Annotated in this window: 41 protein-coding genes and 3 tRNA genes; 17 read left to right on the plus strand and 27 right to left on the minus strand. The window is 38.8% G+C overall.

The window, feature by feature from the left end; translation table 11 throughout:
- Window positions 1-84: 84 nt before the first annotated feature.
- Entirely contained in the window at window positions 85-717 is a 633-nt protein-coding gene (locus AAEY68_RS16325) for a M48 family metallopeptidase (RefSeq protein WP_232783805.1), read from the minus strand.
- A 344-nt stretch (window positions 718-1,061) separates the two neighbouring features.
- On the opposite strand from AAEY68_RS16325, the gene AAEY68_RS16330 reads away from it, so the two are divergent.
- Window positions 1,062-4,394, plus strand: a complete 3,333-nt coding sequence (locus AAEY68_RS16330; protein ID WP_350586434.1) for an MHYT domain-containing protein — start codon at window positions 1,062-1,064, stop codon at window positions 4,392-4,394.
- A gap of 3 nt (window positions 4,395-4,397) precedes the next feature.
- The gene (locus tag AAEY68_RS16335; protein WP_007581075.1) at window positions 4,398-5,390 is read left to right on the plus strand and encodes a response regulator; all 993 of its coding nucleotides are present in this window, start codon (window positions 4,398-4,400) and stop codon (window positions 5,388-5,390) included.
- On the opposite strand, the gene AAEY68_RS16340 is transcribed toward AAEY68_RS16335, so the two are convergent.
- Both AAEY68_RS16340 and AAEY68_RS16345 read right to left on the minus strand, forming a co-directional pair.
- Entirely contained in the window at window positions 5,387-5,827 is a 441-nt protein-coding gene (locus AAEY68_RS16340; RefSeq protein ID WP_024590998.1) for a VOC family protein, read from the minus strand. The genes AAEY68_RS16335 and AAEY68_RS16340 overlap by 4 nt on opposite strands.
- Window position 5,828: 1 nt before the next feature.
- Window positions 5,829-6,560, minus strand: coding sequence for an HD domain-containing protein (locus AAEY68_RS16345; protein ID WP_502935711.1), 732 nt, complete (start codon window positions 6,558-6,560; stop codon window positions 5,829-5,831).
- 64 nt (window positions 6,561-6,624) lie between these two features.
- On the opposite strand from AAEY68_RS16345, the gene AAEY68_RS16350 reads away from it, so the two are divergent.
- Window positions 6,625-7,815, plus strand: coding sequence for a class I SAM-dependent methyltransferase (locus tag AAEY68_RS16350; RefSeq protein WP_007581068.1), 1,191 nt, complete (start codon window positions 6,625-6,627; stop codon window positions 7,813-7,815).
- Window positions 7,816-7,845: 30 nt separating this feature from the next.
- On the opposite strand, the gene AAEY68_RS16355 is transcribed toward AAEY68_RS16350, so the two are convergent.
- From AAEY68_RS16355 to AAEY68_RS16405, 11 genes are all read right to left on the minus strand, one after another.
- Window positions 7,846-8,142: a PilZ domain-containing protein gene (locus AAEY68_RS16355; RefSeq protein ID WP_007581065.1), complete on the minus strand. Its 297-nt coding sequence runs from the start codon at window positions 8,140-8,142 to the stop codon at window positions 7,846-7,848.
- A 9-nt stretch (window positions 8,143-8,151) separates the two neighbouring features.
- Window positions 8,152-8,532 (minus strand): response regulator, encoded by a 381-nt coding sequence (locus tag AAEY68_RS16360; protein WP_007581064.1) that lies wholly within the window; start codon window positions 8,530-8,532, stop codon window positions 8,152-8,154.
- A gap of 75 nt (window positions 8,533-8,607) precedes the next feature.
- Complete coding sequence (hrpA, locus tag AAEY68_RS16365) at window positions 8,608-12,495, minus strand: ATP-dependent RNA helicase HrpA (RefSeq protein ID WP_350586438.1); 3,888 nt, start codon at window positions 12,493-12,495, stop codon at window positions 8,608-8,610.
- Window positions 12,496-12,767: 272 nt separating this feature from the next.
- A complete protein-coding gene (locus AAEY68_RS16370) occupies window positions 12,768-13,799 on the minus strand; it encodes an isoaspartyl peptidase/L-asparaginase family protein (RefSeq protein WP_350586439.1) in 1,032 nt (343 codons plus the stop codon).
- A 127-nt stretch (window positions 13,800-13,926) separates the two neighbouring features.
- Entirely contained in the window at window positions 13,927-14,631 is a 705-nt protein-coding gene (locus AAEY68_RS16375) for a SapC family protein (protein ID WP_002961447.1), read from the minus strand.
- 336 nt (window positions 14,632-14,967) lie between these two features.
- The gene (gene pgl, locus AAEY68_RS16380) at window positions 14,968-15,678 is read right to left on the minus strand and encodes a 6-phosphogluconolactonase (protein ID WP_024592369.1); all 711 of its coding nucleotides are present in this window, start codon (window positions 15,676-15,678) and stop codon (window positions 14,968-14,970) included.
- Between the two features lie 2 nt (window positions 15,679-15,680).
- Window positions 15,681-17,153, minus strand: coding sequence for a glucose-6-phosphate dehydrogenase (gene zwf / locus AAEY68_RS16385; RefSeq protein WP_024592368.1), 1,473 nt, complete (start codon window positions 17,151-17,153; stop codon window positions 15,681-15,683).
- A gap of 268 nt (window positions 17,154-17,421) precedes the next feature.
- Complete coding sequence (gene pgi, locus AAEY68_RS16390) at window positions 17,422-19,068, minus strand: glucose-6-phosphate isomerase (RefSeq protein WP_350586440.1); 1,647 nt, start codon at window positions 19,066-19,068, stop codon at window positions 17,422-17,424.
- Window positions 19,069-19,469: 401 nt separating this feature from the next.
- Window positions 19,470-21,725 (minus strand): aminotransferase class V-fold PLP-dependent enzyme, encoded by a 2,256-nt coding sequence (locus tag AAEY68_RS16395; protein WP_350586442.1) that lies wholly within the window; start codon window positions 21,723-21,725, stop codon window positions 19,470-19,472.
- 135 nt (window positions 21,726-21,860) lie between these two features.
- On the minus strand, window positions 21,861-22,937 hold the full coding sequence (locus AAEY68_RS16400; RefSeq protein WP_007581049.1) for an AI-2E family transporter: 1,077 nt from the start codon (window positions 22,935-22,937) through the stop codon (window positions 21,861-21,863).
- Entirely contained in the window at window positions 22,930-23,148 is a 219-nt protein-coding gene (locus AAEY68_RS16405; protein ID WP_024591004.1) for a hypothetical protein, read from the minus strand. Before AAEY68_RS16405 ends, AAEY68_RS16400 begins: the two co-directional genes overlap by 8 nt.
- A 145-nt stretch (window positions 23,149-23,293) precedes the next feature.
- Between AAEY68_RS16405 and AAEY68_RS16410 the strand changes: the two genes are divergently transcribed.
- Genes AAEY68_RS16410 through AAEY68_RS16430 form a run of 5 tightly spaced genes read left to right on the plus strand, consistent with a single transcriptional unit; the run spans window position 23,294 to window position 26,813 of the window.
- Complete coding sequence (locus AAEY68_RS16410; protein ID WP_007581045.1) at window positions 23,294-23,959, plus strand: hypothetical protein; 666 nt, start codon at window positions 23,294-23,296, stop codon at window positions 23,957-23,959.
- Window position 23,960: 1 nt separating this feature from the next.
- Window positions 23,961-25,418: a beta-barrel assembly-enhancing protease gene (gene bepA, locus AAEY68_RS16415; protein WP_007581042.1), complete on the plus strand. Its 1,458-nt coding sequence runs from the start codon at window positions 23,961-23,963 to the stop codon at window positions 25,416-25,418.
- 53 nt (window positions 25,419-25,471) lie between these two features.
- The gene (gene arsC, locus AAEY68_RS16420; RefSeq protein ID WP_007581040.1) at window positions 25,472-25,819 is read left to right on the plus strand and encodes an arsenate reductase (glutaredoxin); all 348 of its coding nucleotides are present in this window, start codon (window positions 25,472-25,474) and stop codon (window positions 25,817-25,819) included.
- On the plus strand, window positions 25,819-26,373 hold the full coding sequence (gene wrbA, locus AAEY68_RS16425) for an NAD(P)H:quinone oxidoreductase (protein WP_007581039.1): 555 nt from the start codon (window positions 25,819-25,821) through the stop codon (window positions 26,371-26,373). The genes arsC and wrbA overlap by 1 nt, the downstream gene beginning before the upstream one ends.
- Entirely contained in the window at window positions 26,370-26,813 is a 444-nt protein-coding gene (locus tag AAEY68_RS16430; RefSeq protein WP_007581036.1) for a DUF2069 domain-containing protein, read from the plus strand. The genes wrbA and AAEY68_RS16430 overlap by 4 nt, the downstream gene beginning before the upstream one ends.
- Window positions 26,814-26,895: 82 nt before the next feature.
- Here AAEY68_RS16430 and AAEY68_RS16435 read toward each other — a convergent pair whose 3' ends face one another.
- Window positions 26,896-28,233 (minus strand): ankyrin repeat domain-containing protein, encoded by a 1,338-nt coding sequence (locus tag AAEY68_RS16435; protein WP_010555074.1) that lies wholly within the window; start codon window positions 28,231-28,233, stop codon window positions 26,896-26,898.
- Between the two features lie 230 nt (window positions 28,234-28,463).
- Window positions 28,464-29,057, minus strand: a complete 594-nt coding sequence (locus AAEY68_RS16440; RefSeq protein ID WP_007583914.1) for an MlaC/ttg2D family ABC transporter substrate-binding protein — start codon at window positions 29,055-29,057, stop codon at window positions 28,464-28,466.
- A gap of 244 nt (window positions 29,058-29,301) precedes the next feature.
- On the opposite strand from AAEY68_RS16440, the gene AAEY68_RS16445 reads away from it, so the two are divergent.
- Together AAEY68_RS16445 and AAEY68_RS16450 are read left to right on the plus strand one after the other, a co-directional pair.
- Entirely contained in the window at window positions 29,302-29,838 is a 537-nt protein-coding gene (locus AAEY68_RS16445; RefSeq protein WP_024592364.1) for an acyloxyacyl hydrolase, read from the plus strand.
- 107 nt (window positions 29,839-29,945) lie between these two features.
- Window positions 29,946-30,092: a DUF2897 family protein gene (locus tag AAEY68_RS16450; RefSeq protein ID WP_007583912.1), complete on the plus strand. Its 147-nt coding sequence runs from the start codon at window positions 29,946-29,948 to the stop codon at window positions 30,090-30,092.
- A gap of 53 nt (window positions 30,093-30,145) precedes the next feature.
- On the opposite strand, the gene AAEY68_RS16455 is transcribed toward AAEY68_RS16450, so the two are convergent.
- Window positions 30,146-31,513: a YjiH family protein gene (locus AAEY68_RS16455; protein WP_350586445.1), complete on the minus strand. Its 1,368-nt coding sequence runs from the start codon at window positions 31,511-31,513 to the stop codon at window positions 30,146-30,148.
- A gap of 66 nt (window positions 31,514-31,579) precedes the next feature.
- Window positions 31,580-32,641, minus strand: coding sequence for an NlpB/DapX family lipoprotein (bamC, locus tag AAEY68_RS16460; protein ID WP_024591010.1), 1,062 nt, complete (start codon window positions 32,639-32,641; stop codon window positions 31,580-31,582).
- Between the two features lie 359 nt (window positions 32,642-33,000).
- Here bamC and AAEY68_RS16465 point away from each other — a divergent pair, with 359 nt between their 5' ends.
- Together AAEY68_RS16465 and bcp are read left to right on the plus strand one after the other, a co-directional pair.
- The gene (locus tag AAEY68_RS16465; protein WP_007583906.1) at window positions 33,001-33,534 is read left to right on the plus strand and encodes a glycine cleavage system transcriptional repressor; all 534 of its coding nucleotides are present in this window, start codon (window positions 33,001-33,003) and stop codon (window positions 33,532-33,534) included.
- Between the two features lie 11 nt (window positions 33,535-33,545).
- The gene (gene bcp, locus AAEY68_RS16470; protein ID WP_002963124.1) at window positions 33,546-34,025 is read left to right on the plus strand and encodes a thioredoxin-dependent thiol peroxidase; all 480 of its coding nucleotides are present in this window, start codon (window positions 33,546-33,548) and stop codon (window positions 34,023-34,025) included.
- A gap of 577 nt (window positions 34,026-34,602) precedes the next feature.
- Here the strand turns inward: bcp and AAEY68_RS16475 are convergent.
- The 3 genes from AAEY68_RS16475 to queE all read right to left on the minus strand — a co-directional run bounded on the left by AAEY68_RS16475 (window position 34,603) and on the right by queE (window position 38,842).
- A complete protein-coding gene (locus AAEY68_RS16475; protein WP_024592362.1) occupies window positions 34,603-36,792 on the minus strand; it encodes an AAA family ATPase in 2,190 nt (729 codons plus the stop codon).
- Window positions 36,793-37,147: 355 nt separating this feature from the next.
- Window positions 37,148-37,891 carry a class I SAM-dependent DNA methyltransferase gene (locus AAEY68_RS16480; RefSeq protein ID WP_024592361.1) on the minus strand — a complete coding sequence of 248 codons (744 nt, stop codon included), beginning with the start codon at window positions 37,889-37,891 and terminating at the stop codon, window positions 37,148-37,150.
- Between the two features lie 285 nt (window positions 37,892-38,176).
- Complete coding sequence (gene queE, locus AAEY68_RS16485) at window positions 38,177-38,842, minus strand: 7-carboxy-7-deazaguanine synthase QueE (protein ID WP_350586449.1); 666 nt, start codon at window positions 38,840-38,842, stop codon at window positions 38,177-38,179.
- A gap of 145 nt (window positions 38,843-38,987) precedes the next feature.
- Here queE and queC point away from each other — a divergent pair, with 145 nt between their 5' ends.
- Window positions 38,988-39,644 carry a 7-cyano-7-deazaguanine synthase QueC gene (gene queC / locus AAEY68_RS16490; protein WP_007583902.1) on the plus strand — a complete coding sequence of 219 codons (657 nt, stop codon included), beginning with the start codon at window positions 38,988-38,990 and terminating at the stop codon, window positions 39,642-39,644.
- Between the two features lie 88 nt (window positions 39,645-39,732).
- Here the strand turns inward: queC and AAEY68_RS16495 are convergent, their stop codons facing one another.
- The gene (locus AAEY68_RS16495; protein WP_024592359.1) at window positions 39,733-40,182 is read right to left on the minus strand and encodes a methyltransferase family protein; all 450 of its coding nucleotides are present in this window, start codon (window positions 40,180-40,182) and stop codon (window positions 39,733-39,735) included.
- Between the two features lie 208 nt (window positions 40,183-40,390).
- Between AAEY68_RS16495 and AAEY68_RS16500 the strand changes: the two genes are divergently transcribed.
- A complete protein-coding gene (locus AAEY68_RS16500) occupies window positions 40,391-40,633 on the plus strand; it encodes a hypothetical protein (RefSeq protein WP_010553668.1) in 243 nt (80 codons plus the stop codon).
- Between the two features lie 4 nt (window positions 40,634-40,637).
- Here the strand turns inward: AAEY68_RS16500 and AAEY68_RS16505 are convergent, their stop codons facing one another.
- The 5 genes from AAEY68_RS16505 to AAEY68_RS16525 form a co-directional block, all read right to left on the minus strand.
- A complete protein-coding gene (locus tag AAEY68_RS16505; RefSeq protein WP_024592358.1) occupies window positions 40,638-41,660 on the minus strand; it encodes a hypothetical protein in 1,023 nt (340 codons plus the stop codon).
- 101 nt (window positions 41,661-41,761) lie between these two features.
- Window positions 41,762-42,442 (minus strand): tRNA (adenine(22)-N(1))-methyltransferase TrmK, encoded by a 681-nt coding sequence (locus AAEY68_RS16510; RefSeq protein ID WP_024592357.1) that lies wholly within the window; start codon window positions 42,440-42,442, stop codon window positions 41,762-41,764.
- Window positions 42,443-43,381: a class I SAM-dependent methyltransferase gene (locus AAEY68_RS16515; RefSeq protein WP_024592356.1), complete on the minus strand. Its 939-nt coding sequence runs from the start codon at window positions 43,379-43,381 to the stop codon at window positions 42,443-42,445. It lies immediately after the preceding gene.
- 2 nt (window positions 43,382-43,383) lie between these two features.
- A complete protein-coding gene (uvrB, locus tag AAEY68_RS16520) occupies window positions 43,384-45,378 on the minus strand; it encodes an excinuclease ABC subunit UvrB (RefSeq protein WP_007583893.1) in 1,995 nt (664 codons plus the stop codon).
- Window positions 45,375-46,754, minus strand: a complete 1,380-nt coding sequence (locus tag AAEY68_RS16525; RefSeq protein WP_165740053.1) for an MATE family efflux transporter — start codon at window positions 46,752-46,754, stop codon at window positions 45,375-45,377. Before AAEY68_RS16525 ends, uvrB begins: the two co-directional genes overlap by 4 nt.
- Before the next feature lie 1,052 nt (window positions 46,755-47,806).
- Between AAEY68_RS16525 and AAEY68_RS16530 the strand changes: the two genes are divergently transcribed.
- The 3 genes from AAEY68_RS16530 to AAEY68_RS16540 all read left to right on the plus strand — a co-directional run bounded on the left by AAEY68_RS16530 (window position 47,807) and on the right by AAEY68_RS16540 (window position 48,072).
- Window positions 47,807-47,883, plus strand: a tRNA-Asn gene (locus tag AAEY68_RS16530).
- A gap of 21 nt (window positions 47,884-47,904) precedes the next feature.
- A tRNA-Asn gene (locus tag AAEY68_RS16535) sits at window positions 47,905-47,981 on the plus strand.
- Between the two features lie 17 nt (window positions 47,982-47,998).
- Window positions 47,999-48,072: transfer RNA gene (locus AAEY68_RS16540), tRNA-Asn, on the plus strand.
- Window positions 48,073-48,074 lie beyond the last annotated feature (2 nt).

A 48,074-nucleotide genomic window follows, 5' to 3' on the forward strand; every position in this document is an offset into this window, starting at 1 on the left:
TATTCCTATATTCCTATATTCCTATATTCCTATATTCCTATATTCCTATATTCCTATATTCCTATATTCCTATATTCAGTAACATCAAAACACCCACTGTAAACTCATACCATTTTGTTTTAACCAATTAGATGATGTTTTGTAATCGGGGAAAAACGCCTCTACTCGCTGCCAAAAAGCTTTGCTATGATTTAAATACTTTAAATGGGCAAGCTCATGAACAATCACATAATCTATAGCGTGGTAAGGAGCACCTATAAGATGTAAATTAAAAGTGAGTTCTCGCTTGCTATTACAACTCCCCCACTTTCGTTTATAAACACCTATTTTTAAATCATTTGGCAACTCTTCACCCATTTGAGTACAGAAATACGCTAAACGCATTTCTATGTAAGCAATAAGCTGCTCTTTTAAATAAGTCTCTAATAGCTGTCGATACTTTTGATTAGTGTTTTTAACTCGAGGAGATATTGTAATAAGTAAGTGGTCATCATACGGGGTTACTTTGGAATCTTGGCCTGAGTCCAATTTCAAATAAATAGTTTCTGAAAAAACACTTATTTTTTTAGATTCAAAAGGGTACTGCTTAGTGTCATCAATTGACGATTGTTTTTTTAATTGTTCTGCAACCCACTCTTGTTTGTCAAATAACCAAGTATCAATGTGTTTTTTTGCGACAAAATGTGGCGCATACACAGTTACCTTTTGACTATGCACTTTTATTGCGACTGTTTTGCGTCTAGCACTCTTTTTTAGTTGATATTCAAACACGACTTAAACTCTAAATATTGCATCCGTTTATATAATCCATATTACCATCAATTTTAAACTCTTAAGCATAAAGTCGCACTTAACTCCTAATCCGCTTTATTATAATAAGCTATAGATTGAGCCGTCTGTTTTATTTGAATTGAAAGTTAAATCACTTTATTTACTTCAATAACAAAACAATAAATAAACTTGCTTAAAATTCGTCACTTTATAGCGCGATTAGAAATAACGGTTCATTTATTAGTGAATTAGATTAAACTTGTAAAATAAAGATTATATTTCGAGCCGTTATGCTATCAGCTTTCTTCATTACAGACCAAGATCCAAGCCTAATACTTAATGGGGTTTACGACCCTCTTCTAGTCTCAATGTCTGTATTAATAGCCATTTTTGCTGCTTTTTTTACTACTAAGCTCATTGATTTAGCAAAAGAGACTAAATTCCCTCGTTATCAACGTTTAGCAAATATAACCGCAGCAACTGTATTTTCTTCTGGTATTTGGAGTATGCACTTTATAGGTATGTTAGCTTTTTCGCTATGTACTAATATAAGCTACGATCCAACAATCACACTACTCTCTTTTCTTCCTGCTTTATTAGCATGTCAGTATGCGGTATCAATACTTGTAAATAGTGATGGAAACTTTAGAGTGCTCAGCATTTGCTCCATCTTACTAGGGGCTGGTATTGGTACAATGCATTACAGCGGAATGGCTGCAATGGAGCTTTCCCCAATGTTGCGCTATGACCCACTGACCTTTGGCCTTTCAATTTTAGTTGCCGTCGCTCTTTCGTTTATAGCGTTATATAGCCGCTTTAATCTTGAAAAATTTTTTCCAAAACTATCATACCTACAAAATAGAGCCATCAGCGCTATAATATTAGGCTTTGCTGTTGCTGCTATGCATTATATGGGCATGGCATCTACACGCTTTGTTGCAACATCTCCTCTTTTATATGACGACGCAAATGCTTCTGCTGGGCTCACTTTTGTAGCCATCGCGGTTGCAACTGCAACGATTGCCATTACAAGCGTAGTAGCGGTACTTAATGGCATGGTCAGATATAAAATGTTACTTGAAGAAAAGTCAGCCGATGAGTCTCGCTTAAACGCAATTTTAGGCACAGCCATTGATGGAATCGTGACGATTGATCACACCGGCATTATTTTGAGCTTTAACGAATCAGCCAGTAAAATTTTTGGCTGGCACGAAAATGAAGTACAAAATCATAATATTAAAATGCTAATGGATGATGCTATCGCGATGCATCACGATAGCTACCTTTCTAAAGCTAAAAATATTGATTTAGGTAAAGTAATCGGTGTTAACCGTGAAATTTTTGCAAAGCATAAAAATGGCCACTTATTCCCGATTCGTTTGGGGATTGGAGAAGTTAATCAGCCAGGGCAAAATCCTCTATACGTAGGCTTCATAACCGACTTATCAGAGCAACGAGCTTTACAAAAAAGCCTTGAAGAAAAAGAGCAAAAATACCGCTCTTTAATGGATAACATGCCAGGTGTGGCTTTTAGGTGTAAATTTGATGATAACTGGACCATGCTTTTTATCAGCCCGAGCATCAACGAGTTAACGGGTTATAACCCTAATGAATTTACTGAACATTGCATTGAATTTAACGATCTAGTTTTAAAATCAGACCAGCAACCTATTGTAGATGCCGTCACAAAAGCCGTAGAAGAGAAACGTCAGTATTCAATCGAATACAGAATTCGCCACAGAAGCGGTAAAATCTTATGGCTTTTAGATAAAGGCAGCATCGACTTTGATACCCAAGGCCAAGCAAAGTGGATTGATGGTGTTTTAGTTGATATTACAGAACGCAAAGAATATGAAGAAAAACTAGAGCAAGCTAAATTTAAAGCTGAAGAAGCTGCTTATGCAAAGCAATCTTTTATGGCTAATATGAGCCATGAAATACGCACCCCAATGAATTCTATAATAGGTTTTAGCGATCTATTAATGGACACTCCACTTGATCAAGAACAACAAAAACATTTAGTGACCGTAAATAATGCAGCGCGTTCATTACTTAGATTATTAAATGAAATTCTCGATTCCGCAAAACTAGAGCGCGGTAAGCTCACTATTGAGCCAATACACTTTAGTTTAAAGCCAGTAATAGACAGTATTATTTCTACTTTTTGGCTAGAAGCTAAAAAGAAAGATTTAGAACTTAAACTTCATATTAAAGAATCGGTAAGTGCTACTTATTACGGTGACCCAGATCGACTCAGGCAAGTACTTACTAATTTAATTGGTAATGCTATTAAGTTTACCGAAAAAGGCTCTGTTACCGTAACTGTTGCTATAACACAAAATCAGCATCTGTTTTTTGAAGTGCAAGATACCGGTATTGGTATTGCAAAAGATCGTATTCAAGCAGTGTTTCAACCTTTCGAACAAGCCGATGGTACTACTACTCGCCGTTTTGGTGGTACAGGTCTTGGTACTACCATAAGCAAACAACTTGTAGAGCTTATGGGCGGAACAATAAACTTAGTAAGTGAACTAGGTAAAGGCACCTGCTTTTACTTTTCATTGCCGCTTACTTTAGGTGACGAAACTAAAATAGATCATTTTGATGGTCTACACACACAACTGCCTGCACTTAGGGTGTTAGTGGTTGACGATATCGAGCAAAATACAGAACTACTTTCTTTACTCCTGTCACGCGATCAACATGCAGTTACCAAGGCATCTAACGGACTTGAAGCGATTAAAGTATTTGAAGAACAAGACTTTGATGTCATTTTAATGGATATACATATGCCATTGTGTGATGGCATAGAGGCAACACAAAAAATAAGAGCAATAGAAAATCAAAGACAAATTAAATACACGCCAATTATCGCGCTCACAGCCAGTGTATTACAACAAGATAAGCTTACGGCTAAAAAAGCAGGCATGAATGGCTTTGCAAATAAACCCGTCGATATAAATCAGCTAAACCAAGAAATAGCACAAGTGCTTGGTCTTGGTATTGCAAAAGAAATGGTTATATCGCAAAGCGATCCTAAAGCGCAGCATATAGATTTTGAAAAAGGGTTAGCCCTTTGGGGTTCTAAGTGTAAACAACTTACAGAGATTACTAAATTTATTAGTGACAGTAATAAACGGTTCGAAACATTATTCAGTGATAAATTATCAAATATAAAAGGTGTCGATAGCACCATTCACACACTTAAAGGTGTTGCTGGTAACTTAGGCCTAATAACATTAATGAAGTTATTAACCGATTTAGAGCAAAAACAAAGTGACGCTAAAGTTATTAGTACTTTAGACGATATAAAAAACGAGCTACTTGTCATCTCACAATTGCTATCATCTAATACTTGCGATAAGCCAAGTAGTAAGCCTGAAGATAATAGTTCTGACACGCTATCAATTGATGAAATTAAGTCACTGTGTAAGACGCTTTATCAAGATGCACAAAACGCAGAGCTAAATGATGAGCTATTAGCAAAGCTGCAACGCGGCGCACCTGCTAACTGTCAAGATGATGTTGATGCTATAGCCGAGGCCTTTGATGAATTTGATTTTGATAAAGCACACGTAATACTAGAAACCTTACTTGAAAAACCAACAAACAATGAGTATTAATTAATGGATTTTACAACAGATAGGCCACGAGTATTAATTGTTGACGATGAGCCTGCAAATCTAAAAGTAATGCGCGAAGTGTTAGGTAATCAATATCGTATGTCGTTTGCTAAATCGGGTGATGCCGCATTGGCACTACTTGAAAAAGAACTACCAAAGCTAATCTTGCTCGACATAATGATGCCAGATATGAATGGGTTTGAAGTCTGCCAGCGGGTAAAAAACAATCCTAAAACGTCTCATATCCCCATTATTTTTGTGACAGCTTTGGGGGACGAAAATGATGAATTTAAAGGTTTTGAACTTGGTGCCGTAGATTATATTACCAAGCCAATAAGCCCTGCTATTGTAAGAGCTAGAGTCAAAACTCACTTGTCGCTAGTGCAAGCTGAGCAATTAAAACAAGCACATGTAGATTTAGTACAACGTCTAGGCCGTGCTGCTGAATATAAAGATACTGACACTGGCGAACATATAGTGCGTATGAGCCAATACAGCAAAGTATTAGCATTAGCGCTAGGTATGGATGAGCAAAGTGCAGAGCTTTTACGCCAAGCCGCCCCAATGCACGATGTTGGGAAAATAGGTATCCCTGATGCTATCTTACTCAAGCCAGGAAAGTTAACTTCTGAAGAGTTTGAACATATGAAGAAACACGCCATAATTGGTGCACAAATATTAGCAAATTCTTCATCGCCATTATTACAACTCGCTCATAAACTTGCTATTGAACACCACGAAAAATGGGATGGTTCAGGCTATCCTAACGGGATCAAAGGCGAAGAAATATCAATTGAAGGTAGAATTGTTGCCGTTGCTGACGTTTTTGATGCTCTGACTTCAAAACGCCCTTATAAAGAGGCATGGAGTGTAGAGAAAACAGTTTTGCATATGCAAGAGCAAGCAGGAGCTCATTTTGATCCCGCTCTAATCGAACTATTTGTGAAAAAATTAGACGATATTCTTGCTATAAAAAATTCAAATCAAGAAAGCTAATTCTTTTTAGCGCTGTGAGAGCCAAGCTCAACATTTGGGTAGTAAGACTTTATATAACGATAGTCATGTGAGGTAATTTCATGGCTATTACCGCTTTCATCTTTAAAGTACATAGAAAACGTTACACCATGATCTGCTAGCACTGCTTTTATGTTTAAACCCTCAAGATGATTACGCCATTGAATAAATTGATCCCCTGAGGCCAAAAATGCAATCCCTTTACTACGCCCCTCACCTTCAAAAAGTGCTAAACGAGTTGTTGAACTAGTATCTTCAAGTGTTAAAGGGCCGCGTCCGTCCTCATCCCAAAAGGCAAGCTCGGGTACTACACTAAAACCTAAAACACGCTCATACCACTTAACGGCATCAACCAAGTTATCAACATTTAAATGGCAATGATCAATCCCAGATAATTTAGGTATGCTTGTATTATTCACGTTACTCACCTATTTCTGACTTTAATTGCTCTAAAAATTCATGCATGTACATTGTACGCCTATTCGCTTCTGCTTTAGCAGATGGCGTATTCATGCTATCGGCAATATGTAATAACTTTATGAAGAAGTGATCAAGCGTGTATGTTTTATCATCAGCCTCGCGTTCAACACAAAAAGGGTCTTCTGGGTTATACAATAGCCGAGAAATTGATCCGCCTACTTTCATACAGCGACTCACCCCAATAGCGCCCAATGCATCCATTCTGTCAGCATCTTGTACTATTTGCGCCTCAACTGTTTTAATTTTTATATTTGCGCTGAAGCTATGCGCCGCAATAGCATGATGAATCTCATCAAAAAGTGACTCGTCATAATTAATAGATTTTAAAAATTCCAATGCCTTATCGGCTGCCATAGTAGAGGCTTTTGCACGATCAGGATGATTTTTAGCCACCGCCACACAGTCATGCATCCACGCTGCAGGGAGTACTACTGACATGTTTGCCTGCTCCGCATTACATAACTGTATTGCAACGCGCACCACTCGCTCTATATGAGTAATATCGTGAGCTACATCGGCATGCACTAAAGAGGTTATAAATTCTCTACATTGTGAATTAAGTATTTTTAAATCGGGGCTTAAAACGGCGTCAGGCACTATTAGGTTCCAAAAGCTAATGAATCGATAAATTATCCGTACTTTACCGTGCTTTATGCCCACCTTGCAAAACATTCATTGTATGTTGCTCCTTGCTTGACTAAAATACAGCGCTTATTTATTACTACTGAGAAGCCTTATGTCATCTGCCGTTTACCTACAAGCTGGTCGCGATAAATCATTAAAAAGAAAACACCCTTGGTTATTTTCAAAAGCCATCAAAAAAATTAAAGGTAAACCTGGATTAGGCGACACAGTAACGATTCACGATAGCGAAGGTAAGTTTTTAGCAACTGCTGCTTACAGCCCTCACTCACAAATTCGCGCACGTGTTTGGAGCTTTGACGAAAAAGAAGTAATCGATCAAAACTTTTTTGAACGCCGTTTACGCCGCTCATTAGAAGCACGTAGCCAAGTAATTGAAGAAGGCGGGCTCACAGGCTTTAGATTATGTGCTGCGGAGTCTGATTACTTACCAGGCGTTACAATCGATAAGTTTGATAACGTGTTAGTGTGTCAGCTACTAAGTGCGGGTGCCGAGCGTCATAAAGGCGAGATTGTTGGCGCGTTGATGTCTATTTTCCCAGGCTCTAGCATATACGAGCGCTCAGACGTAGAAGTACGCACTAAAGAAGGCTTAGAGCCAATAAAAGGCGCTCTTTGGGGTAATGAACCAACACAGCCGGTACTTATTGAGGAAAACGGTTTTAAAATTGAAGTCGATATAATTGATGGACATAAAACGGGCTTTTATTTAGACCAACGCGATAGCCGCGCCGCACTTGAGCGCTTCTCAAAGGGTAAAACGGTACTTAACTGTTTTAGTTATACAGGTACATTTTCGTTGTACGCCCTGCGTGGTGGATGTGAGCATGTAACTAACGTAGACGTATCTCAACCCGCTTTAGATACAGCAAAACGTAATGTTGAACATAATAACTTAGATTTAAATAAAGTAAGTTTTGTTAAGCAGGACGTATTTAAGTTACTACGCCAATACCGCGACGAAGGTAGACAGTTTGATACCATCGTAATGGACCCACCAAAGTTTGCTGATAATAAAGCGCAGCTAACCGGTGCGTGTCGTGGTTACAAAGATATCAACATGATTGCCATGCAAATACTAAAACCAGGTGGAACATTACTAACATTCTCATGCTCTGGTTTAATGGAGCAAAACTTATTTCAAAAAGTAGTAGCCGATGCAGCACTTGATGCAGGTAAAGACCTACTTATAATGGAGCGATTAAACCAGGCAGCTGATCACCCAATTGCTGGCAGCTACCCTGAAGGCTTTTATTTAAAAGGCTTAATCTGTAAGGTTTTTTAATATCTACTATTGAGTTTAACTGGATTCAAGTTAGTTAAACTGAATGATTTCAAGACCTGCTGTTACCGTGCCATCATCTTCTTTGCTGGCACGTATTACTTTTGCTGTTGCATTTAAAGGCGCAATACTTGGGTGAGTCGAATCAATGTTCACCGTCAGTAATGTATTAGGTTCAAGTAATTCATCTAAATGAATTGATAAACCTGTTGCACTTAAATCCACGCACTCTGCGGCAAAACTTAAACCCGCTATTGGTTCTATCGTTGTTAAATTTGCAGGTGTATTGATCTGCATGCGTCTAAAATTTCGCTTATCATCAGTAAACATACGTTACCTCTAAAAAACCGTGTTAATTTCTTCCAACAAAGCACCCACTGAAAATGGCTTTACAACATATGCGTTACAACCAGCGTCAAACCCTGCTTGTTTTTCAGATGGAGACTCTAGGCCCGATACCATAACAACAGGAATATTTTTTGTTTCAGGTGTGTGTTTTAGCATTCGGCATGTATCATAACCATCAAGACCAGGCATACAAACATCAAGCAAAATTATATCTGGCGGACTCGCAATTGCCGATGCAAGACAGCTTTGCCCTGAATCTGCATAACTAACATCAAATTTCGACGCGAGTGCTGCTTTGAGCATTTCAAAATTAAAATACTCGTCGTCTACCACTAAAAGTCGCTTTGTTTTATGTTCAATCGATGAGGACATAACTATGTCACTTCCTTTTCAAAACAAAAATAAATCCTCCTATTAAGGTACTAAGCTTAATAGAAAATGCAAGTTTTATTCTATCTCTTTTATCGCATTAAGTACTCGCTTAGCCGAAATTGGGTAAGGAGTTCCAAGCGTTTGAGCAAATAGCGACACTCTAAGCTCTTGTTGCATCCAAAAAATAGCGGTTACTTCTTGTGGAATAGGCAACCCTTTAGGCGTTTTATTAACTACTTTTTTGTACTCTTGAGCAACTTTATCCAGCTCTAGTACGCATAACCTATCACGATTTGGATCCACAGGCAGCTTCTCTAAACGTTTTTGAATCGCTTTTAAATAACGAATTAAATCCGTTATTTTATCTGCGCCATGCGCGCTCACAAAACCTTTAAATATAAGTGACTCAAGCTGTGATTTTATATCGCCATGCGCGGTTATCATGGTTAAATCAACGCGCCCTTTCATTTTTTTATGCAGTGCGTGCGCAATACTTAATACTTGCTCAACTTGCGTTGCAATCGATACAACGGCATCACCGAGCTCACCTCGTATTTGCTCTTTTACTGTTTCAAATGCTTTTTCATCGCGTATATCGCCGTGTTTCACTAATAAGCTATCAACACCTGCGGCGATACAGTCATCAATTAAATCAGCTATTTTACCAAATGGGTTAAAGTACAAACCCAGCTTTGCCTTATTCGGTAAGTTTTGTTGTAAGTACTTAATTGGCGACGGCACATTTAACAATACTAAACGGCGCAAACCTTGTTGATGCGCTTGCTGCGCTTTTGCTTCACTATCAAAAAGCTCCACTGCAGCGGCTGATTTTTTATCCACCAGCGCAGGGTATGCTTTTATTTCGTATTGACCTTGTTTTTTAACATATGACGCTGGCAGCTCACCAAAATCCCATTGTGTTAGGTCTGATTTTTCAATGCCTTTATCGGCTACTTTAGACAGTGTTTCGGTTACTTCACCTTGCAGCTCTGCTTTAAGTTTGGCTAAATCAAGTCCACGAGCAAGTAACTTATCGTGTTCATCACGTACTTCAAACTGTAATCGTAAATGCGGTGCAAGCGCGGTTAAATCCCACGCCTCCATATCAACTCTCACACCTGTCATTCTTAATAAGCGCGTAGCTAAAGCATCAATTAAGCTACCTTGCATTGGCTCAATAGCTGCAAGTACTGCATCTGCATAATTTGGTGCTGGCACAAAATTACGGCGAAGCGATTTAGGTAATGACTTTATAAGCCCACTTATTAGCTCATGTCTAAATGCAGGTATATGCCAGTCAAAACCACTCTCTTGTACTTGATTCAACAGCGCTACCGGTATTTGTACCGCAACGCCATCAACTGCTTGGCCTGGGTCAAAATGATAAGCAAGCGGCAGTATAATATTGTCTTGCTGCCATGTGTCAGGGTAGTCAAACTCAGTGATATTACTTGCACCATGCTGCATTAGCTCTTCACGAGTCATGTGTAAGTAATGCTTATTTTGTTGTTTTTGTGTTTTATACCATTTTAAAAATGCAGCGCGGTTATTAATTTCTTTGGGTATTTTTTTATCGTAAAACTCAAATAACGTTTGCTCATCAACTAAAATATCACGACGACGCGACTTATTTTCCAGTACTTGAATATCTTCTATTAGCTCACGGTTAAACGCTAAAAAGCTCTCATTTAAGCCCAGCTCTTGCTCAACTAATGCGGTGCGTACAAAAAGCTCTCGACTCACTTTAGGGTCAATATTGCTATAAACACAGCGGCGTTTATTTACAACAAGTAGGCCGTACAAAGTTTGCTGCTCAAACGCGATTACCGCACCTGGCTTTTTCTCCCAATGTGGCTCTGTATAGCTACGTTTTACTAAATGCTGCGCTAATGGTTCTACCCAGTTAATGTCTATTTTTGCATTTGTGCGGGCATATAATTTACTGGTTTCTACCAGCTCCGCTGACATGATCCATTTAGGACTCTTTTTAAATAAACCTGAACCCGGAAAAATATGAAACTGACTATTACGTGCACCTTTGTATATTTGCTTCTCATCTTTAAAGCCAATATGGCTCAGCATTCCGCTTAGTAGCGCTTTATGAACAAGTTCGCCATCAGCCGCTTGGCTGGTTGCTTTCATACCCATTTCGTTACACACAGTACTTATTTGATAAACAATATCTTGCCACTCACGCAGACGCATATAGGCTAGGAAATCTTTTTGACACAGCTTTCTAAACTGGCCGTTAGTCAGATCGCTTTGCTGCTCTTCTAAGTAATTCCATAAGTTCAAAAAAGCGATAAAGTCTGAATCTGGGTCGTCAAAGCGACCGTGTTTTTCATTGGCTGCAGCACGTTTTTCTTGCGGGCGTTCGCGTGGATCTTGAATCGACAGCGCCGCCACAATAACAATCACTTCACGCAATGCGCCAAGTTTGTGAGCTGTGAGCACCATTTTAGCTAAACGAGGGTCTACCGGTAATCGGCTGAGTTCTCTACCTGAAGCGGTTAAACTCGTTTTACTATCACGTTTGTCTGGTTTTACTGCTTGTAGTTCTTCTAATAACGACAAACCATCACTTATATTACGGCTATCTGGTGCTTGCACAAACGGAAATTGCGCCATATCACCAAGCCCGAGTGCCAACATTTGCAAAATAACTGAGGCAAGATTAGTACGCAGTATTTCAGGGTCGGTAAACTCTGGGCGCGATAAAAAATCATCCTCAGAGTACAAGCGTATACAAATACCCGCTTCAACACGTCCACAACGACCCATACGCTGATTAGCACTTGCTTGCGATATAGGTTCTATTGGCAGGCGCTGAACTTTTGTACGATAACTGTAGCGGCTTATACGCGCAGTACCTGGATCTATGACATAACGAATACCCGGCACAGTTAGTGACGTTTCGGCTACGTTGGTCGATAAAATAATATGACGACGAGAATGTGGCGCAAATATACGGTTTTGCTCTGCGTTAGATAAGCGCGAGTAAAGTGGCAATACATCTGTGTGTTTTAAATTACGCTTGCTAAGTGCATCAGCGGTATCGCGTATTTCACGCTCACCGTTTAAAAATATCAGTATGTCACCAGGACCTTCCGCGCACAGTTCGTCAACAGCATCAAAAATACCTTGTAGCTGATCGCCCTCGGCTTCCATATCTTCTTTATTAATATCGGCCGTTGGGTTGTAACGCACATCAACAGGGAAAGTACGACCCGATACTTCTATAATGGGCGCATCATCAAAATGCTTTGAAAAGCGCTCAGGATCGATGGTTGCAGACGTAATTATTATTTTTAAATCGGGACGTTTTGGAAGTAGGTTTTTTAAGTAACCTAAAATAAAGTCGATGTTTAAACTACGCTCGTGCGCTTCATCTATAATTATGGTGTCGTATTGGTTTAAAAAACGGTCTTGCTGAATTTCTGCCAGTAAAATACCGTCAGTCATTAGTTTAACGTATGTATTATTAGAAACCTGATCGCTAAAACGAATTTTAAAACCGACTTGCTGACCAAGTTCGCACTTCATTTCTTCAGCAATACGGTTAGCCACCGTTCGCGCTGCTAATCGGCGTGGTTGAGTATGGCCTATTAAGCCATCAACACCACGACCAAGCTCTAAACACATTTTAGGTATTTGAGTTGTTTTACCTGAGCCCGTCTCACCGGCAATAATTACCACTTGGTTATTTGCAATGGCGTCTTTAATTGTTTCCTTTTTTTGACTTACTGGCAATTGCTCAGGGTAAGTCACTTTAGGAAGGCCCGCTAAGCGTTTATCACGTAATTCTTGGCTACGGGTTATATCAGCCGCTATTTTTTCAAGCGCGTTGGCATGCTTGTTTTCATCTGTTATTTTTTTTACGCCATGTAAGCGTTTTTTGAAAATGAATTGATCTTTTTTCAAGCACGTTTTTAGCTCGCCAAACAACTGACCTAGGTTTACCACCCGCATACCTTACAAAATTAGTTAAAGAGCCATAATTGTATCAAATTAAACGGCCGGGGTTAATCCTACAAAATGCATAACACGGGGTTGTTTGTTATATAAACGCTGCGATTCACCCAAACTGCGAATAATAAATCTATCTCAAGCGGTTATTTTCAGCGCTAACTGCGCTGAAAATAACTGGCTAGCAAAAAATGAATTTAAATATCATTGTGGTTCAATAAGTTAGTAAATCTCTTAACCAGAGTTGAGGTTAATTAAATTACTTTGGCTTATTCGTCGTTAAAAATGCCCACGTAGGTCGCTTGCGTATTCGATTTACTTGCCCGATACATGCCAGAGGTATTAAACGGCAAGCTAATATTCCCCTTAGTATCAATAATAATAACGCCGCCAGTGCCGCCAATTGGCTTAAGCACACCGTTTATAACTTCATCTCCAGCTTCAGCTATGGTTTTACCTTGATACTTAACACGCGCACATATATCGCTCGCTACGTTATAGCGAATAAAATATTCACCGTGCCCTGTTGCCGATACTGCGCACGATTCGTTTTCAGCAAATGTCCCAGCACCAATTACCGGCGCGTCACCTACACGGCCATAACGTTTTGCCGTCATACCTCCTGTGGATGTACCTGCCGCTAAATTACCGTTTTTATCAAGCGCCACTGCGCCAACCGTGCCCATTTTGTAAGAGTTAGGCAATGCTTTGTGCGCAGCTTGGTACTTTTTACTGGTTGCTTTGGCTTTATCTAATTTTTGTTTTGCTTTTAAAAGCGCTTTGTAACGAGGCTCGGTATCAAATAAGTTATTTTCGACAAGTTCAACACCTTGCTCTTTAGCAAACTCCTCAGCGCCTTGCCCACTAAGCATTACGTGTACAGAGTTATCCATGACCAAACGCGCTAATTTAATCGGGCTCTCAATATGCTTTACACCCGCAACTGCGCCTGCTTCACGGTTTCGACCATCCATTATGGATGCATCAAGCTCATGCCCGCCATCGTAAGTGTATACCGCTCCACGCCCTGCATTAAAATAAGGCGATTGCTCTAATACTGTAATTGCCGCAGTTACCGCATCTAAACTTTCACCGCCTTGGTGCAATACTTTATAACCTGTCTCTACGGCCTCTGTTAATTTAGCGCGGTACAGCTTTTCTTGAGCGGGTGTAAATCGTGCTTTTTCTATTGTCCCTGCCCCACCATGAATCGCAATGGCAAAAGGAGTCTCTGCAGCGAATACGCTATTACTTAAAGCAAAAAGGCTGCTCGCAAAAATTGCTAATAAGGGTGTTTTCATAATGAGTTCTTTTATGGGAAAGTTATAAACTAATGTGAATGGTTGCGGGCTTAATTTCAACTAAAGTGAGTTTAATGGCATAAAAAAAGCGCCTTAAGGCGCTTTTTAAAATTTTACGTGTTTGTAATTAAGCTTGTTTAGCTTTTAAACGCGCTAAACGTGCTACTTGATGAGTAGACGTTAAGAAAGAATAAATTGGTGCTAAGTAACCACGTTTACGAAGCTCTAAGAAATCAGCATCGCTTAACTCGTTTAGCTTTTTCTCATCGATAAGGTAAATACCGTTGATGTCTTTTTTCTCGCCTTTAATGTCTACTGTTAGCGTTTGCGCAATTAGTAGCTCTTTATCAGCAAGGAATTTAGTGAACGCTTCAGTTACTTGAGAAAACTCAATGAAAGATACAAGCGCTTCTTTACGACGTTTTAGGTAATCTGTTTCTTCGCCGTTTTCAAATAATGCATTACCTTCGTCTTCACCAACAAGCGCACTTGCTTCGTCAATTACGATACCGTATTGATCTTGATCTGGGTGTTTAACTAAGCCCAGTGGGTAACGAGTAGATGCCATAGGTGCAAATGCTGCAGTCCATTTACCATCTTCTACAAAAAGGTTTTCGCCTGGCTCTAAGCCAAACATAGCAACAGCTTGAAAAGTGCCGCTTTCGTTGTTTTTAACGAATGACATTGGAAACTCGTTTGCTACGCGTGCAAACTCATGTGCAACTACTGGCACTAAATGTTGAGTTTTCATGAATTCTACATTGATGCCGTTTTGAATTTTAGTGTTGGCATGTTTTTCGTTGTGTAAAGGCTGTACTTGTTGCTCCGCCATTTTACTGCTCCGTTTATTTTAATTTATATGTTTCATTGTTAATACCTTTAGGCTAATGCTTTTGAGCTAAAAAAGGAAGGGAAACTTTTATGACAACGACCATGAAAAAATAAAATTTAACTAAATCTGAACGTTGCTAAAAAACATACAGCTCAAACTCATAATTTTTGTTCAAAAACAACACACTTCGTGGTTGATTTTAATACAAACCAAAGTTATTCATTAACATTGGTTAACAGTTCAGGACTGTTTTTTTGCAGTGTTTAGGCTTAAATTTGAGCAAATAAAAAAGGCCGCTTATATAAGCGGCCTTTAAAAGTTAAATTAGCACCTAAATTAAGGCGCCCAATATACTTCAATATTTATACTTGGGTGATTAAGCACAGCGCGAAGTGGCATGTCATTAACATCGCCGCCCGCTTTTGCTTGCTTATAAACAGCGAGTTTTTCTTCACCGCTAATTAAAAGCTTAACTACTTTAGATTGCGCAATGGCATTTAACGTAAGTGTCATGCGCTCAGTAATACTACCCGTCACATCACTTTGTATCGCATTAATTGCACATACTGTTTGCTCAGTTGTTAAACCGTGCTCTAAACCTTCTGCATTTGGGAATAACGACGCTGTATGACCATCTGGGCCCATGCCTAGAATAGTTACATCGTATGGCGCTTTTAAAGCACTGTAAGCGGCTTCACACACTTCACTGCCTTGCTGCGCGGTTGGAGCATCGTTTTTCATGGTTATAAAGTTTGCAGCACTGCCAAAATTTTGTAATAACGTGCTTTTAATAAATGCTTCGTTACTTTTTTCATGGCTTGGGTCTACCCAGCGTTCATCAACCATAGCAACATCAACATGTTGCCAATCTAAATCAAGCGTTGATAAATGCTTATAAGCTGGCGCAGGAGACGAGCCACCCGACACCATTAATACAGCACGGCCATCGTTTTTAATACCATCACGTAGTGATTGCTCAAGCGTTGCAGAAAGCTCAGCTGTTAACGCGTCTTTATCGTCAAAAAATTTTTCAACTAGTGTTGCCATGCTTATACCTTATCGCCTGTGTTAAACCACACGTGGCTTTTTTCTGCCAATAGTTCATCAGCATCCTCAGGACCCCAGCTACCAGCACGGTAAAGCGCAGGCTTGCCTTTGTCTTGCCAACGGTCAATGATTGGATCAATCCATTTCCACGCTTGACGAACTTCATCACGGTGAATAAATAATGATGGGTTATTTGCAGCGGCATCAAGCATTAAACGCTTGTACGCATCTGAGTGAAAACCATTGCTGTAAGCTTGTGAAAGCTCAATATTCATTGTTACTGGTTCAAGTTGCATTTGAAGGTTATCAAGACGCTTAGACATAAGCGTTAGTTGAATCGTTTCCTCTGGCTGCAAACGAATAACAAGACGATTTGGCTCGATATTACCCACGTTATCTTCGTAGATATTGTGAGATACTTTTTTGTATTCAACCACAATTTCTGCACAGCGCTTAGCCATACGTTTACCCGTACGAAGGTAAAATGGAACACCCGCCCAGCGCCAGTTATCAATATGCGCGCGAATAGCTACAAACGTTTCTGTTTTACTAGAACCTTCATTTAGCTCTTCTAAGTAACCCGGTACAATTTTACCGTTTAAGTCACCTGGTACGTATTGACCACGAACAATATTTTCATCAACATCACCACCTACTAGTGGGCGAAGTGCTTCTAATACTTTTAATTTTTCGTTACGAATACTGTTAGCGTTAAGCTTATTAGGCGACTCCATTGCAACTAAACAAAGCAGTTGTAATAAATGGTTTTGAACCATGTCACGAAGTGCACCGGCTTTATCGTAAAAACCAGCACGGCTTTCAAGGCCAACAGTTTCTGATAAGCTAATTTGGATGTTATCAATAGATTTAGCATCCCACATATTTTCAAACAATGAGTTTGAAAAACGTAGCGCCATTAAGTTTTGTACTGTTTCTTTACCTAAGTAATGGTCAATACGGAAAATTTGCTCTTCATTAAAAAATTCCGCAATTTTTCCATTAATTGCTTCAGCAGAATCACCGCAATAACCAATAGGCTTTTCAACAACAACGCGTGATGTAGGTGTAATTAAACCTTTAGTCGATAATATTTCACAACATGTGCCGTAAACAGCAGGCGGAAGCGATAAATAAAACACACGAGACTTAGTGCTTTCGTGCTCATCTAAAATGCCTTTTAGTACATCCCAGTTGTCATCTGCTTCTGTAACATTACTTACCACTGGCACTAAAAAAGTAGAAAACGCTTTCCAATCTTTAGCGTTAAACTCACCTTTGCTTAAAAATTCTTGTAATGCTTTATGCGCTGTTTCTACGTATTCAGCACGTTTCGATTCTTCGCGCACTGTTGGTAGGATACGTGAGCCTTCAGGTAAGTTACCTTCTTGATATGCTCTGTACATTGCAGGTAGCAATTTGCGTAACGCAAGATCACCACCGCCCCCAAAAATTATAATATCAAAAGGATTAAGCATAGTTACTCTCTACGTTGTGATACCCAGTACATTTTATAAATGTGCGGGTATGCCTATTTATTGCTAGATTAGATGGCTTTTATAGCTGTATTTAAATAAAAGCCTGCTGAATTGTTCTGTATCGATGATTTATTATTATTTTTATCATTGCGCTTATTAAATGAGCCTTAGGGGCCCTGTATCTCCTCTCACAAAAATACAGACCCTAAGCACTCCAGCGCTACCCGTTCAAAGGTACTCGGTTTACTTACTTGCGTAAGCGAATTTTTTACTGCGTACGGTTTTGTTTGTAGTACGCCATTAAGCCGTTTGTAGAACTATCATGAGCATGTTTAACGCTTTCATCAGTGAGTTCACTCTCAATTTTAGATGCTAAACCTTTACCCAGTTCTACACCCCATTGGTCAAACGAACATATTTCTAAAATAATGCCTTGGCAAAATATCTTATGCTCATACAGTGCAATTAAACGGCCCACTGTTTTAGCATCTACTGTATCTAATAGCATAGACGTTGTAGGACGATTGCCTTGATGAATTTTATGATTTAATAACTCATCAATCTCTGCTTGCGATTTACCCTTAGCGGTTAAATCAGCAGTAACTTGCGCTGCATCTACACCACTCATCATCGCTTCTGTTTGTGCAAAGAAGTTTGATAATAAAATATCGTGATGCTTATCAACATTCACTTGTGGTTTAACTGATGCAATAAAATCTGCAGGTACAATTACATTACCTTGGTGTAAACACTGATAAAATGCGTGCTGACCATTAATACCCGTCATGCCCCAAATAATTGGAACTGTAGTATAAGGTACCGTTTCGCCTGCAAAGTTAACGTGTTTACCGTTACTTTCCATTTCGCCTTGCTGTAAATACGCAGGCAACATATGCAGTGCTTGGTCGTACGGTAATATAGCTTGCGCTGTATAACCTAAAAAGCTCGTATTCCATACACTAAGCAATGCCATAATTAATGGTATATTTTGCTCAAACGGCGCAGATTTAAAGTGCTCGTCTATTTCAAACGCACCTTCTAAAATTGCTTCAAAGGCGTCGTAGCCTAAATATAAAGCAATTGGTAAGCCTATCGCACTCCAAAGTGAAAAGCGACCACCAACCCAATCCCACATAGTGAATACGTTTTCGTCGCTGATACCAAAGGCTGCCGTTTTTTCTAAATTTGTACTTACTGCAACAAAATGCTTTGCAATTGTACTTTCATCTTTTGTTGTTTGTAAAAACCAGTCAACCGCCGTTTTTGCGTTTGTCATAGTTTCTGACGTAGTAAATGTTTTTGACGAAATAACAAATAATGTTGTTTCAGGGTCAATGGCTTTTAATATAGACGAAATTTGTACACCGTCAGCATTAGATACGTAATGAACATTTAACGTATCATCAGCAAGTGCTTTTAATGCCTCGGTTGCCATTTGTGGGCCAAGGTTAGAACCACCTACGCCAATACTTACCACATCTTTTACCACTTTACCGGTATAGCCTAACCATTTACCGCTACGAACTTTTTCTACAAACACTTTAATTTTAGCTAATTCGTTGTCTACGGCTTGTGTTACGTTTTCGCCATCCACTATTAATGGAGTGTGAGCACGATTACGAAGTGCCGTATGTAGTACTGAGCGATCCTCGGTGATATTTATTTTTTCACCGCTAAACATTTTATCGCGCCACGATGCAATATCGCATTCTTTAGCAAGCGACATTAAGTTAGCAAAAACATCGTTATCAATAAGTTGCTTAGAATAGTCGAATAATACGCCAGGTACTTGAGTCGAAAACTGAGAAAAGCGCGTGTCATCTTGTGCAAATAACGTTTTCAGATGTGTTTGTTTCATCTTAGCTGCACTTTGTTCTAGTGCTTGCCAACTTGCTAGTTGCGTTCGGTTAGACATGGAAATATCCTCTAGTTTTTTCAATCAATTGATTTAAAAATGTTTTTTATAAAAGCAAAACTCTTAACACTGTTTATTTACACTAAAATAAAGCGCCGATAGTATAACTAAAAATGCAAAAAAAGTGCTGTTTTTATAATTTTAGATGCCGATGATAACGCAATTTTTAGCTTTTGACACCGGTATCATAAAAATTTTATAAATTAATTTACCCGCAATTTTAAAGGCAACGGGATAGCTTAATCAATCAAAATGAAATATTAATGAATTTTTATCAGCACAATAATTACTTTTTATAGTTATTCACTAATTACTAGGGCTTGTTTACCTTGCGAGCAAATAAACCTTAAAAACAAAAAAATCGGCCCTAAAGCCGATTTTGTATAAATTACAATCTTTGTTTAATTACTAAGCGCTAACCCGCCACTTAGGTTATAAACCGTTTTGTATCCTAGTTGCATTAAATTAGTTGCAGCAATTTTTGAGCGGTTACCACTACGGCATAATAAAATGTACTTGTTATTTTTGTTTAATTGCCCTTCAAATACCGCATTTGCCATTCTGCTAAGTGGTATATTTAATGTTTTTTCATCTAGCGTATTAAATAACTGAGCAACATTATTTGCTCCATGCTCATACGGCTCCCGAGTATCTATTAAATATGTATCGCTGGTGTTTAACATTACTTTAGCGTCATCAAAATTTAATTGCTGTGTATCAACCTCAGGTAACGCATTTACATAACCACACAATTGCGTGTTATCTACTTGTTTTGAAGCGTCGTACTGCTGTTTTTGTATTGCAAATTCATCAGCTGAAATACTGCCGCTCACTAACGCATCAAGTAATGGTGTTTGGTTTTGCTGTACAGCCCAGTTCATGGCAAAACATTGTTGGTAATCGTGCCCTGAGCAAATAATGCTGGTGCTATTAAGTTGCTCGCTCATTGCTAAAATAGAGCGTGCCATTGCTTTTGCATCCCCACCTATAAGCGATGTATTGCCAAGCCCTGCAGGCAGTATTAAATCACCACAAAAACAGTAACGCGTTTCGCCATTACTGTTTTTTAATAAATAACTTACACTGTCTTTGCTGTGCCCAGGTGTAACTACTTTTTCAAGTACGTCGTTTGCCAAGTTAATACTTGCTGTATTTAGCGGCCAACCTAGCGAATCAACCTCACCTTTTACAACTCTTGAGTCAAGAACGCTGGTTAGTAAATTAGTCGCTGACTCTCGCTCTTGATGCAGATGAGTATTAAGCACCGCCGATATAGTTAAGTTTTGTGTATTAGCTATTTTTTCAAAGCGCGGAATAAGCTCAATAATAGGATCAATAATTACAGCGTGTTTATCATCGCTTACATAAAGCCAACTACATGCACCTTGGTGCCTAAATTGAGTAAGGCCCAGTGCGCATACTTCTTGTTGTGGTGTGGTGCTGTCAGATACGATTAAACAGTTTGCCTGTAGTATTGCTTTGAGAGCGCGAATACGCACACAAGCATCATCAATATCATGTTGTGTTGCAGCAGGTCCAAACGACAGTCTAATCGCGTTTTCGCTTTGCCACTTACTTGCACCCATTGCATCTAAAACAAAACTTGTTGATGCGCCTGTACTACAAGCCGAACCACCACTTACGCGAATGCCCGCAGCGTCAAATAAATCAATCACTTCTTTGCTAGTTAAATCGTTAACAGCAAAGTTAAGTGTGGTAGGCACGCTATAAGCAAAATCATGATTGAATGTAATATCGCCAAAGGTGTCTTTTATCGCGCTTTGTAACTGGCTTCGATAAGAGTTAAGTACGCTAACAGACTTAAACGTGTTGTCTGATTTATCAAGCAACATACTAAATAGCTTATTTAACCCTGCAATACCGGGTAGATTTTCGGTGCCTGAGCGCATTCCACTTTCTTGACCGCCACCCGCTATAAAAGGTGTGTACGCACTGCCACTACGAATATATAAAAAACCAATACCTTTCGGTGCATAAAGCTTATGCCCCGAAAAAGGTGCGTAGTCTATTGTTGTATCACTCAGCGCGAGCGCTTGTTTACCGAGCGCCTGCACGCAATCCACCATCCACGATACATTTTTATTACGGCTACGAATTACCTGCTCAATAGCAGGTAAATCTTGATATACACCGGTTTCGTTATTAACGGCCATGGTGCAAATCATCAAAGCGTTATCTATATGTTTAGCTATAAAATCTAAATCTAAAATACCGTTACTATCAACCGGAATAGCAAGCACCTCAGCATTAACGTCAAGTACGCTATTCCAGTGCTTAAGTGTATTTGGCACCGCTTTGTGCTCAGTAGCGCCATATAACAATACGGGGTTTTTAATCGGGTGTTTTTTAGCATCAATTAACGTAGAAACCACCGCAGTTTGAATGCCTTCTGTTGCGCCAGAGGTAAATAAAATATCGCCATTACTTGCGCCAATAACTGTGTGTGCTTTTTGACGTGTTTGTTCTAATAAATGCTTGGCTTGAATACCTGTAATGTGCGGGCTTGAAGGATTACCAAAACATATTTGCATGGTATGAGAAACAACATCAGCAATACAAGGCAACACAGGGGTCGTTGCGTTTGCATCAAGGTAAACTTGTTTTACTGGCTCATCGTGCAATAAAAACTCAGACATTAAAAAACGCACCTTATTACTAAAAAATATATCTTATTACCAATAGTACATAAATTTACAGGTAATGAGTAATAATCAATTAGCACTAGAGGTGCGTTTACTATGCTTTTTTAGACTAAAAGTCTGTTTACTTAACTATTCACTGACCTCTTTACTTATCTCTTCATGCGTTGACGACCAAGCTGTTATTAGCGCTTTTACTAATGAAGCCAACGGGATGGCAAAAAATACGCCCCAAAATCCCCATAAGCCACCAAAAAATAATACCGCGACAATTATAAATACCGGATTTAAATCAACCGCCTCAGAAAACAGCAGTGGTACAAGTACGTTGCCATCAAGCGCCTGAATAATTCCGTAAATAATTAAAATGGTCCAAAACTGTGTTTCTAATCCAAACTGAAACAGCGCAACTGCCGCTACCGGAATAGTGACGAGTGCCGCGCCAATAAATGGAATTAATACCGACAAGCCAACAAGCACACCAAGTAGTGCGGCGTAGCGTAAATCTAAAACAGTAAATGCAATAAAAGACACACCACCAACAATTAAAATTTCAAACACTTTACCGCGAATGTAATTCATAATTTGTTGATTCATTTCGTGCCACACTTGCAAAATCAAGCGTCGTTGCTGCGGGATCAGTTTAGCAATACTCCCCGTTAGCTCCAGCTTATCTTTAAGCATAAAAAACACCAGTAACGGCACAAGTACTAAATATATAAGCCATGCAACAACATCTTTTAATGAGGTTAGTGAAAACGACAATACAGTTTGACCAAACTCAATGATTTTAGCTTCTACCGTTGCAACAATAGCTTGTACTTGATCTATGTTAATTAAACTTGGGTATTGTTCAGGTAAAGCCATTAAATAAGACTTCCCTTGCTCTAACATATGCGGGGTTTCTTGCACTAAGTTACTGGTTTGCTTCCAAAGCACTGGGCCAATAACCAAAATAAGGGTGAGCATAATGCTAATAAATATCAACATTACAATAATCGTTGCAGTAAAACGTTTTAAGCCAACGCGCTCTAAATGAACAACCGGCCAATCAAGTAAGTAAGCAATAACCAATGCTACAAGCACAGGAACAATTAACGAGCCAAAAAAGTAAAGTAAGGCCACTGAGGCTAATAATAAAAATAATAAGGTAGACGAATGAGGATCCGAGAACTTCCTTTCGTACCATGTTTTTACGTATTCAAACATGTAATGGCTCCACTAATAACAACCCACGTTGTTTATCAAAATTGTAACTATAAGCATTTTTTTTCAAAAAACGTTCAATATCGTTCGCACTTTCACCTTTATTAAGACTAAAAGTGATACGTTGTTTTGAAGATTGCGCACTTCGTAGCGCAAGTTTAAACTGCACAAATTGCTGAGGGCATTTAAACTCTTTTAAATCGCGCTCTACCATAACTACTTTATCCGTATAGTAAATGAATAATAAGTCGCATATTTACGGTCAATATACTTATATACCCAAACCATTGTAACTTTTTGTTAAAACAATACCTGCAATAGTTTATCCTTATAACATAACTAGCAGTAAGGATAAGTTAATGCCTGGCACGCATAATAAAGCGCAACTACCCAGTAATCCAACACTCAAAGAGATTAATTGGTTTAAAAAGCAAATTAACTGGGGCGAACTACCTCCTTTTTATCACCTTGTTGCCTCATCAATAAGCGAATCAGAAGGAATTTTAGATCATGGATTCGATAATGCAGTTAAACAACTTATAGATAAACGCAATTGGAACTTAGATCTATTAGAAGGCCATGAAGACAGCCTTGGTGTAATACACACCAAACATAAGCCACGTATTGCGCTGCACCAAGTTTTTACCGACAGAGGCTTTGAGCTATGGGCACAGCCTTATGCTAAAGATGTTATTGTTGACCAATACATAAAAAATAATCGCTTTATGGAGTTTAGAGTGTGGGATCCACATTCAATGAAGAACCTGATCAGAATAAGTCAGTTACATAAGTTTATTGGCTTTTATTTTGAACGGGGCGACAAAGCAGATAAAGCCATTATTTTACATGCACATAAAGTAGTACATAAAATTATTACTTTTTTGCAGCGAGAATTGAACGTTGTAAAGCTTGATGGAGTCACAATAAAAGAACTATACCAATTGTGCGAAAAAGACAGCCGTGCAAGCAGTGACGAAATAGACATAGCCAAAATTGCAATTGGCGAACAAATTAACAAGGAATAAAATGCAGCTAAAATCAGCATTTATCACTTTATGCAGTGCCGCGCTTACGTTTAGCTTATTAGTAAGCGAACCTTTAAAAGCGCAAACCAATTTCACACTTCCTGATTTAGGAACATCTGCACTACAAGCACTGCCACTTGAAAAAGAACAAGCTATTGGCGAAGTAATGATGATGCAAATACGAGGTTCATCGCCAGTTATAAACGATCCTGTGCTAGATGAATACCTCACGACTATTGGCCGTAAACTTGTTGCTAATGCTAACGATGTACGTTTTCCGTTTTCGTTTTTTTGGATAAATAACTCGGAAATAAATGCGTTTGCATTTTATGGCGGGCATGTAGGTGTACACACCGGGTTAATAGCTCAAGCCGATAACGAGAGCCAGTTTGCTTCGGTACTTGGTCACGAAATTGCTCACGTAACACAGCGCCACTTAGCACGTAGAATACAGCAGCAACAAGATAACAGCGCGCTGACCATTGCCGGTATGATTGCAGGTATATTAGCAACCGTTGTTGCACCCGACGCGGGTATTGCCATTATATCTGCCAGCCAAACACAATCTGCTTTTAGTCAGTTAACGCATAGCCGCTCAGCTGAGCAAGAAGCTGACCGCATAGGCATGCAAACACTTAATAATGCAGGATTTGATCCCCGTGCATCGAGTGAGTTTTTAACTAAACTTGCAGCGCAAATTCGCTATAAATACAAGCCACCAGCATTTTTGCTAACTCACCCATTACCAGAGAGTCGTGTATCAGATGTACGTTTGCGTGCAGAGCAATTTCCTGTGCGCCTTATGAATGCGAGCCTTGAGTTTAATTTAGCAAAAAGTCGAGTGCTTGCCCGCTATGACAACAAACCAGAAAACGCAGAAGATCTATTTAGAAAGCTACTGCGCGAAAACACCTACAACAACACTGCATTAAAGTATGGCTTAGCCATAAGCTTGCTTGATCAAAAAAAGCTTGATGAAGCAGCGCCAATATTAGACGAGCTTTTAAAAAACGATCCTAAAAACTTATTTTATATAGATACCCATACCGATTTACTTATTGCACAAAAAAAGGCAGATGAAGCCGTTAAGTTTTTAGCGGATTTAAATCAGTATCGCCCTAATAATCAGGTAATTACACTTAACTATGCCAACTCAGCACTTGAAGCTGAGCAATATGAGCTTGCTGAAAATATTTTAAAGAGTTTTTTACTCGAAAAGCCAGATCATAACTTAGGCAAACAACTCCTTGCCGACGCGTATAAAAAACAAGATAAATTAGCCTCTTATCACGAAGCTAACGCCGATGTATTAGCGCAATATGGTGCTTATTTAAAAGCCGCAGACGAAGTACAAAAAGCACTAAACTTTGTAGAGCCTACTCAACTTGTAAAGCAACAACGTTTAAAAGCACTACTTACCCAGTATCGACTTTTACAAAAAGAGCTTGCAAGACTTTAAGTCTGCAAGCGCTTACCCTAAAATAGACGCAATTCACACTTTGGAATCATTTTATGTCTGTTACTATTTACCACAACCCACGTTGTTCTAAATCACGCGAAACGCTAGCACTACTGCAAAGTAAAGCAATAGAGCCAAGTGTTGTAGAGTATTTAAAAACGCCTCTTACACACGAGCAAATTTCAACGCTTGTAATCCAACTTGGTTTTTCATCCGTACGTGAATTAATGCGCACAAAAGAAGATGACTACAAAGCACTTAATTTAAAAGATGAAAGCAGTGAATCAGCATTAATAGATGCCATGGTACAAAATCCAAAACTAATTGAACGCCCTATTGTAGTGAATAACAATAAAGCAGCGATTGGTCGTCCACCAGAAAACGTACTAAGCGTTTTATAATGAGTGCAACCATAGTGGTGCTTTATCACTCAAGCCATGGCTCAGTTGAAGCAATGGCTCACGAAATAGCAGAGTCGATAGAGCAACAAGGTGCTACAGCACTGCTTCGCACCTTTGTGGCTAAAAATGCGCACGACATTGTGATCACCAAAGATGATTTAATAAATTGCGATGGTTTAGCATTTGGTACACCAACCCGATTTGGCATGATGGCCTCTCAAGCTAAAAGCTTTTGGGAAACCACCAGCGACTTATGGTTAAAAGGTCAGCTAATAGATAAGCCAGCATGTGTGTTTTCGTCATCAAGCAGTATGCATGGTGGTAATGAAGCAACCTTACTTAACTTATCTCTGCCACTATTACACCACGGTATGATGCTACTGGGCGTGCCGTACGATGTACCCGAACTACTTGCAACACAAACAGGTGGAACACCATACGGTGCAACACACGTTGCTGGCAGCGCTAATAGTGCACAGCTAAGCAAAGACGAAATTAAAATATGCCAAAGCGTTGGTAAACGCCTTACTCACATTGCGAGAAAACTTAAATGAATACAGCTGACAACCCAGCTAAAAAGCCGATTACAGTAAAGTTTCAGCGTGCCGCACTATTTGGCTATGTAGGTTTACTTGTTCTTATTCCACTGTGGATGTATTTTGTGCCACCTCTAAATGGTAATGCGAGTTTAGTGTCTTTATTTTTGCCTATTATTCCGTTACTACTGCCGCTAAGAGGCATAATTAAAGATAATACATACACTTATGCGTGGGCTAACTTTGTTGTAATGTTGTATTTTATTCACGGACTTACCATGCTGTGGGCCGCTCCTGATGAATTAATTTGGGTATTGCTAGAGCTTGTGTTTGCCTCTTCAATGTTTATTGGCTGTACTTACTACGCAAGACACCGCGGACAAGAACAAGGTTTAAAAATCCGTAAGCTTAAAGAAGAACTAGCTGAAGAAAAAGCAGCAAATGAGCACGGTAAATAAGGCTTAACCATAAACGGTTATAAACACAAAAAACGCGCTTAAATTGCTTTAAGCGCGTTTTTTATTAGCTGTTTAAAAGTGACTAAACTAAATCACTTAAGGCAGCTAGCACCACAATACTCGCCAACCCTATTTGAGCAATTAAGCTAATAAACGAAAAGCCTCTAAGCACAAATAAACCCCAAGGGTGTTTAATATGTGGATATAACGCACAGCGTTTTAAAGTGGTCGCAAAGAAAAAACAAATCACTGCCGCCATAGTTAAACTCAGCGTTAGCTCACTTTTAATAGAGAGTGTTTCATCAAAAAAGAAGAACAACTGCAAAGGCAGCAATATAGTGACAATAGCGTGCAGCACATGTACTTTTTTAATGCGATCAAACTGCCCTTCCGGCGAAAGCTCTTTAATACCAAAGTCACGCTCTAAGCATTTAACTAAGTTATTAGCTTTAATACTAACCGCCAAACGGTAACAACTTAAACCTTCTTTATTGCGCGCTCTAAAGTTATAGCCCGCTTTAATAAGCAGCACCATTAACGATTCATTTTTAGCAAATACAGCGTAATGAAGTGCTGTGTTACCTAAATTATCAACCGCTTTTTTGTCTTGCTTTGCAAGTAGCGTTTCAACCACATTTACAAAGCCTTTTTCGGCGGCCCACATAAAAGCTGTTTTATTGTTTTCATCAGCAAGAACACCTGTAGCGCCTTGCTCAATAAAACGCATTGCCATTGTTTGCTTGGCTGTTTTTTTACGCAGGTGCGTTAATAATGCTTTTTCTAGCAGTACAACAGAGTCAACATCAGGAGAAACCTGTGTAAGCAACGTAAAATAGTCTTTACCCGCTGCTACTTTTTCGCTGGCAAGTTCAGAAAGAGTATCTAAATCAGCAATAGACTCTGGAATAAACGCACTTAAGCGCTCTCTAAAATCAACTTCTTTCCAAAGGGCTAATGTATCTTTTGCCGAAAGTTTACTTTTATTATTTAGCGCATGCTCAATTAACGTGAAATAGCGTTTACTAAAAAACAAATCGACTAAAGACAGTGGCGTATCTATGGTATTTTGTGCAGCCACACTTGCGTATTTTTCAAGGCGCTGGCATAGCATAAGCACTAAGCTTTCAGGGGTGTATTCATTATCGTAGTAATGGCTTTTAACCGCACTAATATACGCTTGTGCGTCTTCGTCATATTCAGAGATATGTTGAAAGTAACATTCTTCAAATGGTTCTAGCGGGGTTAGCCATGCCAAATAATAAATAGGCGGTAACACGGTGGTGCATACACCATCGTCTTCATTTGTAGAACGACAAGCAGGCCAAGCTTCCAAAGCATCTAAAATAAAGGCACCGTTTTGTTCTACCAGTCCTTTAATAAGTAATGGGTATTCCTTTGGCCAAATCAGTACATTTTCCATTAAAACAACACAACTCCAGTGTGGCTTGGGGGTGGTAAGTTATATCAGTTTTTAGCTGACACCACGCTTAATCAAAGTGTCGATATTCTAGCACACCTTTGTTTTGCTGCTAGCGCAAAATTACGCAATAACAACAATCCTTTACTTACAAATATAAAAACGGCCAAGTACATAAGTAATTGGCCGTTTTTGAGGTTGGAGTTGGGCTTAATCAGAGCCAGACAAATAGTCTATTTACTTTTTAACTCGCTAATAACTTGATCTAAACCCACTTCAGAAATGCGTTGAATAATCTCTTTTTGCTTAGCACTTAATAGTGAAATGCCTTCGGCAACAATATCGTATACTTTCCACTCATCATTTTTACCTAAACGAAGCTTAAAACTTAAGTCGATTGTAGGCGCATTTGGCTCAATAATTTGTGTATTAACTGTTGCGTACTCAGAGTCACTTTTTGCGTTATTACGCTCAAATACTACTTTTTGACCTGTGTACTTCATTAGTGCACCGGCGTATGTGCCTGTTAAGTAATGCTCTACTGCATCTATAAATTGAACTGCCTGTTCGCGCTCAATGCCTTTAATGTGTTTACCTAATAATTTAAACGACACAAACTTAACATCGATATGTGGCATTAAACGTTTTTCAACAATGGCAGCCATCGCTTCTTTGCTTGCTGTGCCTTTTGAATTTACTTGGCCAATGTCTGCAAATAGCTTATCGGCTACTGATTCAAGTAACTGATCTGGCGATTGCTGAGTTTGTGCAAATAACGAACTACTAAAAAAAGCAGTGGCTAAAACGAATAGTTTAAAGAGTTTCATAATTGTATATGTCTGTGTGATTAAGATGGCTGTAATTTACGCGAACTATACGCAATAAAAAAGGCACAAATAAGCAACTTATTAATGCCCAAATCGCACCAATAAAATAACTAAAATAAATTCAAGCAGTTAGAAACCTCCATTAACAGGCCATATACAACCGGCATTTTGTCCTCATTGTAATTGTTAATAGGTCGCCCTTATCATTTAGTTATCACTTGAATCAGACAAAAATTTGGCACCTATGAAAACGTCACTTAAAACACTTATTATCTCTTTTGTATTAGTAGCTTCACTTTTTGGCAAATTTGCTTTTGCTCAATCGAACCACGGTTATGCCGTTGATTTTCTCAAAGGCGAAGGTAACGTAAACGGCGTTAAGCTTGCGTATCAGTATCATGCACCTAGCATGCAAAATATAATTGGTGATGCACGCTTTTACTTTGAAACCAGCGTAAATATGTGGGAATACCGCCACGGCGATGAAGCACAATCAAACCTAGTACTTGCTATGTCACCTGTGCTGCAATTTCCTGCCTTTAGTTTTAACAACACCCCATTTTATGTAGAAGCAGGCATTGGTGTATCACTGATTGATGAAACGCAGTTTGCCGGTAAAAACATAAGTACTCACTACCAGTTTGAAGACCGCATAGGCCTTGTTGCCGACTTTGGTCATACTAACGTTGCCCTTAGAGTTATTCACTATTCAAACGCAGGCTTTAAAGAGCCAAACCCAGGGCTTAACTTTTTAACGCTTTCGGTAGCTAGACGTTTTTAAGGTTATTGATTGTGTTTAAAGTTATTGATTATGTTTTGAGTAATTTAATTGCTGTTATAGCGTAAAACGGTCACACTTAAACGTACTAAATATTAAGTGATACTGCGATGCAAACTTGGCATATTGTAATTATTGTCGCCGTTGTTTTTGCTATTGTCATTGGTAATATTGCGCTGATTAGACTCTCTGCAAAAACGGAGTTTAAAAAGCCCAACGCCAATATTAAAAATACAACAGACACAAAAAAGCCCTGATTAATCAGGGCTTTTTTAATAATACCAATTCGCTTAATTATATTTTCGTTAATTTAGCCTACTAACCAATGCGCCATTAGCGCAATAACAGGTAAAGTAATTAGCGTTCGCAAAATAAATATAATAAACAACTCTAAAATATTTACCGGTATTTTACTGCCAAGTAAAAGTGCGCCCACCTCAGACATATAAATAAGCTGAGTTACACTCATTGCGGCAATAATAAAGCGCGTTACATCACTTTCAATAGTCGTTGCTAATATTGACGGAATAAACATATCAGCAAAACCAACCATAATAGTTTGTGAGGCAGCTGCTGCTTCGGGTACTTGCAATAGCTCTAAAAATGGCACAAACGGCATACCTAAATACTGAAATATAGGCGTATGCTCAGCAATAATCAGTGCAAATGTACCTACCGCCATAACCACAGGCAATACACCAAACACCATATCAAGCGCGTTATGTAAGCCCTCTTTTATAGTCCCTTTAACACCTGTTGAATTATCTGCTTTAGCTAGTGCTATATCTAATGAGTGACCAAATAAGCTTTTATGATCAGGTATTGCTTCAGCGTCTCTATCTGGCTCGGTGCCATCAATGAGTAAATCTTTTTTAAAACGCAGTGGCGGTAATCGCGGCACAATAATAGCGGCAACAATACCGGCTAAACATACCGTTGCGTAAAACGGTGCAAATAGGTATTCAAGTTTAACTTGCCCAAGCACCACTAAACTAAACGTAATTGAAACTGCTGAAAACGTAGTACCAATAATAGCCGCTTCGCGTTGTGTATAGTGCTTTTGCTCATACTGCTTTGCAGTCATTAAAATACCCACACTGCCATCACCCAACCACGATGCAGTACAGTCAACCGCACTTCTACCCGGTACACCAAATACAGGGCGCATTACTTTAGTCATTAACGTACCAGCAAGCTCTAGTAGACCAAAGTTAATTAATAGCGGCAGTAATAAGCCCGCTAAAATAAATACCGAAAACAACACTGGCAATAAGTCATTTAATACCAGCGCGCCAGTATTGGCCGAGGTAATCATCTCGCTGCCTAGGCTTAAGTACGTCATTAAACCAAACGCCATACCAAATAAGCGCACCACCAGCCATGTCCAGCTCACATCAAATAAATGCTTTAATAAAGGTGAGTTACATATAGCGGCGGGTTTAAACACTTTAGTAATTACAGAAATAACCCCTGTAATACAAATAATGAGAGTAATAATTGCTTGAGCAGAGCCAAGCATCATTGCTTGAACCGCTTTTGCCATAACGGCAATAGGAATGGTCATCCCTTGCGAGGTACTAATGGGTGTCATAAATAAAAACACACCAATTAACGAAGGAACCAAAAAAGTAAACCAGGTGCGCCACGTGTAGTGTGAACGATGAGGTAGCTGAGACATATTTATTAACCTATAAAAACCACAAAAAGAGCATATCGCTCTTTTTGTGGTAAAACTTATTATTATTTAAATTTTAATGCCGCGCTGAATGAGTGCTGCTTCTAATGCTTGTTGTAAACCATTCATAGTACCTGGCTCAAGCGTTTCGCCTTTGTCATCCATCCACGTTAAGCTAGTACCGCCTTCTTTAGTTTTACTTACTAAAATTTGGTATTGGCCTTCATCAATAGGTAGTTGAGCTACGTCATCACCCCAAATTGAATCCCAAACACTTGTTTCTGGTTTAGTGTAATCAGCAGTAATTAAGCCCGTATCTGGGTTAATTTCAACAATAGTGAACGACAAGCGCTCTAAAAACCCAGAGAAACGGTCAAACACAGCTTCGTAAGATTGCTCAGTTACAAGTGCTGCATTACCTTTGTTATCAAAGCCCATTTCAAGAGAAATAATACCTTGGCGTTTACGCATATCAACTTCAAGTTGACGGTAACGGTAATCAAACTCGCTCACTACTTGGTTAAGCGCACGTACTTCTAACTGCTGTTTTAACAAATCAGTTAGCGTATGGTCGCCTTTAAAATCAATCAGCTCTACACGTAAAGACGCAGTACGCTGATGTGACTTTTCTTCAATAGTGAATCTAAATTTTTCTAAGTCATCGTTAACTTCATCGCCCCACCACCAAAAACCTTCTTCGGTTTTAATGATTGAGTACCAATCAGTTTCAATAGTACCTAGTAGCTTGTCTTCTTTAGTGGTTCCTGCATTGTTATCAGCAAGGACTGATTGAATCGTGTCCCAAAGAAATTCATCTAAATCAGCAATGCCATCGTTTTTATCAAAATAAATACGCGCTTGTTTATCTGTCTCTTCTACCCAACTGCCTTTAGCAATTGTTAATACTTGTGCCGGTGGGCGGTAATTTGTAGCTTCAGGATTGTTGTCGTATTGACCTACATCCATTTTATAAACTGGGTCTTGAGCTGGTTGAGATAACGACGTTGGTGCTTTTACAGGCTCATGTGTACGATAGTTACGTTCGTCATGTGCCTTATTAATAAATACACTACACCCTGATAAACTTACCAATACACTTACTGCAAGTGCTTTTGGGATCCAATACTGCACAGATATTTCTCCTTAGCATACCCTTTAATTGTTTTAACAAATATATGAGTGGGTAATGCCGATTTGGTTCAGTGTAAAATCAATATTAACTTTACATTTATTATTTGGCTGCCTAAATGCAATAAAGTTCAGCACTTCAACTTAGCAATAAAACTAAGCGCAAATAAGCAAATTTTAGCTATGGTACTTTCCCGTGCCAGTAAAAACAAGAAACACCGCACTTTAAAAGCGCTTAATTAGCGTGTGCTGTAGTTTAGAGCCCTTTTTGTGTTAAACTTCGCCGCCGTGCAACTTCTCGTGTGTATTTTTGGTGTTGCCAACTCGGTTGATATAATCCAAGTAACAAGGTATTTGAACTCATGACTGCATTTTCAAATCATCAAATTGTTTTAACAGCGATTGGCGAAGACAGACCCGGTATTGTAAGTGAACTAACCCAACTGGTTAGCGATTGCCACTGCAACATTATTGACAGCCGTATTGCTATTTTAGGCTGCGAATTTACCTTCATAATGCTACTTAGCGGCGACATGTCGGCAATAAGCCGCATAGAGCACGTACTGCCAACTAAAGCCATGGAACTTGGCCTGCTAACCATGATGAAGCGCACAGCGAGTCATACTCCTAGCGAGTTTTGTGCAGGTTACACCCTAGAATACACAGGCATAGACACCCCTGGCACATTGAGCAAAGTAACGCGCTTTTTTGCCGACAATAATATTAGTATTTGCTCACTTAAGTCAGACACTTATTCTCAAGAAGACAACATTAAAATGCGTTGTGAACTTGAATTCAACATACCTGTTGATGTAGATATAGATCAATTTAAAATTAGTTTTGAGAGCCTTTCTCACACACTAAACGTAGATTATATTTTTAAACGAATTCGTTAAGGATGCTAAACATGAACACAATTAGTCCATTACAAGCTGGCGATACTGCACCCGCTTTTAGCCTACAAAACCAAAACGACGAAACAGTAACATTAAGCGAGCTGTTAAAAGAGCAACAAGTGCTTGTGTACTTTTACCCTAAAGCGTCAACGCCGGGTTGTACTGTACAAGCCGAAAACCTACGCGATGAGCAAGCACAGCTTGCTAAATTTAACACCCGCGTTGTAGGTATTAGCCCAGATCCAATTAAGCGCCTTAAAAACTTTGAAACTAAAAAAGAGCTTAACTTTGATTTATTAGCCGATGAAGACCACGCCATTGCAGAAGCATTTGGTGTATGGGGCTACAAAAAGTTTATGGGTAAAGAGTACGATGGTATTCACCGCCTAACGTTTTTAGTAGGCCAAGACGGTAAAATAAAACACCTATTTGATAAGTTTAAAACTAAAGATCACCATCAAGTGGTTTTGGATTATCTTGCAGCAGAATAAGCTAGCGGCAGAGTAAGTTACTCGCTGCTAGAAAAGTACAGAAAAGCGTTGCTCAAGGGCAACGCTTTTTTTATGCCTACACATTTGTGCTATATAAAAACTTAAATAGTAATCGAGTAAATAATTTGTTAAAACTGCCAAAGCACTTATTATTAGCACCTTGCCAATTGGATATTTAAATCTTGAATAAAAGCCTAAAATTTAAACTTTATTTAACTGCCTTAATCATCTGTATTATCGGTTTTAATTTTTCAGAGCCAAGTATGCAATTTTACTCAAACCCGTTTTATATCGGTAGTTTCGTTTTCGCTATTGCGCTTATAATCTCTGTAATTAATTACGCCTGCCCTGCCTGTAAGAAAAACCAAGTAATGCGCTCTATTTCTAGTTATAAGCTTCCCACTAACGATTGTTATAATTGCGGGAAAGAGATTGATGAGAAGAGTCATTAAATAAACGGAGTTATTACTGGAGGGTTTGGTATTCAGGGTTATATAAAATAATAATTTACCGCCTAAACCTTTAGTGTATAAAGGCAGTAAATTAACTTGCTGCTTGAAACGACTAAAATTTAAAACTAAAGACCGTCCCACGTAAGTTCTTTAATTGTTTGATACAATGAGATCAAGTGATGATTGGACATATCCATTAGTGGCTCATACATAAAAGAATTCATATGTATATTTTCTGGAGTCATTAGTACAACTTGGCTAAGCGTTTTTCTAATATTTTTAAAAGTCTCACCTTTATCAATATTTTCTTTCGATAAACGATCATATAGTTTAGCTGTTTGCATACCGTTAATTGGCGTAGTATCAATAATGTGATCTAACATAAATTCTTCAGCTTTTAATCTTATAGCTATTGATAAGGCAACTTTGTTTTCTAATCGAATTTCATCCACACTATCGATTAGAGTTTGAATAACTCTATCAGCAGTTGTATAAATAAAGTCAATAACAGGCATCGCTTTATCTATATTCTCTGAAAGCTGTAGCTCATTCATTGTATTGGATATCATGACTTCTAGGTCGCCAAGCTTAAATTCTTTTGTATTAGATTTTATATGAAGTAAAGACGTCAAATCTAAATAATCGTTGCATTTATTTCCGCTTCTATATTCGACCAAATTACGAACAAAAGGAATCATTGCAATAATAATTTGAGGTATTTCGCCAAAATGCTTTTTCCAGTAATCAAATGGTTCGGTAATAAAATTATCACCGCCACCTATTAAATTAACTGTATTATCATTTTTTTGAGCTATAAAAGAATGCTTTCTTTTACTCCCATTACCTAAGACTCTACTTTGGAATGTTCTATAAAAATCAAAATTATGTGTTAATACTAATAGATTAAAAAGGCTATTTTCAGATAGTTCTTTTAGATATTCGATGATTGCGTATTTATTTTTATAATCAAAGGAATCTGCAATATCATCTATTATAATTAAAGTATTTTGCTCTTTAGCTTCCCTAGCTTTGAATTCAAATATAACGTAAAGCAAATACATTGCTCGTCGCTCACCTACAGATAAAAAATTTAGTGAATTGAGCTGCCCTCGATCAAATTTAACTGGCTGATCACTACCTTTTTGAAAAGTGAATACTATATTTGGTGCAATAGTTCCAAGTATGGCATTAGATTGGTTTTCAATACTTATTGAAAAGTTAACATGAAACCTTTCTTTAAATACCTCTGTAGCCTCGTGCCAAAGAGTTTTCTCAATTTCAGCTTCAGCCTCTATTGCCGCCAACTCTGATTTACCTGCATCAAATAAGGCTAATAAATTATCGAAAAGTACTTTTTTTTCAATATAGTATGAACACCAAATTATTTTTTTGAAATTTTGAATATCATTTAATTCAGTTGAAATCTCAGGGCAATCTTCTAGTAATTCTTGAAATGCCTTTACAGGAGCAACACCTTGAATAATTTTTTGTGATATAACTTTTAAATTACCATCACCTAAAATAGTTTCTTTTTCATGTTCGATTGCTACCTCTAATTCTGCAAGAGAATTTAGAGGCTCCCCATTTCCATTAAGCAACACTTTGTGTTCAGCTTCAAAGAATTTTTCTTTTTTCAATGAACTAATTATGGTGCTAGCTTTAACTGGATTAAAACCATTTTTCTTAAATATAGGTGATCTTTCGATCAAGTCGTTATATCTGTCTGTATAATCAGCAATACCTGATTTAATAGTCTCATCTGACAATAATTCTGTAACTTTTGGGTCAAATATCTTTGTATATGGCAGTTTCGAGTACGAGTCATTTCCTATATTAGCTAATTGGAGAAACCTTATAGATTCAAATAGGTCGGGGAGACCTAGGTCGCTTTTTATTGTACTTTCTAATTCTTCTTTTTTTACTTTTGATACTTTATTTAATTCAGTAATTAACCTTTTTTTCGCATCTAATATATCTTTATAGACTTTATCATAAACCGTTTTCATTTCTTGGTTCACTAATAAGGTTGATAAATTTTTCGAATCAAAACTAGGGCTAAATGGCTCAACTACCAATATATTTTCAGCATTAATATTCGTACCATCTGATTTTATCTCGAAGAAAGGAGTTTTTTCATAAACTAATTCTTCTGGTACTTTTCCTTCCGATATTTTTAAAAAAGTTTTTGCTAATGAGGTTTTCATCACTCCATTTGGTGCATATATCAGATTCGCATTTACACCTTCAAAGCTAAGTGTTTCGTTTAGTTGCTCTATTCCGTAACAATTTTCGAGATTTATAGATAGGGTTTTCATTTGCTTTCCTTAGCCTTAAATACAATAAATAATCATTTTCTAATAAATATATCAATATTTTGTAATTTTATACTGGTATTCACTTTAAAAGATCTCACTACTCAATTTAGTTGAGTCTCTAGATATTCGCTCAAGTAAATCTCAACCACAATAGATAGAAGAAGTTATTAATAAAATAATTGGGCTAAATGTTATTACTTTGGGATAAAATTTACTGTGTCGGATGGCGCTTCGCTTATCCGACCTACGTTTTCAAATATATAATGCGGGGTTATTGGGAGCGTGGGTATTGGAGATTCGTTGGGTTTCGCTGCGCTCTGCCCAACCTTTTATCTCTTCTTGATGATTGTTTAACTTATATTTTTACGCAGACGAAAATGGCGTTGCCTGAGCGCTCTGCCCATGGAGTTATTTTGTCGTAGTCATGTTCAAATATGTGAATTTCGAAGTACGGTTTTAAGGCTTCTTTGAGCTCGGTATAACTAAAAGCAACCATTGGGTGCTCGTCGTGCCATACAAGTGTTTTATCTGCGGTGGTTTTTTCTATGCTGAGTTTTAATAGTTGTTTGCTGCCAGTGCCACTGTAATGCCAACCAGAGCGAAATGTGAAGAAGCTGTTTTCGCTTGTTGCGGTGTGCTCTACAAATGAATCGCTGTCGATTTTGTTTTTATCAACCGTGTTAAAACAAAATATTCCACCCACGTTTAATGCGCTGTGTACGCTGGCAAGGCATTCTTTTAACTTATTAATGCCGTCGCAGTAGTGGATTGAATACAAAAAGCAGGTAATTAAATCCACGTGCTCAGTTACCTTAAATTCACTCATATTTTGCAATGAAAATTGCGCTTCTGGACAACGAACTTTTGCTTTATCTAGCATTGGCTGGTTTAAATCAAGCCCACTACTTTTATAGCCGTAATCAATAAAGTGGCGTACGTGCGGGCCGGTGCCACACGCTAAATCGAGATGGGTATTTGCGCCATTACCAAAAATTTGGTGCAGCCTGTGAATAGAATTGCTTTGGGCTTGATAATCTATATCTGCGCACATTAAGTCGTAGTAATCAGAAAGGTCGGTGTAGAGTGCATTTGCGGACATATAAGCCTAGTGGTAAGTAGTAGAATATTTTTAAGTCGCGCATAGTAAACTAATTAGCACAATTAACGAAGAAGATATGAGCTTTAGGGTAGATGTAATCTTAGGTTATAAAGTACAGGCTATAGAGTTCAGGCTATAAAGTACAGGGTTGTCGGATGGCGCTTCGCTTATCCGGCCTACAAATTTAAAAATCATAGAGAGTTGTTATAAAACGGTGTGAAATTGGAGATTCGTTGGGTTTAGCTTCGCTCTACCCAACATACGTAATATAACTTTAAGCTGGCTTTAACTAATTCCTAAATACTTATGTACTTGTATTGATAGGCGCCAGTTTTTGGCAATACAGGTGCCGATTGCTAATTTGGTTGCTGATACTTTTTGGCTAATTGGCTGCAAATAAACAAGCTTTGGGTTAACGCCTGTTTTTGCAAATAATTCTTCTAGCTCTTCTACGTGCTTTTGCATGGCAACGGGGTGTTTAATTTCGTTGGCACGCTTCATTGCACTGGTAAGTACTTCATAACCACCGCGCATGTTAATTTTTGGCGATACTGTTACCCATGTTTGCTCTGGAGCGAGTATTTCAAACGTACCGCTGGTTTCTATTTGTGTACTAAAGCCGTGTTCGTGTAATAAGTTACATACTGGATTTAAATCGAACATACATGGCTCGCCGCCTGTAATTACTACGTGCTTTGCGGTATAACCACGTGATTGAAACAACGCTAAAATTTGCTCCGCACTGGCATTAGCCCAATGATCTGAGTCGGCTTTTTTTTCTACGGTTTCGTCCAGCGATACTTTATATACATTATCAACATCCCACGTTTGCTTAGTGTCGCACCAAGAGCAGCCTACAGGGCAGCCTTGCAGACGTAAAAATATTGAGGGTGTGCCAGTAAAGCTAGCTTCACCTTGAATGGTTTCAAACACTTCATTAATTTTGTACAAAAGAGATCTCACTTACTACCTAGCAGCCAAATTGCTACTATTAAAAAACCAAAAAGCGCTGTGCAAAAATTGTTATTTAAGCTGCGGCCGTGTAGTATATCGCGCCCTGATATAAACCTCTATTAAAACTAAGAGCAAAACAGATATGACGCAAAAAGTAGTTGTTATTTATTCCGGCGGTATGGACTCATTTACCGTATTAAATAAAGCCCTGCAACAAGGCCATGATGTATATGCCCTATCATTTGACTATGGTCAGCGTCATGTAAAAGAGCTTAAAGTGGCGGCAAGTGTGTGTGAAAAATTAAACGTTCCACACAAAATTGTTGATATTTCGGCGATTAACCAACTTATTGGTGGCTCATCGCTTACTGATGACATTGATGTGCCTGAAGGCCATTACGAAGAAGAAAGCATGAAAAGTACGATTGTACCTAATCGTAATATGATTTTGCTCTCGCTTGCTGTTGGTTACGCGGTATCACTTAAAGCTGGCCAAGTTTATTACGGCGCTCACTCTGGGGATCATGCTATTTACCCTGACTGCCGTCCTGAATTTGTGCAAAAAATGGATGATGTATGTCGTATTGCAAATTACGACGCTGTAGAAATTTTTAGCCCATACTTAAACAATACTAAAATTGGTATTTTAACCGACGGTATTGAAATGGGATTAGATTACAGCCAAACGTGGACTTGTTATAACGGCCGTGAAAAGGCCTGTGGTAAATGTGGCGCGTGCCAAGAACGCCTTGAAGCATTTGCACTAAATAACATTACAGACCCGTTAGAATACGAATAAGCACCAATTAATTAGTAATACAATTGCTGTAAACAAAAAAAGGCTATCATCGATAGCCTTTTTTGTTTGTTTAATTTTAACGTAGAGATTACAACCAGCGTTTTACGCGCGCTTTGTAAGCGGTAAACTCTTCGCCAAATAATTTAGTGAGCGCACGCTCCTCGGGTATTATTTGAAAAAATGTTAAATACGCAATAAACCCTATAATACATAAAAGTGCCCACAAGGAACTTAACCAAATACCCCACCCTGCTAAAATAAATGCAAAACCTACGTACATTGGATTACGCGAAATCCGATAAATACCGCTAGTAATAAGTTTTGTCGCTTGCTCAGGTTTATTAGGGTTTACAGTGGTGTTTGCTATTTTAAAACTCACCACCCCTGCAATACAAAAAACACACCCTATAATGACCAAACTTGCTGCTAAGTAGGTAATAAATGCGGTGAAATCAATAACACTGTAATGCGCAATAAGCGCCATTATGCCTGCAAAAAACAGCACAACAATAACGGGAGGTATTTTATTATTCAACATGGCAACTCACTGTATTGGCTAAAGTATGTTTATTATATGGTGGCTATGCAGCCATTAAACAATATCAGAAGTGTATAAATGATGAACACGCTCAAACCTGAGCTTAAGTAAAGTATACAAATTAAGTTACAATTGTCAGCTTTATCAAAAGCGCTTAAAGGTTATACTTTAACCATAAACGAATAATAAAATGATAAGGAATGAGATTATGTCTGGAACTACGATGATTGTACTTATTGTGCTAATTTCGGTTGGCTCAGGAGTGGTTTACGATATGTATAAAAAGCATCTTGAGTTTAAGCATAAAATGCAAAACAACAACAGCGATGCCCATAAACAATTAGCTGAAACAAACGCACAAGTGCTTGCATTAAAAGAGCGTGTACAAACACTTGAGGCTATTGTTACTGATTCAAGCTTTAACGTTAAAGATGAAATTAATAAGCTTTAAATTGTTATAAGTAATTTGGATATAAATGTGCATTTTCTGGCTGCTCAATGCCGTGAGCAGCTAAAAACCCACCAATAGCTTGCCCGCAGCCCTGTGGTGCTCGCCCGCTGTCTATCTCAAAATTTAACTGGTTAGCATGTTGCTTACCCATAGAGCAAAGCCCTACAGTACTTGGCGAGCGCATAGCGATACTTAAGTTACCTATTTGTTCAACCACAACGTGCTTACTAAAGCGGGCAAAACCTTTGTACTTAAATTGCTCGTTTACGTAATCATTGCTTGTGGCTACTAATGCTGTAATTAAGGCGTGTAAAAAGCTATTAGCGGATGGATCTGCTGTTAAAAACGCGATTGTTTTTTTATTAAACTCGCTAAGTTGGCAATTTTCACACAACAGCTCAACAGTATATAAATGTTGCTCGGCTATTTGCTGCTGGCTCTTAAGTTCAATACTTTTTCCTGCAAATACAATACGTTTAAGCACTTCATCAACACGGCTTTCAGCACTTTCACTTTTAACAAGCTCAGGGTTTTGAGCCATTACCGGTAAGTCGTGATGGTTATTAAATGGCGTACTTGTTGCGCCGCTTTGCATTAACTGAAAAAGCTCTCTTACTTCATGTTCACGCGCTACTTTTAACGCTAAAAATGCAGTTTGAATAAGTTCTGAAGTAGGTAAATTTTCCTCTACTATCCAGCGTCTACCAAATAATAGCTTTTTGGCTTTGCCTTCATTTGCAGATGCACTTTTTTGATAGTTATCTGGGCTCAACACTGCTACTTGCAGGTAAATTTCTTCACCTTTTTGTGCAGCAAGCACTCTAAAGTGAGCCGAAAACTCTATACTCTCAAGCACTTCGTTTACGCTTTCAAGCGTGTGCTTGTAACGTAAAAAATGTTGTGGCACCACCCAGCTACTATTAGCCAATTGCACAAGGGGTGCATAAGAAATAGGTTGCTCGTAACTGTGTTGCCATTTTTGCTCATTGCTAAGCAAATGATTAATGTGACTCTTGTTATCTGACATAAATAAACCAAATAAACTCGCGTTGTGCGATATAAACTATGAACACATTACGTCGTCAATGTCGTAATTAGATCACATGTACGCCCTACTTTCGGGCTTTTTTAACTATCGGTGAGTTCTTGATAGTCTGTTATAACTTTTTGATAGTATGGCTTATCTTTATTGAGCATTTTATTATAATGATTTATGAGTTGCCGTTGGTACATAGCGTGCTCTGCACTAGCAAAGTCCCACATATTATTACCGGTATGACTAATCTCATTATTGCTACTAAAGCTCACTTCAATCACTTCATAAAAACGTTTGTTGTCGTAAACTATTTGCTCACTTACAAGCCCTAAACCTAATTGCTTTAAACCGACTCGCAACTTATAAGTGTGATGCACTGGGCATAAAATAAACCGAACATTATTTAAATGCTCACTTACGTTATTAGCAGTAATTTGTTGTATTAAACTTAACAACAGCTCACCGCCAACACCTGCTATTACAACTACTTGGCTTTTACTTTGAGCAATTTCAATTTTGCCTACATCCTGACATAAGACCTGCCACTGCGGATTTTTATTACAGGTTTTTTGTAATTTATTAATAGATGATAATTGCATTTCTAGGTCGTTCATTAAAGTGGCGACTATATCTACAAAAATAACCTGGTTTGCAGCTGCGCGTTTTAATAGCGCCATGCCTAAATAACCATGGTCGCAGCAGCAATCCCAAATAATATCGTGATGCTGCGAGATTAATGTATCAATGGCAGTTAGGCGTTTGCTGAGCTTCATTTAATCAGCAGATTGTGACGTTTTGTAGATAAGTGCTTTTAAGCTTCTGTCGCTGTCTACTTCAATAAAACGCTCGGTAGGGGCTAGGCGCTCAACAAATTCAATTGCGCCTTGGGTGTGCTCGTTTATTAACGCTTTAAACGCCTCTTCGCTAAGCTCTGGGCTATTAGCGCACAATAACAATTGTGTGGTATCGCAAAGTAGCTCTGGCAACCTGCGCAGCACTTTTTGATAGTCTTTAGTTAATATAAAGCTGCCTTTTTGAAAGCTTGGCGGATCAACTATTATTAAGTCAAACGGGGCTGCTTTTTTTAGTTTTCCAAACGACTTTAAAATATCGTGAGGTAAAAAACTTACGCCACGCTCAAAACCATTTAATTGATGGTTTTGCTTGCCGACTTTAAGTACACCTTTGCTCATATCCATATTCATTACATGATCTGCTCCGCCTTGCATAGCTGCAAGCGAAAACCCACACGTGTACGAAAATAAATTAAGCACTTTGCCATGCTTACTATTAGCCATTACAAACTCACGGCCGCTGCGCATATCGGGAAATATTCCGGTATTTTGACGGCTCTGTAAATCAACCAAAAAACGAATGCCGTTTTCGGTTACAACATGCGGGTTAGGTAATTGCCCATAAACCACGGTGTTTTGGCTTTGTACGCCAGCGCGTTGCTGATACACAAGTGAGCTAATAAGCTCTGGCTGGTTTTTTTGTGCCCACTGCCACACAACATCGGTAAGCTCGCTTAGTGTTTGTTCGTCAATTTCGTCGTATGAAACCAAAAACAAACTTGGCGGATAAAAGTCTAAATTAATATGACTTAACGCCTCAACACTATGGCCACGGCCATGAAAAACACGGCACAGTTCATTTTTTAAAATTGGCGCATCTTCAAGCGCAGTAATAAGAGGAGTAAAGTTTGCTGTCATTTTTAATTAATCAACTGTTGTTGTAGTTCATGTATTTCATCGCGAACAGAGCCCGCTTTTTCAAATTCTAGGTCGCTTGCGTATGCATGCATTTTGGTTTCAAGCTGCTTAATTTGCACGGTAATTTCTTTCGCGCTAAGTACCTTTTTAGAGTCTTTACGAACAAGTCTAAGGTTATCTTTAGGGCCGGCTTCTTCGCCTACATCCATCGCATCAAGAATCTTTTTGGCTAGTGAATGCGGTTCAATACCGTGTTCAATATTATAAGCATGCTGAATTTCGCGTCTGCGCGCTGTTTCGTCCATGGCCTTAGCCATCGATTTTGTAATTTTGTCACCGTATAAAATAGCGCGACCATCTAAGTGACGTGCAGCACGACCAATGGTTTGAATAATTGAACGCGCTGAGCGTAAAAAGCCTTCTTTGTCTGCATCAAGTATGGCTACTAGCGCCACCTCTGGCATATCCAGACCTTCTCGAAGTAAGTTAATGCCCACTAACACATCAAACACACCCGCACGTAAATCACGAATAATTTCAACCCGTTCAACCGTGTCTATATCTGAATGTAAGTAACGCACTTTTACGTCGTGCTCACTTAAGTAATCGGTTAAATCCTCAGACATACGTTTAGTCAAAGTGGTTACAAGTACACGTTCGCCCTTCTCTACACTTTTATAAATTTCTGAAAGTAAGTCATCAACCTGATCGCCCACCGGGCGCACTTCAATAAGTGGATCGAGCAAGCCAGTTGGGCGAATTACTTGCTCTGCGATTGCGCCCACACAACGGTCTAACTCAAAGTCGCCTGGCGTTGCCGATACATAAATTGTTTGTGGTGAAATAGCTTCAAATTCTTCAAAGCGCAGCGGCCTGTTGTCCATTGCTGAGGGCATTCTGAAGCCATACTCAACTAGGTTTTCTTTTCGGCTTCTGTCGCCTTTATACATTGCCCCAATTTGCGATACGGTTACGTGCGATTCATCAATAATCATCAATGCGTCGTCTGGGAGGTAATCAAGTAATGTGGGTGGCGGATCGCCCGGCGTACGGCCCGATAAATAGCGGCTGTAGTTTTCTATACCAGAGCAATAACCTAGCTCCCGCATCATTTCTATATCGTATTGCGTACGCTGTGTTACGCGTTGCTCTTCTACTAATTTATTAGCACTGAGTAACTGGGCTCTTCGATCTTTTAGTTCTTCTTGTATTTTATCGATAGCACCGAGTATTTTTTCACGCGGGGTAACATAGTGTGTTTTTGGATAGATAGTGGTGCGTATTATATGCTTTTCGACGGCGCCGGTAAGCGGGTCAAAAATACTTAAGCGCTCTATTTCGTCATCAAACATTTCTACGCGAATTGCGAAGGTGCTAGATTCTGCAGGAAATATATCAACCACTTCACCACGAACACGATATGTACCACGGCTAAAATCTATATCGTTGCGGGTGTATTGTATTTCAGCTAGGCGACGTAGCATGTCGCGTTGGTCTACTTTTTCGCCCACTTTTAAAAGTAGCATCATTTTCATGTATGATTTAGGGTCGCCCAAACCATAAATAGCCGATACCGACGCCACAATAATGGTGTCGCGGCGCTCGAGCAGTGCTTTGGTCGCACTTAAACGCATTTGTTCTATATGCTCGTTTATCGAGGCATCTTTTTCAATAAATGTGTCGCTAGATACAACATAGGCTTCTGGCTGGTAGTAATCGTAATACGATACAAAATACTCAACCGCATTTTTAGGAAAAAACTCTTTCATTTCCCCATATAGCTGCGCGGCAAGCGTTTTATTGTGCGCCATTATTATTGTCGGACGGTTTAAATCGTTAATAATATTAGCCATGGTAAAGGTTTTACCTGTACCGGTGGCACCTAATAAAGTTTGGTGTGCAAGGCCTGCTTCTAATCCTTCGCATAGCTGCTTAATCGCTGTGGGCTGATCGCCTGCTGGTTTAAAATGTGATTTTAACTGAAAATGGTCGCTCAATTATTGCACTCCTGTAACGATTCGCCGCTCAGCGTTTCTAGTTTTTTCATAAACCATTTGTATGCCACTATTGCTGTAAATAAGTTACCTAAAGCAGCGCCAATAAATAGCCCTAATAATCCGGCTATTTCGTTGCCTACGTAAGCAAATGGTACATAAAATATGAATAACCGAATGACACTTAATACCAATGCGTACATTGGTTTGTGTAAAGCATTAAACGATGAGTTTGATAATATGATCACCCCTTGTAAGCCATAGCTTAACGGGATGGTATAAATAAAGAGTTTAATTACATCTATTACGGCTTGTTCTTTACCAAATAATTGGCTTATAACACCTGAAAATGCAATGAGTAATACGTAAATGGCAAATTGCCATACCATTACAAATTTTAGTGTGCCGGTATACGCTTCTTTAACGCGGCATAATTTGCCAGCGCCAAAGTTTTGGCTAACAAATGGCGGTAATGTCATCGATAGTGCAAGCACTAATATACTTGCAATAGATTCTATTCGACTTCCCACTCCAAATGCAGCTACGGCCTCTGGCCCGTGATGCGCAACCATAGCGGTCATTACGGCCATTGCAACGGGTGTAAGCATGTTTGCGCCGGCAGCAGGCAAACCAATTTTTAATATTTTACGAATAGCGCCCGTCACTGTTTGCTTGCCTGCTTTTAGGCTCAACAAGCGCTTTTTAACAGCTAATATATATAAAATAATAACCACAGCAACCGACCATGCAATAACGCTTGCTATGGCAGCGCCTTGAATACCTAACGCTGGTACTGGCCCAAAACCAAATATCAGTATAGGGTCAAGTACGGCGTTTATCAGCCCTGCTCCACCCATTACTATACTTGGCGTTTTTGTATCGCCACTGGCGCGCAGTACCGAGTTACCAATCATTGGAGTTATTAAAAATACACTACCAATAAACCATATATTCATGTATTCGTGTATTAACGGCAATACTTGTGCGCCCGCTCCTAGCAAAGTAAATATGGGGTCAATCAGTAAATACCCAACAGATGACAACACAATAACCAGAACCACACCAACCATTAAAGAAATACTGGCGTCAAAACGCGCTTCATCTATTTTATTACTACCGAGCGCTTTTGCTATTACTGCCGATGTACCGATCCCCAGCCCTATTGCTAAGCTAATAACGGTAAAGGTAACCGGAAATGTAAAGCTCACCGCTGCAAGCGGCTCAGTGCCTAGTAAGCTTATAAAAAATGTATCGACAATATTGAACATCATTAGCGTGATCATGCCGAATATCATCGGGATGGTCATCGTCTTTAATGTGGGCAAGATGGGATCGTTTAGTAAATCTGGGCGAGTCTGGGATTTTGAAATTGCGCGCATGAAATAAATAGGCCTCTTTTACTGAACGAATCATTTTAAAGCATCAAGGCAGTTCAAGCCACGGATTTATCACTACAATTGAAGTAATTAAAGAAGTAAAGGTTCGAAAAAATAGTAAAACTTAGTTTTTGCTTCTTTTTGTTAAAATAGAGCCTAAACACACCAAAAACCAATTAAAACACATTTTTATAACTTTTATTACAAACACCCAGTGATATATGATGCTTTTTTACACAAAGGTACTGCTTGGTTTATCGTTACGAAAAAATTCCCTCATCGAGTTGCATACATTCAGCATCAAATCATAACCCATTGTTTTATCTTGAATTAAAAATAGTGATTTAAAAGCTTGAAATCGTTGTAGCACCCTAAACCATTGGTGCCGATGATGTTCTTAAAGTTTCATAAACAGAGTTATCCACAGAAACCGTGGATAACTCATTCAAACCCGCATTTATAAAGGCTTTGAGAGAGCCTCCATTTTCGGTGATATCCAACCAATTGACCATTTGTTAATTGTGGCATTTTTATAAACTCACGCTAAAAACTGTAGCTCACCAATTTTTCTTCTTAACATAGTTGTACGTTAGGTATAAAAAAACGTTTAATACAAAGTTAAGTTATTGATTGCTCTATTTTTGAACGGATAAAACAAATACTCATTTTATACATAGTGATTAGATCACAATTTAGATCAAAAAATATTTCTGTGAATATACGCATAGGTATATTTTTAGAAAATTAAAACAAAAAACGAATTAAATACGAAAAATATCGCTAAGTAAAAAATGAGTTTTTATGTTTTTGAGTTGTTTTTTAATAACAAGCCACTTTAATACCGTGTTTAATTTAACCAATTTGAAGACTCAGCAATAATAAAAGTCACATTGATATTCTTAAATTTTTAAAAAAGTAACTTTAATAGAGCTATAAAACACGCAGATCGAACACAAAAACAACGAATAAACCTCTTTTTTCAATTTATGACTTTTATATGTTGACACTTTGCGGCGCGGTCATTAATATTTCGCCCCGTTGAAAGGCAAGACGCTTCCCCCTTAGCTCAGTTGGTTAGAGCGACGGACTGTTAATCCGCAGGTCCCCCGTTCGAGTCGGGGAGGGGGAGCCAAGTTTTTCAACCATAAACGATTCCCCCTTAGCTCAGTTGGTTAGAGCGACGGACTGTTAATCCGCAGGTCCCCCGTTCGAGTCGGGGAGGGGGAGCCAAGTTTTTATGATGTAGTTCCCCCTTAGCTCAGTTGGTTAGAGCGACGGACTGTTAATCCGCAGGTCCCCCGTTCGAGTCGGGGAGGGGGAGCC

Source organism: Pseudoalteromonas sp. RB2-MNA-CIBAN-0110 (genome assembly GCF_040309305.1).
GTDB lineage: Bacteria > Pseudomonadota > Gammaproteobacteria > Enterobacterales > Alteromonadaceae > Pseudoalteromonas > Pseudoalteromonas arctica.

Bases quoted from the DNA above. Each gene is read 5' to 3' on its own strand.
- AAEY68_RS16330 (WP_350586434.1), top strand. From the start codon at position 1,062: ATGCTATCAGCTTTCTTCATTACAGACCAAGATCCAAGCCTAATACTT.
- AAEY68_RS16335 (WP_007581075.1), top strand. From the start codon at position 4,398: ATGGATTTTACAACAGATAGGCCACGAGTATTAATTGTTGACGATGAG.
- AAEY68_RS16345 (WP_502935711.1), bottom strand. From the start codon at position 6,560: ATGTTTTGCAAGGTGGGCATAAAGCACGGTAAAGTACGGATAATTTAT.
- AAEY68_RS16350 (WP_007581068.1), top strand. From the start codon at position 6,625: ATGTCATCTGCCGTTTACCTACAAGCTGGTCGCGATAAATCATTAAAA.
- AAEY68_RS16355 (WP_007581065.1), bottom strand. From the start codon at position 8,142: ATGTTTACTGATGATAAGCGAAATTTTAGACGCATGCAGATCAATACA.
- AAEY68_RS16360 (WP_007581064.1), bottom strand. From the start codon at position 8,532: ATGTCCTCATCGATTGAACATAAAACAAAGCGACTTTTAGTGGTAGAC.
- AAEY68_RS16370 (WP_350586439.1), bottom strand. From the start codon at position 13,799: ATGAAAACACCCTTATTAGCAATTTTTGCGAGCAGCCTTTTTGCTTTA.
- AAEY68_RS16375 (WP_002961447.1), bottom strand. From the start codon at position 14,631: ATGGCGGAGCAACAAGTACAGCCTTTACACAACGAAAAACATGCCAAC.
- pgl (WP_024592369.1), bottom strand. From the start codon at position 15,678: ATGGCAACACTAGTTGAAAAATTTTTTGACGATAAAGACGCGTTAACA.
- zwf (WP_024592368.1), bottom strand. From the start codon at position 17,153: ATGCTTAATCCTTTTGATATTATAATTTTTGGGGGCGGTGGTGATCTT.
- pgi (WP_350586440.1), bottom strand. From the start codon at position 19,068: ATGTCTAACCGAACGCAACTAGCAAGTTGGCAAGCACTAGAACAAAGT.
- AAEY68_RS16395 (WP_350586442.1), bottom strand. From the start codon at position 21,725: ATGTCTGAGTTTTTATTGCACGATGAGCCAGTAAAACAAGTTTACCTT.
- AAEY68_RS16400 (WP_007581049.1), bottom strand. From the start codon at position 22,937: ATGTTTGAATACGTAAAAACATGGTACGAAAGGAAGTTCTCGGATCCT.
- AAEY68_RS16405 (WP_024591004.1), bottom strand. From the start codon at position 23,148: ATGGTAGAGCGCGATTTAAAAGAGTTTAAATGCCCTCAGCAATTTGTG.
- AAEY68_RS16410 (WP_007581045.1), top strand. From the start codon at position 23,294: ATGCCTGGCACGCATAATAAAGCGCAACTACCCAGTAATCCAACACTC.
- bepA (WP_007581042.1), top strand. From the start codon at position 23,961: ATGCAGCTAAAATCAGCATTTATCACTTTATGCAGTGCCGCGCTTACG.
- arsC (WP_007581040.1), top strand. From the start codon at position 25,472: ATGTCTGTTACTATTTACCACAACCCACGTTGTTCTAAATCACGCGAA.
- wrbA (WP_007581039.1), top strand. From the start codon at position 25,819: ATGAGTGCAACCATAGTGGTGCTTTATCACTCAAGCCATGGCTCAGTT.
- AAEY68_RS16430 (WP_007581036.1), top strand. From the start codon at position 26,370: ATGAATACAGCTGACAACCCAGCTAAAAAGCCGATTACAGTAAAGTTT.
- AAEY68_RS16435 (WP_010555074.1), bottom strand. From the start codon at position 28,233: ATGGAAAATGTACTGATTTGGCCAAAGGAATACCCATTACTTATTAAA.
- AAEY68_RS16440 (WP_007583914.1), bottom strand. From the start codon at position 29,057: ATGAAACTCTTTAAACTATTCGTTTTAGCCACTGCTTTTTTTAGTAGT.
- AAEY68_RS16445 (WP_024592364.1), top strand. From the start codon at position 29,302: ATGAAAACGTCACTTAAAACACTTATTATCTCTTTTGTATTAGTAGCT.
- AAEY68_RS16450 (WP_007583912.1), top strand. From the start codon at position 29,946: ATGCAAACTTGGCATATTGTAATTATTGTCGCCGTTGTTTTTGCTATT.
- AAEY68_RS16455 (WP_350586445.1), bottom strand. From the start codon at position 31,513: ATGTCTCAGCTACCTCATCGTTCACACTACACGTGGCGCACCTGGTTT.
- AAEY68_RS16465 (WP_007583906.1), top strand. From the start codon at position 33,001: ATGACTGCATTTTCAAATCATCAAATTGTTTTAACAGCGATTGGCGAA.
- bcp (WP_002963124.1), top strand. From the start codon at position 33,546: ATGAACACAATTAGTCCATTACAAGCTGGCGATACTGCACCCGCTTTT.
- AAEY68_RS16475 (WP_024592362.1), bottom strand. From the start codon at position 36,792: ATGAAAACCCTATCTATAAATCTCGAAAATTGTTACGGAATAGAGCAA.
- AAEY68_RS16480 (WP_024592361.1), bottom strand. From the start codon at position 37,891: ATGTCCGCAAATGCACTCTACACCGACCTTTCTGATTACTACGACTTA.
- queC (WP_007583902.1), top strand. From the start codon at position 38,988: ATGACGCAAAAAGTAGTTGTTATTTATTCCGGCGGTATGGACTCATTT.
- AAEY68_RS16495 (WP_024592359.1), bottom strand. From the start codon at position 40,182: ATGTTGAATAATAAAATACCTCCCGTTATTGTTGTGCTGTTTTTTGCA.
- AAEY68_RS16500 (WP_010553668.1), top strand. From the start codon at position 40,391: ATGTCTGGAACTACGATGATTGTACTTATTGTGCTAATTTCGGTTGGC.
- AAEY68_RS16505 (WP_024592358.1), bottom strand. From the start codon at position 41,660: ATGTCAGATAACAAGAGTCACATTAATCATTTGCTTAGCAATGAGCAA.
- AAEY68_RS16510 (WP_024592357.1), bottom strand. From the start codon at position 42,442: ATGAAGCTCAGCAAACGCCTAACTGCCATTGATACATTAATCTCGCAG.
- AAEY68_RS16515 (WP_024592356.1), bottom strand. From the start codon at position 43,381: ATGACAGCAAACTTTACTCCTCTTATTACTGCGCTTGAAGATGCGCCA.
- AAEY68_RS16525 (WP_165740053.1), bottom strand. From the start codon at position 46,754: ATGCGCGCAATTTCAAAATCCCAGACTCGCCCAGATTTACTAAACGAT.